Source organism: Vreelandella sulfidaeris Esulfide1 (assembly GCF_054072535.1).
The window spans coordinates 109866-164756 of the sequence record NZ_JBSVSF010000002.1 but is presented as its reverse complement, the minus strand read 5'-3'; the positions used below and the strand labels follow the sequence as shown (position 1 = coordinate 164756).

The 54891-nt window shown below is 52.5% G+C and carries 59 protein-coding genes and 1 pseudogene (2 of these 60 running past the window's edge); 34 read left to right on the top strand and 26 right to left on the bottom strand.

The genetic code is table 11. The features are described 5' to 3' along the window. Positions 1–46, top strand: the final stretch of a protein-coding gene (locus ACW44H_RS20570) for a hypothetical protein (protein WP_243470538.1). 116 nt of this gene lie to the left of the window's left edge; only the last 46 of its 162 coding nucleotides appear in the window; its start codon lies off the left edge, out of view; its stop codon occupies positions 44–46. A gap of 577 nt (positions 47–623) precedes the next feature. Here ACW44H_RS20570 and ACW44H_RS20565 read toward each other — a convergent pair. The 6 genes from ACW44H_RS20565 to ACW44H_RS20540 form a co-directional block, all read right to left on the bottom strand. Next, on the bottom strand, positions 624–1187 hold the full coding sequence (locus ACW44H_RS20565; protein ID WP_035561792.1) for a manganese efflux pump MntP: 564 nt from the start codon (positions 1185–1187) through the stop codon (positions 624–626). A 258-nt stretch (positions 1188–1445) separates the two neighbouring features. After that, positions 1446–1814, bottom strand: coding sequence for a hypothetical protein (locus tag ACW44H_RS20560; RefSeq protein WP_144408646.1), 369 nt, complete (start codon positions 1812–1814; stop codon positions 1446–1448). A 75-nt stretch (positions 1815–1889) separates the two neighbouring features. Continuing rightward, the gene (locus ACW44H_RS20555; RefSeq protein ID WP_035561795.1) at positions 1890–3557 is read right to left on the bottom strand and encodes a phosphoethanolamine transferase; all 1668 of its coding nucleotides are present in this window, start codon (positions 3555–3557) and stop codon (positions 1890–1892) included. 24 nt (positions 3558–3581) lie between these two features. After that, positions 3582–3842: a hypothetical protein gene (locus ACW44H_RS20550; RefSeq protein ID WP_457509116.1), complete on the bottom strand. Its 261-nt coding sequence runs from the start codon at positions 3840–3842 to the stop codon at positions 3582–3584. 503 nt (positions 3843–4345) lie between these two features. Then, positions 4346–4723, bottom strand: a complete 378-nt coding sequence (locus ACW44H_RS20545) for a diacylglycerol kinase (protein WP_217908915.1) — start codon at positions 4721–4723, stop codon at positions 4346–4348. A gap of 74 nt (positions 4724–4797) precedes the next feature. Then, a complete protein-coding gene (locus ACW44H_RS20540; RefSeq protein WP_235272582.1) occupies positions 4798–5922 on the bottom strand; it encodes a glycosyltransferase family 9 protein in 1125 nt (374 codons plus the stop codon). Positions 5923–6283: 361 nt separating this feature from the next. Here ACW44H_RS20540 and ACW44H_RS20535 point away from each other — a divergent pair, with 361 nt between their 5' ends. The 3 genes from ACW44H_RS20535 to ACW44H_RS20525 all read left to right on the top strand — a co-directional run bounded on the left by ACW44H_RS20535 (position 6284) and on the right by ACW44H_RS20525 (position 10381). Further along, positions 6284–6946, top strand: coding sequence for a response regulator (locus tag ACW44H_RS20535; RefSeq protein ID WP_113270639.1), 663 nt, complete (start codon positions 6284–6286; stop codon positions 6944–6946). Next, positions 6943–8355: an ATP-binding protein gene (locus ACW44H_RS20530; protein ID WP_113270638.1), complete on the top strand. Its 1413-nt coding sequence runs from the start codon at positions 6943–6945 to the stop codon at positions 8353–8355. The genes ACW44H_RS20535 and ACW44H_RS20530 overlap by 4 nt, the downstream gene beginning before the upstream one ends. A 439-nt stretch (positions 8356–8794) precedes the next feature. After that, positions 8795–10381: a phosphatase PAP2 family protein gene (locus ACW44H_RS20525; RefSeq protein ID WP_035561808.1), complete on the top strand. Its 1587-nt coding sequence runs from the start codon at positions 8795–8797 to the stop codon at positions 10379–10381. A gap of 1186 nt (positions 10382–11567) precedes the next feature. On the opposite strand, the gene ACW44H_RS20520 is transcribed toward ACW44H_RS20525, so the two are convergent. Together ACW44H_RS20520 and ACW44H_RS20515 are read right to left on the bottom strand one after the other, a co-directional pair. Then, the gene (locus ACW44H_RS20520; protein ID WP_035561811.1) at positions 11568–12938 is read right to left on the bottom strand and encodes an MFS transporter; all 1371 of its coding nucleotides are present in this window, start codon (positions 12936–12938) and stop codon (positions 11568–11570) included. 35 nt (positions 12939–12973) lie between these two features. Next, entirely contained in the window at positions 12974–13249 is a 276-nt protein-coding gene (locus ACW44H_RS20515) for a metal-sensing transcriptional repressor (protein WP_176304217.1), read from the bottom strand. Positions 13250–13377: 128 nt separating this feature from the next. Between ACW44H_RS20515 and ACW44H_RS20510 the strand changes: the two genes are divergently transcribed. From ACW44H_RS20510 to ACW44H_RS20500, 3 genes are all read left to right on the top strand, one after another. Further along, positions 13378–13743: a hypothetical protein gene (locus ACW44H_RS20510; protein ID WP_035561818.1), complete on the top strand. Its 366-nt coding sequence runs from the start codon at positions 13378–13380 to the stop codon at positions 13741–13743. Between the two features lie 139 nt (positions 13744–13882). Beyond that, a complete protein-coding gene (locus ACW44H_RS20505) occupies positions 13883–14533 on the top strand; it encodes a HupE/UreJ family protein (protein ID WP_035561902.1) in 651 nt (216 codons plus the stop codon). A gap of 15 nt (positions 14534–14548) precedes the next feature. Next, on the top strand, positions 14549–15310 hold the full coding sequence (locus tag ACW44H_RS20500) for a hypothetical protein (protein WP_113270634.1): 762 nt from the start codon (positions 14549–14551) through the stop codon (positions 15308–15310). An 87-nt stretch (positions 15311–15397) separates the two neighbouring features. On the opposite strand, the gene ACW44H_RS20495 is transcribed toward ACW44H_RS20500, so the two are convergent. After that, positions 15398–15859 (bottom strand): hypothetical protein, encoded by a 462-nt coding sequence (locus ACW44H_RS20495; protein WP_241524643.1) that lies wholly within the window; start codon positions 15857–15859, stop codon positions 15398–15400. A 580-nt stretch (positions 15860–16439) separates the two neighbouring features. Here ACW44H_RS20495 and ACW44H_RS20490 point away from each other — a divergent pair. From ACW44H_RS20490 to ACW44H_RS20455, 8 genes and pseudogenes are all read left to right on the top strand, one after another. Beyond that, positions 16440–17531, top strand: coding sequence for a DUF7146 domain-containing protein (locus ACW44H_RS20490; RefSeq protein ID WP_052703833.1), 1092 nt, complete (start codon positions 16440–16442; stop codon positions 17529–17531). A gap of 540 nt (positions 17532–18071) precedes the next feature. Beyond that, entirely contained in the window at positions 18072–18725 is a 654-nt protein-coding gene (locus tag ACW44H_RS20485; RefSeq protein WP_167408823.1) for an ERF family protein, read from the top strand. A gap of 71 nt (positions 18726–18796) precedes the next feature. Next, positions 18797–19252 (top strand): metal-dependent hydrolase, encoded by a 456-nt coding sequence (locus ACW44H_RS20480; protein ID WP_146779542.1) that lies wholly within the window; start codon positions 18797–18799, stop codon positions 19250–19252. Continuing rightward, positions 19249–19590 carry a hypothetical protein gene (locus ACW44H_RS20475; protein WP_457509115.1) on the top strand — a complete coding sequence of 114 codons (342 nt, stop codon included), beginning with the start codon at positions 19249–19251 and terminating at the stop codon, positions 19588–19590. The genes ACW44H_RS20480 and ACW44H_RS20475 overlap by 4 nt, the downstream gene beginning before the upstream one ends. Before the next feature lie 247 nt (positions 19591–19837). After that, a pseudogene (locus ACW44H_RS20470) lies at positions 19838–22025 on the top strand (heavy metal translocating P-type ATPase). Next, positions 22022–22525, top strand: a complete 504-nt coding sequence (lspA, locus tag ACW44H_RS20465) for a signal peptidase II (protein WP_035556057.1) — start codon at positions 22022–22024, stop codon at positions 22523–22525. Before ACW44H_RS20470 ends, lspA begins: the two are co-directional and overlap by 4 nt. Before the next feature lie 4 nt (positions 22526–22529). Further along, the gene (lnt, locus tag ACW44H_RS20460) at positions 22530–24062 is read left to right on the top strand and encodes an apolipoprotein N-acyltransferase (protein ID WP_035556060.1); all 1533 of its coding nucleotides are present in this window, start codon (positions 22530–22532) and stop codon (positions 24060–24062) included. Between the two features lie 53 nt (positions 24063–24115). Continuing rightward, positions 24116–25138: a L,D-transpeptidase family protein gene (locus ACW44H_RS20455; RefSeq protein ID WP_239392762.1), complete on the top strand. Its 1023-nt coding sequence runs from the start codon at positions 24116–24118 to the stop codon at positions 25136–25138. Between the two features lie 273 nt (positions 25139–25411). Here the strand turns inward: ACW44H_RS20455 and ACW44H_RS20450 are convergent, their stop codons facing one another. Further along, positions 25412–25684, bottom strand: a complete 273-nt coding sequence (locus tag ACW44H_RS20450) for a hypothetical protein (RefSeq protein ID WP_127062892.1) — start codon at positions 25682–25684, stop codon at positions 25412–25414. Positions 25685–26116: 432 nt separating this feature from the next. On the opposite strand from ACW44H_RS20450, the gene ACW44H_RS20445 reads away from it, so the two are divergent. Continuing rightward, positions 26117–27204, top strand: a protein-coding gene (locus tag ACW44H_RS20445) for an IS3 family transposase (protein ID WP_253504891.1) whose coding sequence is annotated in 2 segments (ribosomal slippage) — positions 26117–26378 and positions 26378–27204 — 1089 coding nt in all. Because the reading frame shifts where the segments join, the coding sequence is not laid out codon by codon here. Positions 27205–27238: 34 nt separating this feature from the next. On the opposite strand, the gene ACW44H_RS20440 is transcribed toward ACW44H_RS20445, so the two are convergent. Beyond that, the gene (locus ACW44H_RS20440; RefSeq protein WP_457509114.1) at positions 27239–27892 is read right to left on the bottom strand and encodes a DUF6685 family protein; all 654 of its coding nucleotides are present in this window, start codon (positions 27890–27892) and stop codon (positions 27239–27241) included. Between the two features lie 263 nt (positions 27893–28155). Between ACW44H_RS20440 and ACW44H_RS20435 the strand changes: the two genes are divergently transcribed. The 3 genes from ACW44H_RS20435 (at position 28156) to ACW44H_RS20425 (ending at position 29423) form a co-directional block, all read left to right on the top strand. Then, positions 28156–28512 (top strand): DUF192 domain-containing protein, encoded by a 357-nt coding sequence (locus ACW44H_RS20435; protein WP_052703836.1) that lies wholly within the window; start codon positions 28156–28158, stop codon positions 28510–28512. A gap of 213 nt (positions 28513–28725) precedes the next feature. Next, positions 28726–29004: a type II toxin-antitoxin system RelE/ParE family toxin gene (locus ACW44H_RS20430; protein ID WP_035561763.1), complete on the top strand. Its 279-nt coding sequence runs from the start codon at positions 28726–28728 to the stop codon at positions 29002–29004. Positions 29005–29144: 140 nt separating this feature from the next. After that, positions 29145–29423, top strand: coding sequence for a HigA family addiction module antitoxin (locus tag ACW44H_RS20425; RefSeq protein WP_035561890.1), 279 nt, complete (start codon positions 29145–29147; stop codon positions 29421–29423). A 95-nt stretch (positions 29424–29518) separates the two neighbouring features. Here ACW44H_RS20425 and ACW44H_RS20420 read toward each other — a convergent pair whose 3' ends face one another. Together ACW44H_RS20420 and ACW44H_RS20415 are read right to left on the bottom strand one after the other, a co-directional pair. After that, positions 29519–30772 carry an IS256 family transposase gene (locus ACW44H_RS20420; RefSeq protein ID WP_113271324.1) on the bottom strand — a complete coding sequence of 418 codons (1254 nt, stop codon included), beginning with the start codon at positions 30770–30772 and terminating at the stop codon, positions 29519–29521. Between the two features lie 655 nt (positions 30773–31427). Beyond that, entirely contained in the window at positions 31428–31571 is a 144-nt protein-coding gene (locus tag ACW44H_RS20415; protein ID WP_457509113.1) for a hypothetical protein, read from the bottom strand. A gap of 73 nt (positions 31572–31644) precedes the next feature. On the opposite strand from ACW44H_RS20415, the gene ACW44H_RS20410 reads away from it, so the two are divergent. After that, positions 31645–32732, top strand: a protein-coding gene (locus ACW44H_RS20410) for an IS3 family transposase (RefSeq protein WP_253504891.1) whose coding sequence is annotated in 2 segments (ribosomal slippage) — positions 31645–31906 and positions 31906–32732 — 1089 coding nt in all. Because the reading frame shifts where the segments join, the coding sequence is not laid out codon by codon here. Here ACW44H_RS20410 and ACW44H_RS20405 read toward each other — a convergent pair. Then, positions 32705–33133 carry a hypothetical protein gene (locus ACW44H_RS20405; protein ID WP_457509112.1) on the bottom strand — a complete coding sequence of 143 codons (429 nt, stop codon included), beginning with the start codon at positions 33131–33133 and terminating at the stop codon, positions 32705–32707. The two genes, ACW44H_RS20410 and ACW44H_RS20405, sit on opposite strands and share 28 nt — an antisense overlap. Before the next feature lie 479 nt (positions 33134–33612). Between ACW44H_RS20405 and ACW44H_RS20400 the strand changes: the two genes are divergently transcribed. The 7 genes from ACW44H_RS20400 (at position 33613) to ACW44H_RS20370 (ending at position 38104) form a co-directional block, all read left to right on the top strand. Then, a complete protein-coding gene (locus tag ACW44H_RS20400; RefSeq protein WP_052703835.1) occupies positions 33613–34032 on the top strand; it encodes an Abi family protein in 420 nt (139 codons plus the stop codon). Then, a complete protein-coding gene (locus ACW44H_RS20395) occupies positions 34029–34535 on the top strand; it encodes an Abi family protein (protein ID WP_206604591.1) in 507 nt (168 codons plus the stop codon). Before ACW44H_RS20400 ends, ACW44H_RS20395 begins: the two co-directional genes overlap by 4 nt. A 274-nt stretch (positions 34536–34809) precedes the next feature. After that, positions 34810–35715 carry a hypothetical protein gene (locus tag ACW44H_RS20390; protein ID WP_035561768.1) on the top strand — a complete coding sequence of 302 codons (906 nt, stop codon included), beginning with the start codon at positions 34810–34812 and terminating at the stop codon, positions 35713–35715. A 645-nt stretch (positions 35716–36360) separates the two neighbouring features. After that, positions 36361–36705, top strand: a complete 345-nt coding sequence (locus tag ACW44H_RS20385) for a hypothetical protein (RefSeq protein ID WP_035561771.1) — start codon at positions 36361–36363, stop codon at positions 36703–36705. A gap of 97 nt (positions 36706–36802) precedes the next feature. Beyond that, complete coding sequence (locus ACW44H_RS20380) at positions 36803–37108, top strand: hypothetical protein (RefSeq protein WP_146779553.1); 306 nt, start codon at positions 36803–36805, stop codon at positions 37106–37108. Between the two features lie 128 nt (positions 37109–37236). Then, on the top strand, positions 37237–37545 hold the full coding sequence (locus ACW44H_RS20375; RefSeq protein WP_035561777.1) for a hypothetical protein: 309 nt from the start codon (positions 37237–37239) through the stop codon (positions 37543–37545). A 160-nt stretch (positions 37546–37705) separates the two neighbouring features. Beyond that, positions 37706–38104 carry a hypothetical protein gene (locus tag ACW44H_RS20370; protein WP_035561780.1) on the top strand — a complete coding sequence of 133 codons (399 nt, stop codon included), beginning with the start codon at positions 37706–37708 and terminating at the stop codon, positions 38102–38104. A gap of 475 nt (positions 38105–38579) precedes the next feature. Here the strand turns inward: ACW44H_RS20370 and ACW44H_RS20365 are convergent, their stop codons facing one another. The 4 genes from ACW44H_RS20365 to ACW44H_RS20350 all read right to left on the bottom strand — a co-directional run bounded on the left by ACW44H_RS20365 (position 38580) and on the right by ACW44H_RS20350 (position 40507). Beyond that, complete coding sequence (locus tag ACW44H_RS20365) at positions 38580–39485, bottom strand: cation diffusion facilitator family transporter (protein WP_045812307.1); 906 nt, start codon at positions 39483–39485, stop codon at positions 38580–38582. Positions 39486–39620: 135 nt separating this feature from the next. Further along, on the bottom strand, positions 39621–39998 hold the full coding sequence (locus ACW44H_RS20360; RefSeq protein ID WP_035561783.1) for a YkvA family protein: 378 nt from the start codon (positions 39996–39998) through the stop codon (positions 39621–39623). Between the two features lie 52 nt (positions 39999–40050). Then, a complete protein-coding gene (locus ACW44H_RS20355; protein ID WP_157738124.1) occupies positions 40051–40203 on the bottom strand; it encodes a hypothetical protein in 153 nt (50 codons plus the stop codon). Between the two features lie 34 nt (positions 40204–40237). Continuing rightward, a complete protein-coding gene (locus ACW44H_RS20350) occupies positions 40238–40507 on the bottom strand; it encodes a metal/formaldehyde-sensitive transcriptional repressor (RefSeq protein WP_035561786.1) in 270 nt (89 codons plus the stop codon). Between the two features lie 89 nt (positions 40508–40596). Between ACW44H_RS20350 and ACW44H_RS20345 the strand changes: the two genes are divergently transcribed. Both ACW44H_RS20345 and ACW44H_RS20340 read left to right on the top strand, forming a co-directional pair. Next, on the top strand, positions 40597–40854 hold the full coding sequence (locus tag ACW44H_RS20345; protein WP_235272584.1) for a hypothetical protein: 258 nt from the start codon (positions 40597–40599) through the stop codon (positions 40852–40854). Further along, positions 40854–41015 carry a hypothetical protein gene (locus ACW44H_RS20340; RefSeq protein ID WP_243470538.1) on the top strand — a complete coding sequence of 54 codons (162 nt, stop codon included), beginning with the start codon at positions 40854–40856 and terminating at the stop codon, positions 41013–41015. Before ACW44H_RS20345 ends, ACW44H_RS20340 begins: the two co-directional genes overlap by 1 nt. A 577-nt stretch (positions 41016–41592) precedes the next feature. Here ACW44H_RS20340 and ACW44H_RS20335 read toward each other — a convergent pair. From ACW44H_RS20335 to ACW44H_RS20310, 6 genes are all read right to left on the bottom strand, one after another. Then, the gene (locus ACW44H_RS20335; RefSeq protein ID WP_035561792.1) at positions 41593–42156 is read right to left on the bottom strand and encodes a manganese efflux pump MntP; all 564 of its coding nucleotides are present in this window, start codon (positions 42154–42156) and stop codon (positions 41593–41595) included. 258 nt (positions 42157–42414) lie between these two features. Next, the gene (locus ACW44H_RS20330) at positions 42415–42783 is read right to left on the bottom strand and encodes a hypothetical protein (RefSeq protein WP_144408646.1); all 369 of its coding nucleotides are present in this window, start codon (positions 42781–42783) and stop codon (positions 42415–42417) included. 75 nt (positions 42784–42858) lie between these two features. Further along, on the bottom strand, positions 42859–44526 hold the full coding sequence (locus ACW44H_RS20325; RefSeq protein WP_035561795.1) for a phosphoethanolamine transferase: 1668 nt from the start codon (positions 44524–44526) through the stop codon (positions 42859–42861). Between the two features lie 24 nt (positions 44527–44550). After that, on the bottom strand, positions 44551–45237 hold the full coding sequence (locus ACW44H_RS20320) for a phosphatase PAP2 family protein (RefSeq protein ID WP_035561798.1): 687 nt from the start codon (positions 45235–45237) through the stop codon (positions 44551–44553). After that, complete coding sequence (locus ACW44H_RS20315) at positions 45219–45596, bottom strand: diacylglycerol kinase (RefSeq protein ID WP_217908915.1); 378 nt, start codon at positions 45594–45596, stop codon at positions 45219–45221. The genes ACW44H_RS20320 and ACW44H_RS20315 overlap by 19 nt, the downstream gene beginning before the upstream one ends. A 74-nt stretch (positions 45597–45670) precedes the next feature. Further along, positions 45671–46795, bottom strand: a complete 1125-nt coding sequence (locus tag ACW44H_RS20310; protein ID WP_235272582.1) for a glycosyltransferase family 9 protein — start codon at positions 46793–46795, stop codon at positions 45671–45673. Between the two features lie 361 nt (positions 46796–47156). On the opposite strand from ACW44H_RS20310, the gene ACW44H_RS20305 reads away from it, so the two are divergent. The 3 genes from ACW44H_RS20305 (at position 47157) to ACW44H_RS20295 (ending at position 51254) form a co-directional block, all read left to right on the top strand. Further along, positions 47157–47819: a response regulator gene (locus ACW44H_RS20305; RefSeq protein WP_113270639.1), complete on the top strand. Its 663-nt coding sequence runs from the start codon at positions 47157–47159 to the stop codon at positions 47817–47819. Further along, the gene (locus ACW44H_RS20300) at positions 47816–49228 is read left to right on the top strand and encodes an ATP-binding protein (protein WP_113270638.1); all 1413 of its coding nucleotides are present in this window, start codon (positions 47816–47818) and stop codon (positions 49226–49228) included. The genes ACW44H_RS20305 and ACW44H_RS20300 overlap by 4 nt, the downstream gene beginning before the upstream one ends. A 439-nt stretch (positions 49229–49667) precedes the next feature. Continuing rightward, on the top strand, positions 49668–51254 hold the full coding sequence (locus ACW44H_RS20295) for a phosphatase PAP2 family protein (protein WP_035561808.1): 1587 nt from the start codon (positions 49668–49670) through the stop codon (positions 51252–51254). Between the two features lie 1186 nt (positions 51255–52440). On the opposite strand, the gene ACW44H_RS20290 is transcribed toward ACW44H_RS20295, so the two are convergent. Together ACW44H_RS20290 and ACW44H_RS20285 are read right to left on the bottom strand one after the other, a co-directional pair. Continuing rightward, complete coding sequence (locus ACW44H_RS20290; RefSeq protein ID WP_035561811.1) at positions 52441–53811, bottom strand: MFS transporter; 1371 nt, start codon at positions 53809–53811, stop codon at positions 52441–52443. A 35-nt stretch (positions 53812–53846) separates the two neighbouring features. Further along, positions 53847–54122 carry a metal-sensing transcriptional repressor gene (locus ACW44H_RS20285; protein WP_176304217.1) on the bottom strand — a complete coding sequence of 92 codons (276 nt, stop codon included), beginning with the start codon at positions 54120–54122 and terminating at the stop codon, positions 53847–53849. A gap of 128 nt (positions 54123–54250) precedes the next feature. Between ACW44H_RS20285 and ACW44H_RS20280 the strand changes: the two genes are divergently transcribed. Both ACW44H_RS20280 and ACW44H_RS20275 read left to right on the top strand, forming a co-directional pair. Then, on the top strand, positions 54251–54616 hold the full coding sequence (locus tag ACW44H_RS20280; RefSeq protein ID WP_035561818.1) for a hypothetical protein: 366 nt from the start codon (positions 54251–54253) through the stop codon (positions 54614–54616). A 139-nt stretch (positions 54617–54755) separates the two neighbouring features. Beyond that, positions 54756–54891: the start of a HupE/UreJ family protein gene (locus tag ACW44H_RS20275; protein ID WP_035561902.1), read on the top strand. It continues 515 nt past the right edge of the window; only the first 136 of its 651 coding nucleotides appear in the window; the start codon lies at positions 54756–54758; its stop codon lies beyond the right edge, outside the window.

The following is a 54891-nucleotide window of genomic DNA, read 5'->3' as shown; positions in this document are numbered from 1 at the left end:
GGTCTCCCACGGCATGCGAATCTACTTGAAAACGCCCCGGCTGTGAGGGATGCTTGCCCTGAACATAGCGGTTTCGGTCGCCGGGGCCATGCAAATCGTTAACACCGTGGTCTATGTCCGCTCCGGGCCTGGGCGAACAGGCGCTCGCGACCCGTCTCTGGCCGTCACGGGTTCCGGTGGCGCTCTAGCATGACCATGCTCCTGTGGAGCACTCCCATCTGCACTACCATGACGACCATCACCAGCATGAACATGAGGTCTGGGAGGGGTCTGAACCGCATCGCCATCCTCACCATCACCCGAGGGGCAGGCATCGACACATCTTTGTAATCGATTTGTCATCACACGAAATGGACGTCGTGACATGACAAAAAGGCACAAGAAACGTTTGTATGACCATTTTGGCTGACAACATCCTTCACTTACTGTAATACCGCATCCTGGGCACAAAGACGAAAGAGCATGATCTACACTTCAGCTCGAAGCTCCGGTTCCGGTGACCTGCAAGGAAAAGCATCAGTAGTTCGATTCTGCGTTTATGCTACGTGAACAGTCCTCTTTCCCAGAGGGTTGCTACGCATATTGCTTTAACACTGTCTCTGGATGACACAGATCAGGAAAGATCAATTAAAAAAAGCAGTATGTTCGGCTAACACTCCCAGGCCAATACCAATTAAAACGATCCCACCGATCAGCTCAGACCAGTGGCTAACGTATTTGCCAAATTGGTGACCCAATAAGGTGCCAATTGATGCCATGACAGTAGTGGCTAAACCAATAGCTAAGCTGGTAGCGATGATATTGGCATCAATAAAGGCAAGGCTTGCACCAACGGCCATGGCATCAATACTCGTAGCAATAGCCGTTAATATCAATAACCACAGTGTTTGCTTTTCTTGGGCTATTTTGTCTTCTTTGCATAGGCCCGAATACACCATATGTAAACCAATAACCAATAAGATTGAGAACGCAGCCCAGTGATCCCAAGCCTGCACAAAGCGCTGCGATGCTACCCCGGCCAACCAGCCCAGCAAGGGTGTTATGGTCTCGATAGTACCAAATATCAGCCCAATGCTGATGGCGTGCCGAAACGAGGGTTTTTGTAGCTCAGCGCCTTTGCTGATGGAAGCAGCGAAGGCATCTGCCGACATGGAAAAGGCCAAAATCAATATGGTGGCAAATGTCATGACATGGTGTCTCTAGCTGAAAATCCGACGCTCTAAACCAAGTCACCCAAAATTACTGCTATACTTAAGTAAATTCGTCGGGTATTAAAAGGCTCCCAACATTATCATTTCCGGCTAGATAAACAAGTCAAAACGTTAAAAATATAGTTCGTCTTGTATAAGACACTTAGCATAGGCTAGCCATGTTTCCTCAGTCTTTACTTTTAGCCTAGTTGCATTAATAAGTGAATTTTTTTTCAATAGCGTACATTAAGTGTGTTAATCCAATAGATATAAAATTATTAAGGTTCCAACTCCTGCAGCTCCTAATGCGTCGAGCGTATCTATCAAATCATTTTCAACTACTTTCAATACACTGATAGAATAATAACGTCCAAGTAACTGTGACATACCACTTGACGTTACACTTAATATGGCGATGATGATCTCGATTCTTTCTATTCCCGTTAACCACAGCAGAGTCGATAGTAAAGTAATTAAAACAACACTGGCTCTAAAGGAAAGCCATTTAGCAGAATGTATAGAGGTATTGACACCGTCTACCAAGCCCCCTGCTGTTGCCATTTTTTTGGGTAGTAGCCGTCTCCAAAAACCTTGGTTGGAGTCCAATAGATGCGATAAAACCATGTGCATACACCAGGATAGTTGAGCAGAGTGGAGAGCAGCTTGACATGGAATACTTAACGATCACTTAAGCATTCATTAATTGGCGAGGCTCCGGCACGTTTGGCTAATATCTTCTGCCTGCTGATATACGTCCGTTGCTACGCCAAGCAACCCCAGCACGCTGTGAAATAAGTTATCGTGGGAAGCGGCTTGATCAGAGACTTGGCGTAAGCACTCCGTATCGAGTCCTCGCTGCTTTGAAAATGAGTTGGAAAGCCACCAAACCATAGGCACATGGGTCTGTTCATCGGGAGCAATGGCATAGGGAATACCGTGCAAATATAGGCCTTTTTCACCCAGTGATTCACCATGATCAGAGAGATAGATCATCGCAGTTGCGTAGTCATCCTGACGCTTTAACATCTCAATCACCTGATCCAACACAGTGTCGGTATACAGAATGGCATTGTCGTAGCTGTTGGTAATGTCGTCTCTTGAGCACTTGGCTAAATCAGCGGTGGTGCAAGCGGGAACAAAACGTTCGTAGTCATCAGGGTAGCGTTGGTAATAGCTGGGGCCGTGGTTGCCTAGCTGATGCAGCACAACAACCTGATCAGCTGAGGTACCGCTAATTTGCTTGGTCAAGGCTTGAACCAGTGCTTCATCCAAGCATCGCCCATCTTGACACAAAGAGGCATACTCTTCTGGCGATAGCGCTTTTGTCGTCACTCCGTCGCAGACACCTTTACAGCCTGACTGGTTATCAAGCCAGGTGACCTCTAACCCGGCGTGGGCTAATACGTCCAGCAAGGATTCATATTGCTGAGCATACGATTTAGCGTAATCGGCACGCCCTGGTAATGAAAACATGCAGGGTAATGAGACCGCTGTGCTTGTACCGCATGAGGAAACATCTGAAAAATTGATAACGTCAGGCTGCTGGGCAAGTTTGGGTGTGGTTTGGCGTTCATAACCATTTAACCCCCAATTCGCCGCCCGTACCGTTTCGCCCACCACGATGACGAGCAGTGTGGGTTTGTCACCCGCTTGTGAACTGATACTGGCGTCCTCACCCACCGGGGAACGCACCGTATTCGCGGAAGCGTGTTGGCTCGAAAGGGCCTGCGCCATCGAAACAATATAATTACCTGGGGTCACCAAGTAGCGTAGCTCTTTATTGTTGCGCATGAGTGACGACACTTCTTGGTAAGATAAGAAAATTGCTAACAGCAATATAGCAGTGCTGGCAAGGCAATAAGCTAAGCGACGCAACACTGCCTTCTTCCAAGTTGACTGTGTGATTTTAACGCGCCAAATCATGATGGTTGGCAAACAGAAAAAGAGCATTAAATGAATCAGTAATCCGGGTGTAAGAAGCTCCTGTGCCTCGTTAGTATCCGTTTGAAGCACGTTGTCTAACATTGAAGTATCAAAATAGGTGCCGTAATAGCTAGTAAAGTAACTGACGAAAGCGGCAATCAGAAAAAGTAAAGTTAATAATGGCTTTACCAGTGTTCGAAAAGCAATGCTAATAAAGGCTAAATAGTTAAGACAGGTCATCACCAAAAACATAGTGGCAAAGGTTAGCCACGTCTGGACGGCAAGAGGTTCATAGCCAGCAAAGGCTTGTTGCCAAAAAGGGACATTGTAAAAAACACTGAATATGACAACGGCCCATAAGACAAGCTGCTCCGTGCTTAATGTGGGGCGATAATGCCAAGCGGTGCCAACAGCATTTGAAGGCAATGATAGCAAAGTACGCATCGAAAAGATCTCTGAATGAAAAGATTAATGAACGCTGGGGTGTAATAAGAATCTTGAAAGGACAAAGCTTACGGTCCAACAAATCATGACGGTCCAGAGGTCGTGGGAGAGAAAGTGCGCCCCGCGGAACTGTTGAGTGATCCCAAACGTAAGGCCAAGCCCTAAACCCAGAGAAAGCCCTGCCCATCGCCAATGAGGCCGTATGGCGGCAAAAAAGAAGTAGAGGGCTATCCACGTATAGCCTGCGCTGGCATGCCCGGCGGGAAAGCAGGCGGATGCTGGCATGGAGGAAGGCCGTGTATTGAGCAAGCCAATAAAGTCTCGTTCCCCGGGCCAGCGTAGAAAGAAGCGTTGCGGAAAAAAGATAGGTGCTTAGTATCAAAAGGAGGAGTGTGACGAACATCTTGGGTAATCAAGGCATCTTTCCACGTCCAGGCATAAATCCCAAGGGCATTCCATGTTCACAAGTTGTTTAAGCGTTGCGACAAGCAGCGTAGAAAGAAGCGTTGCGGAAAAAAGATATAAAAGCGGCATGCGATACGCTTTAAAACGAGTTACAACGGTGCTTAGTATCAAAAGGAGGAGTGTGACTAAACCCATCGCTAAGCTTAGCCATTTACCGCCTGTGTGAAGAACATCTTGGGTAATCAAGGCATCTTTCCACGTCCAGGCATTACCTTGAAAGCGATATATAACGTCAGTTATCGTAAAATCTATGTTTAAAATACTGAAGACCGACATGACGATTAGAAATAAAAGCCATACGGATGCTACGGATTTGAGAACATTTAGTAGAGCAGCACGCATAGCCACACACCCATCATCATAAAAAGGGTCATCATGACGGCGGCAGCCCCCATGTCTTTAGCACGCCCGCTAAGTTCGTTATGTTCTAGTCCAATACGGTCAATGGTGCATTCGATGGCGGAGTTAATGAGTTCTACTATCACTACAAGGGTGAGTGAAGAAAACAGCAATGCTTTTTCTACGGAAGTGGCATTAACAAAAAATATAAAAGGGTAAAGGACGAGGCATAGCATCACCTCTTGTCTAAATGCAGACTCATTTATCCAGCAAGCTTTTAAACCCGATACTGCATTAATAGAAGCGCGGAAGATGCGTTTGACACCCGTGCCATTAGGTTTTGACGTCGTTGAAATAGGCAAGACAGTACTCTCGATAACGTAACAGTAGGGTCACTGTAAAGCGCAAAACTTAACGAACAGTTATGCGCTTTAATTCAGTAGCTAGAATGCAAAGGGGCAGCGCTGGGTGGTGTTCTAACCCACTGTGTTGGTTGGTTTGTTGCCGAGGCCAGTTGAACGGGAGCGGTTGCGTTTTGTCCGTCAAGATTAGCGCTGATAGCGTCTATTACCGTGCTGATCTCTGGGCGCCACAGAATAGTGTCATAGGCTTCTCGTGGTACGAAGGCGAGTGATTTTTTCTGGCGTACTAGGGAAATGGTGGCGACATCGAGTGCTGCCGCTAAGTGCATAGGCCCTGAGTCTGGTGTCACGAGTAACCGCGCTCGCCCTAGAACAGCGGCAAAGTGACGAATAGGAAGCGGCGGGCATAAGCTACCATACAGTGATGACATCAAGCGCTGCTCAATAGGGGCTAGAAGCCTAAACTCCTCCGGTCCAAGGAAAACGACATAACGTATTTTGCAGGCTTCCATGGCATCGATGAGCATTAGCCAAAATGCCAACGGCCAACGTTTGTTTTGATGCCCGCCTACGAAGATCGCAATAAAGTCTGTATCTGATGAGTGGTCGCTATGCAGACTGAATAGCTGTCGTATCTTCGTCATGGCTTGATAGCCTTCCTGATCCGTTAGCTGGAGCAGTGGCCGATTATGGCAAGCAACGCCGAGCGGGCGTGTCAAATTGACGATGGCATCATAGGCATGTGATGACTTACCTTCCGCCTCAATGTTGTACCAGCGCTGGTGACCTTTACCTGAACCCATGCTGTACCGTGCTCCTATTAACCGGGTCACGATAAAGCCGCTCGTTGAACCTCCGCTCACTTGTACCGCTAGATCATAGCGTTGTGCCCGTAAGCGTCGTAATAGCGTCACGCACTGCCAGGGACGGAGAATGGCGGTTCTCGACAGTAAATGAAAATGATCAACAGGACGTTGCTGCAACAGTGGCCATGTTTTATCCGTCGCTAAATAATCTATGCGCGCGGAAGGAAAACGTTCACGAAAAGCATCGATGACAGGGGTACTGATTAGCGCGTTGCCCAGACGAAAATTGGGGCGAATAATGAGAATTTTTTCTATGCCCACAAGGTTATTAATGGTTTCTGGTGCAGGCGCTTTGACGATATACCGTATACCTCCGAGTAAAAATCGCTTCATTCTTTTTTCTACAAAACGGGCCATTATTTTTAAATAATAGTTTGTTCTAATCAGTGTTAGTAAGTGCATACTCTGGCGCTCTATTCAGTTAATAGAAAATGACCTGCCCGCGGTAGCGACAGGGCAGATTCAAAATGACCGCCAGTGAAGGCGCTGCTTTGGCTTTGCCCATGGCGAAAGAAGCAGCTTGAGCCTAAGTAACTTAAAGAAGAGTTAAGCTGCGTAAAAGGTTTGCAAAAAAGGGTGGCTGACTTACAGGTTGAATTCAGATGCGTATGCTTTGTGGGGGATACGTTGCCGTATTTAAGAAAAGCTTAAGTTTTAGTGGCGAAGATAGCGGTTTGTAGATTGGGGGAGCAGCATGCGTGCACTGCTAATAGAAGATGATCCCTTGCTTGGGGATGGCATTAAAACGGCGCTGGAACGCGAGGGGTACACGGTCGATTGGTTTATGCTTGGGCGCGAGGCAATCAGTGCTATCGGCAGCGAGACCTTCAGTGTGATTATTTTGGATCTTGGACTGCCCGATATGGACGGTATGCAGGTACTGCAGTTACTCCGTCAGCAATCCACTCTACCTATTCTGATTTTGACGGCCCGAGATGCGATGGAAGACCGTATTGGCGGTTTAGATGCGGGGGCGGATGACTATGTGCTCAAGCCTTTTAATTTGCAGGAGTTACTCGCCCGTTTGCGTGTCGTCATGCGACGCGCTGAGGGGCGCGCTTCGCAGATATTGACACTGGGAGCGCTGAGTATTGATGAGGCGCGTCATGCGGTGAGTTGGCGGGGCAAAGACGTAAAGTTGGGCCGCCGGGAGTATGCTCTATTGTTAGAGCTAGCCAGGCACCCCGACAGAGTGCTGTCTCGTCCCCGTTTGGAAAATTTGCTTTATGGTTGGGGCGAAGAGGTCGAGTCCAATGCGGTGGAGGTTCACATTCATCATCTGCGTAAAAAGCTTGAAAAGCATCTGATCATTAACGTGCGCGGGATTGGCTACCGTTTGGATAGCCAAGCGCGATGATCTCCATACGGCGTTATCTACTCCGTACGCTCGCCATTGCCCTGGTTCTCGCCGGGGGCGTTGCGTTTACCGCTGCCTACTTAATTACCGATCACGAGCTAGAAGAAATTCTCGATACACAGCTCAGTCTGCATAGCCGGATTGTAGCTGGCCAACTCGACCCAAACGCGACCATTGACGACTATGCTCGCCTGGCTTCGCACCTGGGCCTTCCAGAATATCCGGCCCAGCTATATCGCGACGGTATCGCAGTGCCCGTGAACAGCCCTGAATCAAGTCCCAAGCTTTACCACGAGGAAGAGCTTAAATTAGTGCTGGGTTTTTGGAATTCAGATGGCTCACCCAGGTTGTTAGGGGGCAAATGGAATGATGCAGGGCCTTTCCCCGCTCCTTTAGAGGAGGGATTTCGCTGGGAAAGCTACGATGGTCATCGTTGGCGGGTTTTCAGCATGTTCGATATTACCACCGATACCTGGATCAGCATGGGGCTGCGAGGTTCGTTTCATGATGAAGTAGTCGAGCGCATCACCTGGAATAATTTATTGCCGATGCTTTTTTTGCTACCTCTTCTTCTTTGGCTGATGAGCCGTATTATCCGGCGGGGGATTGTCCCTATCCAAGCGCTTTCTAGTCAGGTGCAAGGCCGCTCTGCCCGCGACCTAAGTGAAATCGATAATCCTGTTCCTCAAGAGCTTAATGGATTACGTCAATCGCTAAACGATTTTATCGCCCGGCTGAAAGAAACGTTAGAGCGCGAGCGGCGCTTCACCGCAGATGCGGCCCATGAATTACGCACCCCTTTAGCAGCACTGAGGATTCACCTAGATAACGCGCAGGCGGGAGGAGAGCAATCATTACAAAAGGCTTATATAGGTGTGGAACGGCTTCAGCGGGTGGTAGAACAACTGCTTATTTTGGCTCGATTGGATCAAGTGGCCACAACCTCATCGGCCACTATCGATCTTTATCCTATTATTGCTGAACTGGTAGCTGAGCTGTGGCCACTCGCTGAAGAGCGAGATCAGCACTTGAGGCTAACAGGCTTAACCCGGCTGGAGGTCCGCGCCGACGAAATCGAGGTGGGGATTCTGTTTCGTAACTTATTGGATAACGCCTTGCGCTATACGTCAGAAGGCGGTCAGGTAGAGGTAGAGTTAGCGCTTTGGGAGGGCTTGCCTCAGCTCACGGTGAGAGACACGGGCCCCGGACTCCCCGAGGCACTTTTGGATAAAGTCACTGAGCGCTTTAGGCGCGCGTCTGGCCAGGGCACCACCGGCAGTGGATTGGGTTTATCGATTGTCTCGGAGTTAGTCCAGCGCCAACAAGCCATTCTTACCCTCACCAACCGTGAACCTAGTGGGCTTGAGGTTAGCGTGAGGTGGGAGCGTGTGTATGCCTGTGCATCGTAAGCTCCGACTCGATCACTTCAAGACAAGGGAAAAGACATGTGGCTCACGGAAATGATGGCATCGCTGACGACGTATCTCGAACAACACCAGTGGGTTGCGGTCATTGCGGCTTTCATGCTCGCGGCTTCGGAATCGATCATCGTTATCGGTGCCCTCGTTCCCGGAACCGCCTTGCTAGTTGCCTTGGGTGCCGCCATTGGTCTCGGGCATCTTGCGCTATGGCCAATTCTGATCGCCACGACCCTTGGGGCAATCGCAGGAGATGGGCTGTCCTTTTGGGTCGGTCATCATTGGCGCGATGGTATTACTACGGCATGGCCGCTAAGGGGGCGGCCAAACCTCATCCATACCAGCAACGCCTGGCGGCAAGAGTATCCTGATCGCTCGTTTTACGCCGGGCGTGCGAGCAGTGATACCCGTCATGGCAGGAGTGTCGGGCATGGCCCCTGTTCGCTTTCTGGCGGCAAATATTACTTCAGCAATCATATGGGCTCCTGCTCACATCCTCCCCGGTGCAGTGGCTGGCCTCGGGCTCAGCTTGGTAGGGCATGCAAGCATGCGTTTGGTGGTGCTTGTCGGCATCATCTTCGGAGCTGGCTTCGCCATTGTGTTGTTGATTCGTCTGATGCTGACCAGGGGCGTGCCAGCCCTTGAGGCTCTGCGTTTGCGGCTTATCGGGCGATTGCGGAAAAGTGGCGAGGGTCGTGTCAGCACTTTGGCAATGTCACTTCTCGCGCCCTCGCATGACCTACAACCGCTCATCCTGATTGGTGTCCCGCTAGCCTTTGTTGCCGCCGCTTTGGCGACTCTGGCTCAAGAGGTGGCCGAGCGGAGCGGGCTGGCGGTCGCCGATCAGTCGATTAGCCTAGCCCTTAGCCACCTGCGTACCGAACCGGGCGATAAAGTCGTCGCCTTCCTCACCGGCTTCGGTGACGCTTATGTCATCATCGCTTCGTCTGCAGCGGTCACTTGCTGGCTACTGCTGCGCAGGCAGTGGCACCTCGCCCTAGGGGTTGTACTGAGCATCGCCATTGCCTCAGGACTTGCCACGCTCCTCAAGGCGGGACTGGCGATACCGCGTCCGCAGGCACTTTACGAGGGCGCCCAGGTCTTCGGCTTCCCGAGCGGCCACGCCACGGGGGCCGCGACGCTGATGGGACTGCTTACCTGGTTTGCTTGGTTCGGCTTACCACAACCTTGGCGCAGGGTGATGCCCATGGCCTTCGCCGCGGTCGTGGGCATCATCGCCGCCTCGCGCCTGTATCTCTCGGCCCACTGGCCATCGGATGTCGTCGGCGGCATGCTGCTGGGAACCGGGCTTACGCTATGCTTTGCGCTGGCCTTTCGTCGCGTAGACCTACGCAAGGCCCGGCCAGGTATGGCGATCGCGCTGGCCTTATTCGTTTTCCTCGGATTTGGAGCCTGGCACTCATGGCGCGCTCTGCCGCAGGCCGTGGCCATGTACACGCCGCCCCCGACACCTGTGCAGGTCATTTCCCGCGATGCCTGGCTTACCGCAGACTGGCAAACCCTCCCGGTGCGTAGAACCGACTTGGTGGGTGAAACGGAAGAACCCTTCTCGCTGCAATGGACGGGAACCTCTACTGCCTTCGAGGCAGCTGCGAGCACTGCTGGCTGGGTCCGCGCCGATGGCCTCACCTTGCAGACCCTGCCACGCTATCTCGATCCGGCAGTCTCAGCCGAGGCGCTGCCGGTGATCCCTCGACTGCAGGATGGCCAGTTTTCGGTATTGACCATGGTGCGGCCCGCACAGGACGGCAAGAGTCGCGAGGTCCTGCGCCTCTGGAAGTCGAACACGGCGCTTTCCGACACAGGCAGGCAGACGCCGATCCTACTCGTGAGCGTGGAAACCGAAGTCATTCGTCGCGCTGTCGGCATGATCAATTTGCCAGTGGTACATGAGGTTGCCTATCCCTCTCGGCACGATCTCCGGCTGACGGGCACACTGCGCAGGAGGGAAGATGGCCAGCCTGTGCTGCTGGCACCAGCCGATTCGGCGGGGTGAGAGGACTGAAATGACCACCCTATTAAATCGTGAAAGACTATAATTGTATAACCCGCCGACTCTGTATGTATCCAAAAATCAGGAGCGCAACCGGGTGATGTTAGCGACATGAAAAATCTCGTCATGAAATCCACTATATGGCGCGGGTCGAAGGCAGCTTGTTGCATCCCGATCATCGTATGGACGCAGAAATAGATCGCAACTGCCCTGATTGGAGCCAACATGAACACCGAGCACAAGTACCTTGTCCGGCTTGCCAGACGCCTACGCAAGCAGCGCCAAGCCCTTGATCCGGAGGAGGTGACTTTTATGATAGGGATACACCGCCGGGAGCCTATCAGACGCGACGCCAAGACTGTCTCCGCTGAGCATTCGGCGCTTGGAAAGCGCCACTCCGACAGTGTGGCGGCGGTCGGCGGTACGTTTGAATATGAAGGTGGGTCAGCCCATCGTGCAACGACTCGACCGGATTGTTGCTCAGATAGGTGCCGATCACATTGATGTCGCCGACCCGACAAAAGACCTGCCGCAACGCCATAATTCGAACGGGCTACTCCTCAATCTGAGCCTTCAGGTTTTGGCTCACATCGCTCAAAGGGTTAACTCATCCCGTTGTCAGTTTTCTTTGGATCAGTGAGACAGCTGGGGTTCGACTGTAATGTGTACTAACGACGGGCATCGAGCTTGAATGCGCTGCAGGTAAATATCAGGCGATTCTGGGCTGTGTGAGACGAGCGCGACAATCGCCGCGTGGATATTGGGGCCAATCGACCAAATGTGTAAGTCGCTGATGTGCGTTTGCTCGTCCTCCGGACTCCCCGAGGCACTTTTGGATAACGTCACTGAGCGCTTTAGGCGATTCTGGCCAGGGCACCACCGGCAGCGGATTGGGTTTATCGATTGTCTCGGAGTTGGCCCAGCGCCAAAACGCACGCCTTACGCTTAGTAATCGCACGCCCAACGGTCTAGTGGTCAGTGTGACGTGGGGGTAACACCACACCAGCAGCAAGATAGCTGAGTAATTGGCTGGCCACTGCCCAGGGATCGCCGATACGTTCAAGCACCTTAAGCCCAAGAAGGAAAATGTTCCCTGCGAAGCTTCTGGGGTGAATGCCTTCAGTAAAGTAGGCATCACCCGTAGTGATTTAACCTAATAGGCATCTATTAACTTGTCAGCCTTAATGTGTCACGAAGGCCATCGTGTATGGTGGTTATCAATGACAAATATGTGCCGATGCACATTTCTGGGATGATGGTGGGGATGGCTATGAGGTTCCGGCCCCTCCCACCCTTCATGCTCGTGTTGATGGTGTTCATCGTGATAGTGAAGATGGCTATGACGTATAGGCGAGTGCTCATGCGCAATCTCTCTTGAGTCTCGACGAGGCCAAGTAAGCATCGCAAGCCCTGTCGCCGTTAAAGCTACTGTCCCGAGCAAAGCGAACGTTCCCGTCAGACCCAGGTTTATCCCCAGCCAGCCTGCCAACGGATAGGTGATCAACCAGCAACAGTGTGACAACGAGAATTGGGCAGCAAATAGCGCTGGACGATCCTCCGTCTGGCACGAACGCTTGAGCAAGCGCCCTGTAGGGGTCATGACCATCGAAGCGCCTGCACCCAGTAGCAACCATAGCCCGACAAGTCCCGCAAACGATGGGCCTAGCCAGCCCAAGTAGAGACTGAGCGCCATGATAACGCCACCCAACAGCATGACTGGTCGTTCAGGCAATCGATCCAGTACCTTAGGTAGCAGTACGGCCACCAGCATGGAGCCCCCACCTGCGGCCGCAAAGGCCAAAGCTACTTCTTTCTCGCCAAGCCCCAACATAGAGCGAACAAGCACTACCGTATTGACGATCTGCATCGCTCCGGCGGCTGAGACCGCCAAGTTCAACGCCAACAGACCGCGAAGGCGAGGTGTTTTTAGATAAATCCGTATGCCGTGAGAAACGCGACGCCAAACACCGGGAATTTCCTCTAGTGGTTGTGGCTCAGGTAACATCACCGATATAACCAGTGAGGCAGAGATCACGAACGCCAGGGCGTTGAGTACAAACAGGACATCAAAGCTCATCGCCATCAGCAATGCCGCGGCCACCATCGGGCTAAGAAGATTCTCTAAATCGTAGGCAAGGCGTGACAGGGATAATGCTCGTGTGTATTGCTCTTCGTCTTCTAGGATGTCCGGTATTGTCGCCTGGAAAACGGGAGTGAAGCCTGCTGAGCAAGCATTGAGTAGAAAGATCAGCACATAGATTTGCCACACTTCGGTAACAAAAGGCAGTGCGCAAACCACGGCTGCTCGCAGCAAGTCGAGGCTAACCAACAACGTGCGTCGAGGTAGGCGTGAGGCGTAAGCACCCACCAGTGGAGCAATGCCCACGTAGGCGACCATCTTAATCGCCAGCGCTGTGCCTAGTACGACACCCGCCTGCCCCCCAGCAAGATCATGAGCCAGTAACGCTAGGGCAACGGTGGTCAGACCGGTGCCAATCAGTGCAATGACCTGAGCGAAAAAGAGATGGCGATAGACGCGATGGGCGAGTACATCGAGCATAGAGCGTTCCTCAAGTGAGGGGAGCTTAGATGCATTTACAGGTAGCGGGCAATGGCCTTGAACTCTTCAGTCCGCGCCCGCTGCGTTTGATCCTGAGAGCCCAAGGCATCTTCTAGGCAGTGATCGATATGATCTAAAACCAAGGTACGTTTGGCCTGTTGAATAGCTTTCTCAACCGCATGAAGCTGCTGGGCAATGTCTAGACAGTGGCGACCATCCTCTATCATCTGCGTCACGCTCGAAAGGTGTCCCCGAGCCCGGTTTAAGCGCTTGATGATATCGGGATGTGACTGGTGTGTATGTATTGTCATTTTCTTTTCCTTATTCTATTCCTATCCCCCTGGAGGGGATGATAATCTATTGGTGCTATGCGGAGCTACAGCGTAAGCAAATTGTTATCTACATTTTTTATCGTCAATTTTTGTCTTGGTTGCTCTAAATGCTCAATCGGCTGCGCCACCGTCTTGGCTATCTGACCCTGCTACTGCTGTTTTTGCCTAGCCTGGTGCTTACCAGTGTGGGCGAAGCGAGTGCGCATGGCGCAATGAGCATGGTTGGCGTTGAGTCATCTCACCATGAGAGTGTTCAGAAGGGCCATGGGCATACCCATGGGCATGAACACGATGACGGTCGACACCTCTCTCATGAGAGCGGCAGTCACTTCCACGAACAAGCGGATCGCTTGGGGGCGAACATTGCCATCGCACCAAACGTTCGTCATGCCATGCGGCTAGGCGAACGACGCGCTTTTCCCCTGCGTCGTGTCTACCGCTTGGAGCGCCCTCCACGGCCAGTCGTCGCTTGATGACTGGGGCCATCCATCCGATGGCCAACACTAATGACAGACCCGTGGAGGTTGCATGTTTCCATCCCAAGTAAGGGGTGCGCTCGGCTTGCCTATGATGGCACGACGCCACGCCTTAGCCTTTCTAACACTGTTGTTCATGCTGCTGGGTGCCAGTGGCGAGGCCTTTGCTCACGCGGTTGCTGAGGGTGACAAGGGCTACATCCAAGAGATCTATGGCGTTAATCTGATCTCGTTTATGTATCTCGGTGCCAAGCACATGGTAACGGGGTATGACCACATCCTGTTTTTGTTAGGGGTCATCTTTTTCCTCTACCGAATGCAGCATATCGCTATTTACGTCAGCCTCTTTGCCATCGGTCACTCGACGACCATGCTTCTCGGGGTCTACTTCAATATCGGCATCAATAGCTATCTGATCGATGCCATCATCGGGCTATCCGTTATCTACAAGGCGCTCGATAACATCGGTGCGTATCAGCGCTGGCTCGGCTTTCAGCCCAACACCAAGGTAGCCACGTTGGTGTTCGGTCTGTTTCATGGCTTTGGCCTGTCGAGCAAGATCATTGAGTACGATATCTCGCCCGATGGTCTCGTCCCTAACCTTCTGGCATTCAACATAGGCGTAGAGATCGGCCAGCTACTGGCATTGAGCGCCATTCTCATTGTGATGGGCTTCTGGCGACGCACTACGGGCTTCTTACGCCACGCCTATACCGCCAACGTCGCCATGATGTGTGCTGGTTTTATGCTGGTAGGTTATCAACTGACCGGCTATTTCATTGCCTAATTGAAGGAGTCCCCAATGTATAACACTGATCTTCCAACCCGTGCCGAACTGCCGTCAACGGGTAAGTTACTTCGCTCTACGTTGATGGCAGTCGTTATTGCCGTCGCTTTGCTGATCAGCGTCGTGCTACCTGCTGAGTATGCCATTGACCCGACCGGCGCTGGGCGCTTGTTGGGGCTGACGGAGATGGGAGAAATCAAGACCCAGTTGGCTGAGGAAGCCGAGCTCGACCAAGCCAGTGTCCAACAGGCTTCTGAACCCGCTGCACCTCAAGAGGCCGTTAGTGATAGCCAACCTTCGGCTGCAACCGCTACTGCTGCGCCAACTTCAGACGTAGAGACGGAGCAGGTAGCCGCTTCGTTACCAGAAGACCAAGAGATGGTGCAGACTGAAGCAAACGTAGCGCTTGCTGACGCTCCTGCCGCTGAGGAGACACCTTCCCAGGCAACTGAAGAAACTGCGGCATGGGGTGATGAGGTGACCTTCACACTCACGCCGGGTGAAGGTACCGAGTATAAGCTAACGATGGAAGAAGGTGCTGTCGCGACATTCGCTTGGGCGTCCGACGGCGGGCCACTTAATTTTGACACCCACGGCGATGGCAATGGGAACTCCATCAGCTACGAGAAGGGGCGTGGCGTACCCGAAGATGAGGGAGAGCTGGAAGCTGCTTTCACCGGCAACCACGGCTGGTTCTTCCGTAACCGCAATGACAACGACGTGACCGTGGTCTTGCGTGTTGGAGGAGACTACGGGGAGCTAAAAGGTATGCTTTAATTCCCTTAACTGAACCGCTCCGGCCAAAAGGCCGGGGCGGCCCCCATAGCGCACCTAACGACAAACAGCAGAGCTAACGTTTTACTCTTATACAATAGGCAGCCAGTAGCTCACGCCCTCCATGCTAACCCGAACCCCGTCTCCTGAATGCTCTATGGTCTGTTGACGGAGTGCTTTTTTAGATACTTTCTTGTCATGACAGTATTCCATGGTAGTGACGATCCATCGTTCCTTCCACTCCTCCCCTTGATCAGTACACTTAGCCATTTGAATCATGGTGCGAGCCAACTTTTCTTTTCGCCGTTTTCTTGCCCGTTTCTCATCCACCCTAGGGGTCAGTGTGGTGGCATGCTGGCGATTTAAGAAATTGGTAAACCCCGTCACCAAGGCTGCTTGTCCGGGCACCGCACTCAAGTAACTGTCCACATCGCCCTGGTTAGGTAGCCGCTGTCCCTCTCTGTCAGTATTGAGTAACAATGCGGCTGCCGCGCTTAGTGCAAGTCGTGCGGAGGTGTGGGACGTTGTGCCCGCCTCTATACGGGTTTCCAATTACAGCCAACAGGCTTGCAGCACTTGGTCTGATAGCGAAGCGGACGGCATAGAACTGAGACACGCTTGTATACGTCTTTTCTCTGAGTCGATCCGCTTTGCTTGGTGATCCGGCTCTACCCCTTGCTCTTCATGCAACCATCACATAGGGAGCCTCACACGCCGCAATCCCTCTGCCCCGAAGTGATGAAGCAGTTCCGTATAGCTCGGTATGCGTGACCATGCTTGGTCGAGTTACTGCTGGGCCAAGTAGTGGTGCATTGTGCATTTCGTGCTGTGGCCCGCCTCATTGGCAACTGCTTGCAAAGTATTAGTGAGCAGGACAAAGCTGCCTGGCAACAGAAGTGGCTCAAGACGCATTCCGCGGCTTAGCCACACACTGAACGACTAGGCACCCTTCAAGCCCCTCTCCGATTAATCGGGAGGGGCTTTTCTCTGTATAGGACTTCCAACTGCCATTGTTTCGCATGCGGAACATTTTTATTTGGTGGCAGTGTCTCCCCTACCTCTTCATAGCCGTCACTGGTCGCCCTATCTAATTGTGAGATCCGGGTGACCGGAAATGAGAGAGGAGCAGATCATGAGGAATAGCAACAAGTACGAAATTGCTGATGTGAAGCGTGTCGCGGAAGGTCAATGGGATACGGTCTTTCAGGCACTGTGCCCCGAGCTGGAGCATGCAATTGCCCACCCGGGACATCACATCGATTGCCCGATACATGGTGGCAAGGAAGACTTCCGCCTCGATCGCGGCTTCAAGCAACGGGGTACGGCCATTTGCACTTGCGGTAACTGGGATGGTTTTAGCCTGTTGAAAGAGCTGAAAGGCTGGGCTCTTCCCGAAATACTGGAGCAGGTAATGGGGGCTCTCGGTGAACAATCCGTTGAGCCGCTGGCGCCTACAGTATCACGGCCACCGCCACGGCAGGTCGAGGAAAAGCAGGACATCCGGCCAACGCTGCGCAAGCGCTGGGAAGAAGCTCTACCCCTGGGAAGAGGCGAAGGTCGCTTCATGCTGGCGAGCTACTTGCAGTTCCGCGGGTTGCCTGTAAAGCCGATGCTTAGCGTTCTCGAGACGGAGGCACGCCTCCACCCTAGGATGGCCTACATCGAGAAAGGCAAAGTGGTTAGCTACTACCCTGCACTGATAACCATTGTCAGGGATGCGGCTGGAAAGCCTGTCACGATGCATAGGACGTATCTCAACCGCACAGAAAATGGTGTGGTAGAGAAGGCGCCTGTGAGCAAGGCTAAAAAGCTGTTCCCTGTGGTGAAGGATGGTGATGTCCACGGTGGTGCTATTCGCTTAGGCACAGCTACAGCCGGCGTTATCGGTGTGGCTGAGGGTATTGAGACCTCGCTAGCTATTCGGGCTGCTACGGGAATGCCTGTCTGGCCGGTACTGTCAGCTTCCCTAATGAGGTCGTTCGAGCCGCCTGAGGGTGTCACGGAAGTCGTTATTTGGGCTGATCGTGACCTACCCGACAGGAAAGGACGCAAGGCTGGTCAGGACGCAGCGGAAGTGCTCCAGGCTCGGCTTTTAGAGAAAGGGATTCGAGCTTCGATAAAGATCCCTGATGCATCCAGCTCAACTGATGTGAGCGTTGATTGGGCTGATGTGTACACCAGTAGTGGGCTCACGGGATTTCCCCGCAAGAGCAAAGCTGCTTAACCCTTCAAACCCTTCTGACATCCATTGTCAGGAGGGTTTTTCATTTTCAGCATGATGGGATTCGGGAGGAAGGATGCATTTTTATATATTTGCTGAATCTGTTTGGGTCAAGCAGCTACTGATCACTTAGGTCATTTCACTCTACCTCGCTTGAAGCGCATTTCTGTGGCATTGGCGCTTTTTAGCGTGGATAGCATGCCTCCGGGCGGTGATTCTGTGCTCAAGGCTCTGAGCACAGGGTCCAAAGTTACCGCCCTATCTGTCATTCCATAACAAGCCTTGCTTTTATTATCTGTTATTCGTTCTGAGACTAAGGTTATATGGGGCCTAGGGAATGATTCTAGTTCCCTTGCGTGGTGCATCACTTCTCCCTACTTTCTTTTAAATTAAACGTTTGTTTGATTTATCCGCTGGATCGTGTCACTTCAGCGGCGTTGCCACTCCTCTCGGTAATCTCAATACCACCTCCCGTTTGTCTGTCAGTAGCGCCCCTACCCCTCATGAGACCCCGATACCTGGGGGATGAGAGGAGAGCACGTTATGAATCGCAGTGACTCGATCGCCAGAATCGGCAAAGCCCTGGCTTCAGTGCAGGCTGAGCTTGGTGGTCTGATCGCACCGGATTCTACGAATCCGATGTACGACAACCGCTATGCAAGCCTCGCAATTATAATCGGCAGCATTCGTGCCGTCTTGAATAAGTTTGAAATTGCACTGGTTCAGGCACCTGTGCCCGGAACAGTGGGGGCTATGGTGATGGAGACCATGCTCATTCATGGTCCTTCTGGGGAGTACATTGGCTCTTACTGTGAGATGCCCGTTGAGACCCTTGATAGCCATGGTGTGGCGTCAGCCCAGACGTATGCACGTCGCTATGGGTTGATGGCTCTTCTAGGCCTTGCTCAAGGCCCGGACGATGATGGAAATGCTGCCTATAACGCCGCTGTGGAATCCTCAGTGCTTCTCTCTCGAGGAGAGCCTGAGCCATCAGAGCAGCGGGTATCGAACGGTCACCGTTTGGCATCGCGCGAAGCGATTCTAGCGGAGATTGAAAACTCAGATGTTGAGCGATTGGTTTCGGCCGAACGCTGGGTCAATAGCGCTCAACTGGATGCACACCTGTCAGCTCGGCTCAAGGGAGCGATCGCACAGCGACGCCGAATTATCCAGCGACAGCAATCCCAACATGCTTAACGTTCCATAGCCCCATCCCTTTGTGGAGTTGGGGCTTTTTCGCGTGCATGACACAGGTATTTGGAGGCAGCTTGACCGGGAACGCTCATCGATTATTCGGCCTGGCGCTTGGCGCATCGGCTGGTGCGATTATGACCCCCTTTTATGGCGGGATGTCTGCGCTGGCGGTGGCGGCGATGGCGCTGCCTGGATCAACGGCACCTGACTGGCTGGAGATCCGCATTGGTCCAGCCACGCTCATACCCCATAGGACTGTGACCCACTGGTTGCTCCCTTGGCTAGGGCTGGCAGTGGCATCGGCCGTTTGGCTACCTGATGCGCCATTGCTTGCCGCCCTTCTCTTAGGTTTCTCGGTTGGTGGGCTCTCTCACGTCATTGGAGATGCTGGCACCCCTTTGGGAGTGCCTGTGTGGCACCCCGCCAAACGCCATTCCCTGAAGCTGTGGGATGGCGGCACTTCAGAATTTTGGCCCGTGCTGTTGGCCTGGGCCATTGCCGCGATATTGATACGGAGCCTTGTGCTATGAAACACATTACCGCTGGCCCTTTGCCGGCGCCATTTCTGCGGCTAATGCTGGCGCTTTTGCTAACGCTGAGTTCGACCGCTATAGCCCAGCCTGGTGGAGACCGAGGGCAAGCCTGCCTTGATAGCAATAATGCTCGCGAATGCGGTTGGTTCTGGGGGCACTTAGATGATGATGAGGAAGAAGAGCCCGAAGAGCCCCCAGTCGAGATACCGATGGCCAAGGCGCCTGAAGAGGAGCTGGATTGTACGGACCCAGAACAGTGGGAGCCCTCTTGTGGTTTTGTCGACCCAGAGGGGGAGCTTCGAGTTTCAAGCCAAGCAGCGCGACATGCTGCTTAACCAGTCTGTGATGAACCCCAACAATCCAGAGACAGTCGAGGCCTTTCAGCGGTATATGCGATGGGCCGTCGACCAAGCCATCACAATGTCGAGGATGTGGGAGTGCAATCGGCTCGTCGTGCTAACTCACCAATGCTGATACTTTGCCCCATCATCGACATGGTAAAACTCCTTACGTAGGGCTTGAAGCTATAGTTGCTACAAGGTTTACACTTCAAAACCATAGCCCATTGAGAGAAGAGGCACCATGAAAACATCAACGCAGGCGACAGCGACTACCTTTTTGACGCTGCGTGTTGAAGGCATGGACTGCGGCGGTTGTGAGCGCAAGGTCGTGTCGGCGCTAGAGCGGCTGGACGGCATTGAGGAAGTCACGGCAAGCTCGGTCACGGGATCGGTGAAGATTCATCACCATGATCACGGGGCCCCCTCGCGAAAGACCATTGAGGGCATTCTGAACGAACTAGGCTATCAAGTGACTTCCCCTGATGGCCAAACACGCGCATCTGGTGCTTCATCCCCTTGGTGGCAAACCGCTAAAGGGCGCTTGGTCATTATCACAGGAAATCTGCTGATCGTAGCCTTCGCGCTTCGTTTAGCATGGCCTGCGCTGGGTAATGTGCCGTTCATTCTGGCCACGCTGGTCGGCTTAATGCCCATTGCGCAGAGTGCCTGGGGCGCCCTCAAAATGCGCAACCCCTTTACCATCGAGATGCTGATGTGCATCGCTGCGCTTGGCGCATTGGCCATCAATGCTGCCGCTGAAGCTGCGATGGTCGTGTTCTTGTTCGCCGTAGGTGAGCTACTCGAAGGGGTAGCTGCTTCACGGGCGCGCCGCAGTATCTCAGCCTTGGCAAATTTAGCACCCTCAACGGCGAGGCTGATGGACAATGGCCATCTGCGTGACGTCTCGGCGGAGTCACTTAAACCCGGCCAGCGTGTGCTGGTGCGGCCCGGTGATCGCGTTCCCTGCGATGGACGCATCCTGGTGGGCACCTCCGACATTGACGACTCGCCGGGTAAACGGCGAGTCCATACCCCGTTCGCGAGCGCCTGGTGATGACATTTTTGCTGGCACAGTGAATCTTGATGCCGCCCTGGAGGTGGAGGTAACACGAGGCGCTGATGACAATACGATCGCACGCGTTATTCGCCTGGTTGAAGAAGCACAGGCCGCCAAGGCACCGATAGCACGCTTTATTGATCGTTTTGCGTATTACTATATGCCCGCCGTCGTCTTACTCGCCCTCCTGATGGCGATAGTGCCACCGCTGGTATCGACCATGGCATGGTCGGAGTCGATTTACCGTGCGTTAGCATTGCTGTTAATCGCATGCCCCTGCGCGTTAGTCATTTCCACCCCAGCCGCCATCGCCGCAGGCCTCTCGGCGGGCGCTCGGCGCGGCCTATTGATCAAAGGGGGAGCCGTTCTTGAACAGTTAGGTAAGCTTCGCTTGGTGGCATTAGATAAAACGGGCACCCTCACTGCGGGTACTCCAAGAGTCACAGATGTGGAGTCTTGGATCGCTGAGGAAGACGATAACAGCGTATTGCGGCTCGCCGCCGCGATAGAGCGAGATTCCAGTCACCCTATCGCCACGGCTATCGTTGAGCATGCCCGACAATCGGGCCTAAACCTCCCCACCGCCACCGGCAGCCGCGCTCTGGCGGGGCGCGGTGTCTCAGGCCAGGTGGAGGGTCGCGAGCTGAGCTTAATGACGCCTCGTCACCTTCACGAGAAAGTCATCCTGGAGGAAAGTCTCAGTGCTCGGATTATCGCGTTAGAAGAAGCCGGTAAGAGCCTCGCTCTCCTCGTCGAAGGCGAGCGTTTGTTGGGCTTGATCGCTGTTCGCGATGAGCCACGCGAAGATGCCCTTGAAGGCCTAGCGGCGCTATCCCGTTTAGGCGTACAGGCGGTCATGCTCAGCGGTGATAATGCCCGCACCGTCGCTGCCACTGGGGGTCGCTTAGGCATTGAAGCGTACGGCGAACTAATGCCTGAAGACAAGGCAGCGTATGTTCGAGACTGGCAAGCGACAGGTCGTGGCCCCATCGGTAAAGTAGGCGATGGCATCAACGATGCACCGGCACTCGCGGCAGCCGATGTGGGTATCGCGATGGGTGGCGGCACGGATGTGGCGTTGGAAACCGCCGATGCAGCCTTGCTCAAGAACCGCGTTACCGGCATCGCTGAGCTGATAGACCTCTCTCGTGCCACGCTACGCAATGTGAAAACCAACGTTGTTCTCGCCCTTGGCTTAAAAGCCATTTTCCTGGTCACCACAGCGCTGGGTATTACCGGTATGTGGATTGCGGTGATGGCCGATACCGGTGCTACCGTCCTGGTGACGTTGAACGCCATGCGACTGCTGGGTTATCGCTTTTCGCCCAGTACCGCATTGACAGGCCTGTCACAAGGAAAAACAACGTCATGAGAACAGCGCAACACGACAGCCCTTCACGACGTTGGCCATGGTTCACATTTGCTTGCGTGTTGGCTCTAGCCGATCAACTGGTCAAAGAAATCGTGCATGCCCAGATGTCGTTTGGCCAAGTCATTCCGCTAACGCCGTTTTTTAACTGGGTATACACCGGTAATACAGGAGCCGCTTTTAGCTTTCTCGCGGAGGCAGGTGGTTGGCAGCGCTACCTCTTTCTTGGTTTAGCGTTGGTGGTGGTCGTCGTATTGCTCGTGCAGCTATGCAAACCCCTGCCGCGCTTGGAAGCCTGTGCGTACAGTCTGATTCTTGGCGGCGCACTCGGCAATACCGTTGATCGGTTAGCGCGTGGGTACGTCGTCGACTATCTGGACGTTTACTGGAGCGAATGGCATTGGCCCGCCTTTAACATGGCCGATATCGCGCTATTTGCCGGTGTATTGATGTTCGCAGTGGCGTTATGGCGTGAAAGTCCTGCTTTTAAGCGCTCTGAGTAACGGTATGGACTCAGTCGATCAAGAAAAAAAATATACGTTTGTGGCTGGGCGACTCTCACCAACAGTCGATTGCGTTGTAGCGCTAGCCGCTGGGGTGCTGACCACCTTGAGTGCCGCCCCCTTTTCCCTATGGTGGCTTGGCCCAGTGGCCGTGGCACTGGTCTATTGGAAGATAGCGTCGCTAACGCCTGCCATGGCCACCCTGCGTGGGTGGTGCTATGGGGTAGGCCTGTTCGGTTCTGGCACATCGTGGGTCTTCGTTGCTATTCACGACTTCGGTGGCACCGGGGCCTTGGTGGCGATGTTCCTCACCACTCTTTTTGTCAGCGTCCTGGCGCTCTTCTTTGCAATCCCCTTTGGGCTCTATCGACGCATCACGGGGCCACGGTTCGCCTTTCTTAGCTTTGCCGGTATGTGGGTGGTGAGCGAATGGCTACGCACTTGGTTGCTCACCGGCTTTCCCTGGTTATTGCTCGGCACCTCTCAGATTGATTCTCCACTAGCCCCATGGGCGCCCGTTGGTGGTGTGTACTTGCTGTCACTCATGACCGCGCTGACAGGTACGTTAGGGGTAGAGGTTCTGCGTCGCCGCTGGGTTTTCCTTGTCCCAATGGCCGCCTTGTGGATCGTTCCATTCCTATTGCCCGCCCAATGGACAACCCCGGCTGGCAAGCCCATCCGGGTGGCATTGCTGCAAGGGAATCTTGACCAGCGCATTAAGTGGACTGCCCAAGGGCAGCGCGAGGCGGTCAATATCTACACAACGATGACACAAGAGCAAGCAAGGGACATCGATCTCATCGTTTGGCCCGAGGCAGCCCTTCCCATGCTTGAGCAGGAAGCACAGCGAATACTGGAGCAAGTAGCGTCCGACCTGGGGCCTAACACCTCCTTGTTGACCGGCATTTTGCAACGCGACAGTGAAGGGCGCTCTTATAACAGCGTCATAGGGCTAAATGATGTGCAAGGCGAATACCAGAAAGCGCACTTAGTACCCTTTGGCGAGTATTTGCCATTCCAAAGCCTCCTCGCTGACACCCTTGCTTTTTTCGACTTGCCAGCACCCCGCCTGACCCCAGGGTCAGACGGACAGGCTCCGTTACACGTGGCTGGCACTACCATTGGCACTGCCATCTGTTACGAGATCATTTTCGCCGACCATGTCGCCCAACAGGCGCGTAATGCCGAGCTGCTATTAACGGTTTCCAACGATACGTGGTTTGGGCGTTCCATTGGCCCACACCAACATCTTCAAATGGCGCGTCTACGTGCCTTAGAAAATGGTCGTCACCTACTTCGAGCTACCAGTAATGGCGTGACGGCCATCATCGATTCACAAGGCCACGTCACAGCCCGTGCCCCACAGTTTGAACCGGCCAGTTTAACTGGCGAGGTGACCCCGATGCAGGGCCTAACTCCTTTCACACGCACCGGTAGTGGCCCCGCTTGGATACTCGCTGCCTTGCTGACGCTGCTCGGATTACAACTAAACTTATCTCGATCAAAAAACGACGCATTAGATGAAAAAGGAACCTAGCGATGCTCTTGGCAAAGAACGCAGCAATACTTAAGAGACTCCTCCCATGGCCAATGCAGATCGGCTTCATCGTGAGTGTGATGGTTTCGTCTCTGGCATGGGTCCCTGTCGCCATGGCGGCACAACCTTCCACTGCCCAGGAGACGGAATGGCCTAAGGGGCATTACCCGCTACCTGAGGAAGGCAATATTATCGGAGAGGCTGACACCTTCACAGTGAAGGATTACGACGATACCTTGATAGATATTGCCAAGCGTCACAACCTTGGCTATTTGGAGATGATCCGTGCAAACCCAGAGGTCAGCATCTGGGTTCCAGGGGTGGGCACGGAAGTGACTATTCCGGGACGTTTTATTCTGCCGAATGTAGAGCGTACTGGGATCGTTATAAATATTGCCGAGCTGCGGCTTTACTACTACCCAGATGTCAAAAACGGTGAGACACCGCGTGTTGAGACCTATCCTATTGGCATTGGTCGCGAAGGGTTTGATACCCCTCTCGGTGTGACCGAGACCACCATGAACATTAAAAACCCCGCATGGTACCCGCCTGAGTCGGTAAAACGTGAAGCTGAAGCACGCGGCGAAACCGCGCCAAGTGTTGTCCCGCCCGGCCCCGATAATCCGCTGGGAGACCACGCCATTATCTTAGGCTTCGATGGCTATTTGATTCACGGTACCAACCAGCCCGATGGCATTGGCATGCGTGCAAGCCGTGGCTGTATACGCATGTTGCCTGCCGATATTGAATCAATTTTTGACCGCATACCGGCGGGCACCCAGGTCAATATCATCAACCAACCTATTAAAATCGGTTGGGACAACGGACAGCCGCTGATACAGGCATTACCTCCTTTAGGGGTGGAGGATCACACCATGACCGCTATATCAGATGCCATTTCACGCCTTGAGCAACGCAATGCAGATGGCGTTAGCTTCGATTACGAACAGCTTGGCGATTTACTAGCATTATCCAACGGGCTTATCGAACCTCTGTATCCGAAGCCGGAACCGAGTAATAAAGAAGACGACAATATCAACAGTGTTTATGAAGAACTGACACTTCATTCGTCGTGAATGTCGATAAAGACAAGGCAGAGCGTTTTTTCAGCCCTTTGGAGAACAACGGCTTGGCTACCGTCAAACCCTTAATATTCGTCGTGTGTTGTTGATTGAGCTCTTCCATCACTAGCGTAGAAAGAGCTAATGCGATCATCACAACGTTGGTAGCATCCACTTTCGGTAGCACTGAAGTGTGACGAAGAGGATCTATTCTAAGCCCCTTCCACTGGCTGGCAGGGGCTTTTCTATACCTAGGCAAAGTGATAAATATTATTTCCCTATTAAGATTCATTTATTCCAGTGTTTGTTTAGTGGCTGATGCTCTGGGTTCGCCTTATCAATTGCAGCACCGATAGCAGCATAGGCGTGTTGGTACGTCTTATAGTTTTTCTGATTGCTGTAATACACGTTAAAATCAACAAGGCTTCGCACCACTGCCAGCAGGGTTTCTGGCTCACCATCACGAGTGATAACGTCAATAGCGTCGGTCACAGATTCATCGTAAACGCGCATAGCTATCTCGGCGTGAAACGCCTCTGCGTCGTGTTTAATCTTTGCCAAGTTCATTCTCCTTATATGCGTTGCTAATCACTGTACTTTCAAAGCCCGCTAACAGCCTGGTGGTTCTACGCGCTGCCGCAATAACACCAGCTGATGTCAGCCCTGTCCAATGGATGTGCCCAGTTTTTTTCTATTGTTGTTTCGCCTGCTTGCGTAAGAGGTCGCAGAAATCGAGCCAGCCGTAAGCTCGGAATATATCGGCTACGCCCATGGCTTTGCTGTTCTCACAGGACAACAGTAAAAGGTGATGGCCATCCTGCCGCGGCGGGGGTGCTGAACAGATGGCGAATGGGATCTGCGCAGCCTCCATCCGCTTCATAAACGCTTCGTTCATTGTGTGGTGCTCTGGCTCGCAAAAGATGGTAATCCCCCCGAAAAACCAGGGTGCTCAAAAGTAGAATTTTCCGTAAGCTAAACGCAGGGAGATTCTGCATGAAAAAATCACGTTTTTCTGACAGCCAAATACTGTCAATCCTCAAGCAAGCCGAAGGCGGTGCCCCGGTTCCGGAGCTATGTCGTGAGCACGGTATGAGCAGCGCGACCTTCTATAAGTGGCGAGCTAAATTCGGTGGTATGGATGCGTCCATGATGGCACGGCTAAAAGAGCTAGAGGATGAAAACCGACGGCTCAAGAAGATGTATGCCGAGGAACGATTGAAAGCGGATATCCTCAAGGAAGCCATCGAAAAAAAGTGGTGAAGCCGTCTCGTCGCCGTGAGATGGCGCAGAAAGCCGTCATGGAAAAGCACGTCAGCATCCGCCTAGCCTGCTGGATGTTTAGCATCAGTGAAAATTGCTATCGATACCAAGCGAAGCTCCGCGGCGAGAACGATCAAATCGCCGACTGGTTGATCACGCTGACGCATAACCAGAGAAACTGGGGCTTTGGCTTGTGCTTCCTGCACCTACGTAATGTGAAAGGCTTTCGTTGGAACCATAAGCGGGTCTACCGGATTTACCGAGAGTTGGAGCTGAATCTTCGGATCAAACCGAAGAAACGGTTAATCCGCGAGAAGCCTGAACCTTTAGCGGTGCCTGAAACGATTAATGACAGCTGGTCTATGGATTTTATGCATGACCAACTGAGCGACGGTCGTCGCTACCGTCTACTGAATGTGATCGACGACTTTAACCGAGAAGGTCTTGGTATCGAAGTAGACATCTCGTTGCCTACTGAACGAGTTATCCGGGCGCTAGACCAGATCATTGAATGGCGTGGTAAGCCGCACTCTATTCGTTGTGACAACGGGCCAGAATATATCAGTGGTAAGTTATCGGCATGGGCGGAAGGTCAAGGTATTCAGCTGATGTTTATCCAGCCAGGAAAACCCCAGCAGAATGCTTATATAGAACGCTACAATCGAACGGTGCGCTATGACTGGTTAGCCCAATACCTGTTTGAAAGTACCGAAGAGGTTCAGGATTACGCCACTCGTTGGCTCTGGCACTACAATCACGAGCGCCCTAATATGGGGCTTGGAGGGATCACCCCTCAACAGAAACTGGCCGCTGTGGTCTGAACTCTACTTTTGAAACCCTCTGAAAATGGGGGGATTACCAGATGTCGAAGGCGCTGAGAATAACTTGGGCGACCTCGGTGTTCAGTTCATGCCTGGTCAAGGGAGCTTTTATGCGCAGCTCAGGATCGAGGAAGCCAGCAATCAGACAAGCTGTAGCGAAGTGATGGGCGCCACCCTGGTTGTTTAGATGGTATCCCCAGGGCCGCCAACTGAAACCTTCTACTGACTCTTCAGCGCCAGAACCGCCATGGAAGCGGAGTTCATGCCAGTTGGGCAAAGGTTCGATGCTGGCACGGTTGTTGTGAACCAATTCGCGACATTCGCCGATAGCATAGGCGTCGAGAGTGGCGTAGCCGACGAGATCGCCTTTCCCAGACGCCAGGGAGATGATGTCTCTGATCGAGCAGCTGAAGTTGTCATCGTAGGTGGTCGATGTGAGTCCAGCGGCCGCTGGATAAGGCAAGCGCTGACATTGCAGCCCCGTTCGCCCTGGTCGCCAGTAGGCAATATCGTCCCCTAAGCAAAGCGGCCATCGGTGCCATTGGATGATGCCGAGTTCGCTGGCGCTAGCTGCTGGGAGCGTTACCCGGGCTGCTAAGTGTGAAAATTCAATAGCGTGCTGCACGGCTGCTGGGCTGGCCCAGTGAGCATGGCGCAGCCAGCGGACCAGTAATGTGGTCGCCAGCATAATATGTTCCCCCAAACCCTAACCGTTACGGTCACCCTCGGCTCTATCTTGGAGTGACATTCTGATTTTATTCTGGAGCCCAGGTGATAATGTTTCAGCGTCAACAAAGGCTTGTGGGATTCGATCGGCCCACGACCCGAAAAAGTATCCGCATTTTGGCGCTTTTCTTGATTGGCACTGCTCTAATCACGGGGATGATTCTTCGACAGGCCACTGCATTTTCCTCTGGTGTTTTGCACGCTAAGGAAGGCCGATATTCGCTCATGCTTGAGGTGGCATCTACCTCGCGCCAGCGTCGCAATGGCCTAATGGAGCGTGACTCAATGGCTCCCGATGCTGGCATGCTCTTCGTCTATGATGAGGAGCAGACAACCGATCATGCTTTCTGGATGTACCAAACTCGTATACCGCTTGATATTGCCTTCCTCGACCATGACGGAGAGATCCAGTCGATCACCAGCATGGCCCCCTGCACGAGAGAAAAAGAAGCCTGTCCGCGTTATCCAGCTGGCACGCGCTTCTGGATGGCCCTGGAGGTAAACGCTGGCTACTTCAATGAGCATGGTATAGCCGCTGGAGATCGCCTAGAGGTCGACCCTTTACAGCACCCCCCCTCTTAAAACCTGTTCTACTGCAGGAATGAGAGAGAAGCACGTTAATGAGCACACCCGTTTTTTCACCTCAATCGGGGCCAATCTAGTTGGCGGAACAACTGCTCCTGTACTGTCAGCCATGCCACCTTTAAGCAGTTTCTACCTCAGCTGTCATTGACGCGTGTAGCGTTACGCGCTACACTTCGAGGGCGTTTCACAACAAGGGAGCAAAGCAATGCGATGATAAAGAAGATCAAACACAAAGGGCTTAAACGTCTTTATGAGAAGGGAGAATCCCAAGGAGTACAACCAAACCATGTAGACGATTTAAGAGACATACTTGCTGCACTGGACGCAGCCACTAAGCCAAACGATATGAATTTGCCAGGATTTGATTTTCATAGTTTGAAGGGTGATAGAAAAGGCTTTTTTTCGGTGCATGTAAACGGTAATTGGGTAGTGATATTTACGTTTGATGGGGAAGATGTACACCTTGTTGACTATTTAGACTACCACTAACCCCGGCGTTCCTTGATAACCGGCTCGGTACGGTTATCAAGGGCCACCGAGAAAGATGGCCTCGCAGACGTAGCCATGAATGCAACACCTCAAATATGCGATACACAATTTGTGTAGAGAGAGAGAACTGAAACATGACCATGATGAACCCGCCGCACCCAGGTAGCTTATTGCGCCGTCGGATCGTGCCAGCGCTGGGGCTGAACGTCACTGAATTTTCCAAAAAGTTAGGCATGTCTCGTGCAGCAGTTTCACGCGTATTACATGAGCATGCCGCTATTTCCCCCGATTTGGCCGTTAAGTTAGAGCATGGCGGAATTGGCAATGCCAAGCACTGGCTAACGATGCAGGCAAACTATGAGCTATGGCACGCCGAGCATAAAGAACAGAACCATATTGAAAGATTTGCAGCTGTTTGAATTAGTAAGATATTAATTCGGAAAAACCCAACGTACCGCGACGTTGGGTTTTTTGTATCCAATTAGGAGTTATAGTCAAATCTGGTGGATGGCGGTCAGGCGGCAGTCCTGTCTGACTGATCGGTTACTTGCTCTCCATCCTGGAACCGGACGTTGTTCACGACCAGTTCCAGCTTGCTGAACCCCTTGATGCGCTTCCAGCGCTTCTCGGCGCTCTGGAGCAGCTTGAAGACCATCGCCAGGGTCGTCGCTCTGGAGCCGCAGTTCCGGCTGCGCTTGCTCCGCAGGCGGACCGTGGCGAAGGTCGACTCAATCGGGTTGGTGGTGCGGATATGCACCCAGTGCTCTGCCGGGTAGTCGTAGAACGCCAGCAGTTCCTCCCGATCCTTGGCCAGGCACGCCATCGCCTTGGGGTACTTGGCCTCGAAGCGTTTCAGCGTGCGATCGAAGGCCTTGTGCGCCTCGTCGCGGGTCTCGGCCATCCAGATGTCATGCAGGTCGGCCTTGACCTTGGGCTGTACTGACTTTGGCAGCTTGTTCAGCACGTTAGCCGTCTTGTGAACCCAGCAGCGCTGATGGTCGGTCTCCGGGTAAATCTTGCTCAGGGCCGCCCAGAACCCCATGGCGCCGTCGCCCACCGCCAGCTTGGGAGCCTGGGTCAGGCCGCGTTCTCGCAGGCCTGTCAGCAGGGTCTTCCAGCTGTCCGCCGACTCGCGGAAGCCGTCCTCGACGGCCACCAACTCCTTGCGGCCCTGCTCGGTGACCCCGATGATCACCAGCAGGCACAGGCGGTCATCCATGCGCACGTTGCTGTACACCCCGTCGGCCCACCAGTAGACGTAGCGACGGTCTGACAGGTCCCGCTTTCGCCACTCGGTATGCTCGTCCTCCCACTGCTTCTTGAGCCGTGACACAGTGTTGGCCGACAGACCCTTGGCCTGGTCGCCCAGCAGTGCCGCCAGCGCCTCCTGGTAGTCGCCAGTGGAGATCCCCTTCAGGTAGAGCCAAGGGATCAACTCCTCGATGCTGCGGGCTCGCTTCAGATAGGGCGGCAGCAGGCTGCTGTTGAAGCGAGCGCCACCGCCACTGCGGTCACGCACCTTGGGCACCTGCACGCTGACATCCCCGATCCCGGTCTGGACCGTGCGCTCGGGCAGGTAGCCGTTGCGGACCACGGCCTGGCGTCCATCGTCGAGCCGCTGATCGGCATACTGCGCCAGAAAGGTGGCCAACTCGGCCTCGACGGCCTTGGCGATCAGGTCACGGGCACCTTGGCGCAGCAGCTCGTGCAGCGGGTCAGCGACCTGGGGTTCTGGTTGTGAAAGAGTCCGGAGGGTAGAATCGGCCATGGCGTATCCACTCGTGTTGGTTGAGATCTTGGTCGTGATCAATCAACAGGATACGCCACCCTTCCTACCTCCTCCCATACACCAGACTTGAGCTTAACTCTCCAATTAGCCTCGCTAATTGAGACGCAAAAACCCGGCTTATTGCCGGGTATCAAGGTTTAAATATTGGCCATTATGAAAAATCTGCTTACCCATTCATGCGAACGTAGCAGGTAATAGCACCTAATTAGAGGTCGTCTTCTTCCTCTACATATTTTGGCACGCAGTCATTACAAAGCAATAATTGGCGTTCCTGGCCGAACACCACAGCTGGTATATTGTGAACTGCTTCTCGCGCGCATGGCGTCTCATCATCCTTCATGCCTTCGCACTCAATCACGGTGCTACCTCATCGGTTTTTTGTCTGACTAGAATTAACCAGCAGCTTCGCTAAAAGCCCTACTCCTATTAAACCACTAGGCCTGCATTTCGACACCCGTCGACATAGGTGTTATCTATATTCTTTTAACAGGTTAAAAAAACGTCGTATAGGGCCGGACTTTTGGTGTTTGATGTTGTGTCATGCCATCTGGATGTAGAGAAACCCGGCTGGCAATTCTTCGCAGCGTGTTACTTCTTATTCACGCGGTGGTAAATTTCTTCCTCTAAGACGAGCTTAAACGCTATCTCCTTCTGCTTCAAATTCATCCCACAAGCATTCTGGCAGCGATGCAGCGTCCAGATCGAGTTGGCCCGGCTGAGCGCCGTATTCTATTTCATTGACGATATGGGGTTCGCGCTGGATAAATAACGTGGCCATAGGGTAATCCCCCCGAAAAACCAGGGTGCTCAAAAGTAGAATTTTCCGTAAGCTAAACGCAGGGAGATTCTGCATGAAAAAATCACGTTTTTCTGACAGCCAAATACTGTCAATCCTCAAGCAAGCCGAAGGCGGTGCCCCGGTTCCGGAGCTATGTCGTGAGCACGGTATGAGCAGCGCGACCTTCTATAAGTGGCGAGCTAAATTCGGTGGTATGGATGCGTCCATGATGGCACGGCTAAAAGAGCTAGAGGATGAAAACCGACGGCTCAAGAAGATGTATGCCGAGGAACGATTGAAAGCGGATATCCTCAAGGAAGCCATCGAAAAAAAGTGGTGAAGCCGTCTCGTCGCCGTGAGATGGCGCAGAAAGCCGTCATGGAAAAGCACGTCAGCATCCGCCTAGCCTGCTGGATGTTTAGCATCAGTGAAAATTGCTATCGATACCAAGCGAAGCTCCGCGGCGAGAACGATCAAATCGCCGACTGGTTGATCACGCTGACGCATAACCAGAGAAACTGGGGCTTTGGCTTGTGCTTCCTGCACCTACGTAATGTGAAAGGCTTTCGTTGGAACCATAAGCGGGTCTACCGGATTTACCGAGAGTTGGAGCTGAATCTTCGGATCAAACCGAAGAAACGGTTAATCCGCGAGAAGCCTGAACCTTTAGCGGTGCCTGAAACGATTAATGACAGCTGGTCTATGGATTTTATGCATGACCAACTGAGCGACGGTCGTCGCTACCGTCTACTGAATGTGATCGACGACTTTAACCGAGAAGGTCTTGGTATCGAAGTAGACATCTCGTTGCCTACTGAACGAGTTATCCGGGCGCTAGACCAGATCATTGAATGGCGTGGTAAGCCGCACTCTATTCGTTGTGACAACGGGCCAGAATATATCAGTGGTAAGTTATCGGCATGGGCGGAAGGTCAAGGTATTCAGCTGATGTTTATCCAGCCAGGAAAACCCCAGCAGAATGCTTATATAGAACGCTACAATCGAACGGTGCGCTATGACTGGTTAGCCCAATACCTGTTTGAAAGTACCGAAGAGGTTCAGGATTACGCCACTCGTTGGCTCTGGCACTACAATCACGAGCGCCCTAATATGGGGCTTGGAGGGATCACCCCTCAACAGAAACTGGCCGCTGTGGTCTGAACTCTACTTTTGAAACCCTCTGAAAATGGGGGGATTACCATAGTGTTGAGCTTTTCGACTTCACGCTCTTTCTGGTAGAGCCTAATTTCATCTAGCGCCGGGCCTTCTGGCCAGGACTCTTTTCCTTCCATTCGACGTTTTGCCGTGTCAATCAGCTCGCCGAAAGCGCCCAAAGCCCCTGCTGCTGAACGATGCCCGTACTCATCGGCCGCCAAGATTAAATCTTGCTCTTCATAATCGCGCACAGCCACGCGAAAACTAACGCCATCACAATGCAAGACCGCGTAAGGCATGACACTGCTTTCGGCATCAATCCATTCGGCAATACCTCGTATAGTTGCTTCACGGTCAAAAATGCGTCGTGGGTAATCGTCCCAGCCATCGATAGCGTCGAGAATCATGCTTCCCCCTGTGGATGCTTATAAAGTTTACTAAGATAATGTCCAGTCGCTTTTCTATATTCATCTTGGTGTATAGGTAAAGTACTTCCAACCAAACATGTGAAATTCGATGAATTTTATACAGGCTATACGTTGGATTCCGGTGCAACATTCCCCCTATAGCTGCCTTTTACTCCTCAGACAAAACGTACAACTGCAAGTAGGCTAGTCCTGGCCAAGGTTCATCCTGGGCCGAGCACCCATTACGGATAAGAAACAGCTTAGATTGGCATGGGCACAGTAGAAGTCTACTACTGCAAGTGGACTTGTATCAGCCAAGGTTCCCCCTGGGACGGGTACCCATTCAAGATAGGAAACAGTCTAGATTGACACGAGAACAGTAGAAGCCTACTATTTAAGATAAGAATAACCCCCACGCCTCACAGGATTCGTCCTGACTGCGCACCAGGGGGTTAGTTTTTTTAGTGGTAAAAGAATGTATGGGGCCACAACTGCAACCACAACTAAACTTCACAAAACCCGCAAAATCCTCTTACGCCCACCTTCGTCATCTTCGCGCCAAGGGCCTCATCACCAAAGGTCAGCAATCACAAGCACTTAATGTCCTTCAGTTTGTCGGGTATTACCAGCTGCTCATTTATACGCGGCCGCTGCAGGATGATCAAAAACGTTTTTATCCGGGTGTAAGGTTTGACGATATTCTTGCGCTTTACGAGTTCGATCGTAGTCTTCGGCTAGTGCTCCTTGACGCTATTGAACAAGTAGAAGTCGCGTTCAGATCCGCCATAGTTAACGCTATGGCCAATGACAAAGACTGCGGCCCCCACTTCTATCTCAAAACCAAACATTTCAAGGACATGGAAGCGCACCGCAATTTCATGAAGAACGTCTTGGATTGAGACTTACCAACCCCATTAAGCACTATTACCACACTTACCATACGCCGCCTTATCCGCCGATCTGGACAATCTTGGAGGAGTTAAGCATTGGCCAAATGTCGCGGTTGCTTGCCAGTCTTGATCGCGAACATCGGAGGCGAGTGGCTACACAGTTTGGCTACGATGAAAAGGTCATTGTGTCGTGGCTCAAAAGCACAACCATGCTGCGTAATAATTGTGCCCACCATAGCAGGGTCTGGAATAATAATGTCGGCGCTGACAGCCCTCAAAGCGCGAATGCTATCCACTCCGAGTTTCCAGGCAACCCTGATCAAGGATTTTTCTTTTCCCGGACCGTCGCGCTCCAAGCACTTTTGAAAGCGATCGATCCATCAACAACTTGGCAGGATCGCTTCAAGACAGTTATGAGAACATTGCCAGTTGCGACGCTCTCAAAAGCCGGCATCACACCTCAGTCAATAGGGATTCCCTTTCAGTGGGAAACACGACCGTACTGGAACTGAATACAACCCGAAGCTAATTTTCAGAGAGTATCCTGAAACACCTTATTATCCAGGGAAAGGTACGATGTTACGCTGCCTGGGAGTTGCAGAATACGAGGCCTTGGCGAAAGTAGCCGGTCGTTTGCGCCTCACTTGGATCGAAGTCCCTGTTGAAATGGAGGGTAGCTGGGCAAGACTGACTGTCTGAATCGCCAAACTGTTGCCAATCTAAGTGAGTTAGGTGCCACATCCAGCTGATTTAAGTTTAAACAGTAGCTTGTAATAGGCCCTACCAATGATCACTAACATTAATGAGTACGAGGCAGAGACTGCCTTTGAACGTTTTGCTCTTGACCGGTATTTACCTCTGACAGCCCAGACATCTGGAAGCTACATCGATATACGTCCCCTAATTGATGGAGGAAAAAACGTTATACAGAACGGGGCGAGCCACATTCAAGCCAATCGAGAGGACAGCCTACGTGCAGCTTTCTTGCCATTGGCGTTTGGAGCAGCCTGGAAGGTGCTTGATCTTACGATCGAGCTTGCGCTGGCGGAACAAGGTATAAAACCTCAGCGGGAAGCTAAGCTCTGGCCAATTAAGGAAAAGGCTCGTCTCGCAATGAGCGGTACGCTGAATGGCGTGATCCTAACCGAGGAAACCTGCACCTGGGAAGGAATGCTGACTTGTTACGTGTCTACAATAGAGTATCGCCATAGCCTGATTCATCGACAAGCTCAGTTTGTGGAAACCCCCCTCACCTTATCGGGCTATGGTAGAGACGGTATGCCTCTTCCACCGCTAGATGAAGCTACGCTTAGAGCCTTAATCGCGTTATCACAACTCATCGGGGAAGGGATCATCAACAACGGGCTGAATCGTCGTCGTCTCGACAACGTGAATTTTCTATTGAATAGATTATTGTGCTTCGGGGTTAACTCAGTACCGAAAGGCGTCAGGATGAAGCCTATCGAATATTATTGGATGAAACTTCGACGAAACCCTCATGGCCAATGGGTGGCCCCCTTCTCGGTCGTTCGAGAGCAGATGCGATGCAGAAGACAGATAGGACACATTGACGTTCGCATCGACTTACCGGGAGAAAGCGGTCGCCAGCTTGTCGGTCAGTGCGAGGAGCTACCGGACAGGGATGTCACAATCGATTTCAACCAACCCCCAAGCTACCTAGCTTATCAGTAATGCTGCCTAGACAAGATAGATAAAGGAGAAGTGCTGAAATAGACATTTTACTCAGGCGGGCGCCGCTGGGGCCGCGCCATGGTGGGCACTGCGATTACCGATCGCGAGACATTGAAGCGATACCTTCGGGCGCTCACCGCCTGTGAAATTGATTCTACTAACGGCAGCTCGAAATAAGATCATGGCCGCCAAATCCTGCCTATCCAGCCTTCCCTCAACTGAGCGAGATTGTCGGTTGGGGATTATTTTTTCCGATATTAACTTCCCAGATGTCACCCATGTCCCTATCTTATTGGCGAGGCCGTTCATTGAACGGTATGGGAAACGGAAATTGCTAATCACGATGACCTCTAAGGTTGATTGTCAGGTTGTTTCGACAAGGCCCGCGGGCTTTTCGGCTATCACGCAAGGGCGCTTACGTCAGCAGTCCTGATAATAACCTCCTTGAGGAATCCCTGTGGCATTTCGCTCCAGGTAAAGCTGTCTTGCACAGCAAATCTGCAGCTTTCAGCTGATCAGATTCAAGGTTTTTACCTTCAAGCCCCTTCTAGTTCGCTAGTTGGGGCTTTCTCATTCTGTGTCATTGCCATCCCTAACTCCCTATAACCAGCCATTCATGAGCCTGGGGACAATAGGGGGGATCGCATGCAGCAACGTGTTGAGCAGGTGGATCAGGCCGGCGAGACGCTGGTGACACACTATCTGGATAATCCTTTTTCTCGGTCGTCCGTCATTGGCGAGGCTTGTATTCGCCTGTCATGGGATTGCTCCCATCCTAAGTACCCCCAACGCGAAACCCTGTTGCGATATGTCGCTGCCGCACAAGCCCTGGTGATCGATACCCAGCAGCACATCAATCGCCTGGCTTCACGAAAGCGATCTCGCTCCGCGGCCGTCGAGTATGCGATGAGGATTCACCTCGCAGGACGAGTTCGCGAGCAAGCCCTCCATGCCCTAACCAACCGGAATGAGATAACCAATGATCACTAGCATCGAATATACAAGTCGACGTGACATCGAGCGCCGGCAAGCAAGCGCCGATACTGTAGTCCTGTCCATTCGAGGGCTTGACGAGCGTTCAACTCGCTTGGCAAAGGGGGGGGATGATGTTCTCTTAATGCAGTTTGATGATGTCGTTCCCGGTGAAGGCTTCGGCTGCGAAGAACCCATGACGCTCGAGGATGCACAGAGAATTTCTGGGTGGATTCGCCAGTGGTCCAGCGATCGCAGGCCGGTGAAGCTGGTCATTCACTGCACTGCCGGGGTGAGCCGGTCTGCTGCTGTGGCTCTATGGGCTGGCGCCTCACTCAATCGACCTGCCCAGGGAGTCGAAGGTGATGGTAGGGATGCGAATCCGCACGTTCGGTCAATGCTCGACCGGGCGGCTGCGTGAAACGTCCATGTTTTATACTGTAGCCTATCGACTGGTTGCGGCCATCTAGCACTCAAGGCCTCCAAGGGTCACTCTGCGCCCTACCAATGATGAGTCCTGCAACGGGCAGGAATGACTAAGGAGACCGTATGAAAGAGTTCGAGGGCTGCTTCAAGGGTTACATGCTCAACAGCAGTATGGATGGGATGAGCCTCCCAGCAGGGGCCACTGAGCAGATTTATATCGGGTTGTACCATATCGATGGTGGGACAGCCGGGGAGTTCTGCATTCAGTGGGGTAATCACTCCCCTTTATTGCATGTTTATCAGGATGATTGGAAAGCCCTGTACTCTATGCAAGATGTGCTGAATTTACTGGCTGAACTGGATGGCAAAGAGATAACTCCAGAAAAGTTTATTAAGAAACTTAAAGCCTTAGGGTTTCGAGAGAACCTGTAGTTTCATTGAGGCTTAACGAGATTTTATTTCATCCTGAAGGCCCCTCAAGATCGAGGGGCCTTTTTCATTGCGCTGCACAGAGCCTCACCAGTTGTGTCAGTGGAGTCCCTATCTCTTCTTGAGACCTGCAATTCAGCAGGAATGAGAGAGAGGAACGATCATGGAACTTAATAAATTTGACGGCTTTGCAATCTGTGGTGACACCGTTACAGGTACGAATGGCCACTTAACCGTCACACTGATGCTCGACAATGATCCAGTGGTGACCCCGGACTTCTTCGATAGGTACTCAGATTCCGATAAGGAAGCTTTTGCTGAGCATAAGTGGTTCTTCGGTATGCTGTCCGCCAAGGTCGAAGTAAAGATAGGTAGCCAACCCGTGCTTTTGAGCGATGTTGAATTCGCAAGAAGTGGGGTTGAGGTCAATAGGGACGATAATAATGCCCGTCTTAACGCTAGTGCTTTTGAGCTGGCTCAGAATGCACTGGCTCGCGGCATCGAGCTTCTTGAAGGGATCGATACCGCCGCTGATAACATTCCAAAGCTCGAAATGTTCTGATGAGCTTTTCCTAGACCCCTCTCTTTTGAGGGGTCTTTCTCTTCACGCTGAACAAAGCATTTCTCACATCTTTAATTGCTGCTGTGCAACGTTCCCCCTCAGCCTCAGCCGCCAGGCAGGGCTGTTTCTAGGGGCTGACTGTGCAATATCCCCCCCTGCCCAACAACGTCATTAGCAAGGCGCTGGTGTCATTTTCAACAATTGCTGCGACTAAACAATAATTGCTGCGACAATCTCTATGTTGAGTTTATATAGAGCGCGCCCTTGTGACCGTTTCTCTGAAACAATGCAAGCCGCACGTTGGAAAGCACTTGGCGTTGCCAAAAGTGTTGATACGGACGCTCCTGAGCGGCTCAGGAGCAGGACTCCCCAAGGGGGGCGTACATTCCCAGATAGAGATAATGGGTATCAAGTGGCGCTATAGTTATTGATGCTGCTACGTGCAGCCTCGGCGGGACCTTCTGCCGGTTGTCTCCTAATTCACCTTACCAGCCCCACAATAAGGATCGGCATCACAAACATGGCGGATAGCGGCATCTTCGGGTTGTAGGGTGCTGTGCGCAATATCGAAGCGCTCCCGCAATATCGTTTGCAGCTGCGGCAGTATCTCTTCCCATCGCTCCATCGCTTCCACATCGATATGTGCCACTAGAGCCTGGCTGTTTGATGACAGGCTCCAAATATGCATGTCATGGATAGCGCAGACACCGTCGACCCGGACTAGAGCGCAGCCGACTTCATGCGCATCAATTCCTTTTGGCACGCCTTCCATCAAGACATGCGTCACCTCACGCAGTAGCCGAATGGCGGACACCAGTATCAATAGGCTGACGAAAAGAGACAGGATCGGATCCGCAATGGGCGGCCCGTCCAGATAAATGACCGCCCCAGCAACCAGCGCAGCTACCGAGCCCAATAAGTCTCCCATTACGTGCAGAAGCGCTCCGCGGACGTTTATAGTTTGCTCTCCACGCATCAGCACCCAAGCCACTACGATATTCACCAGCAAACCGAGCCCGCCTATCGCCAAAACCATGCCTCCGGCAACGGCGGGTGTATCTGCCATGCGGCGGATCGCCTCGTAAGCGATGAATACGATCACCCCGAACATAAACAGCACGTTAAACAGAGCGCCGAGGATTTCAGCACGCTTGAGTCCAAAGGAGTGCTGACGCGATGCTGGCTTCTTGGCCAGCCAAGCAGCGAAGGCACCAATCCCTAGCGACAATGAATCGGTTAGCATGTGGCCTGCGTCCGACAACAGGGCAAGCGAATCAGCTATCAGGCCACCGAACACTTCGACAGCTGCAAAACCTGTAGTGAAGACCAGTGCGAACAACAAGGTCTTGCCGCCACTATGGCTATGATCGTGGTCTGACATTTATGTCTCCTTCGTTATTAGCCCACGAGACTTCCCGCGAGCCACCCCTACCCTCTATCAGGCCATTGGGTCGACAGGTTTTTTCCGCGCTAATATAAGGCAGGTTGTACCTGCCACATTACGTATTGGATATATTCATAGGAGCATTCTTGCCAAGAAGGTGGCGAAGAAGAACCAGATAGCGATAAACACGCCAGCAGCTATGCGGCTTACCGGGCGTTCAGAGGCTGCGTCAGCGGTTGCTCGGTGCTCGTTCATGACCTCTGGTGGTGTAAGCTTCACCACCAACAATATCCCGAGTGGGACAATGATGATGTCGTCCACGTAGCCGAGTACGGGGATGAAGTCGGGGATCAAGTCGATAGGTGAGACGGCATAGGCTGCGACAATCATTGCCAACACCTCTGCAAACCATGGGGTACGTGGATCGCGAGCGGCAAGCCAGACGGCGTGTACATCCCGTTTGATCGTGCGAGCCCATTGTTTAGCGTTCGAGATTAGTTCTGTTGTCATCAGGGACTTTCTCTACTCAGTACTCGTACCAACAAGAAGCAAGGCCAGTTCCTCAGTGCTGAAACACAGCAAGGAAGCCGGAGCGCATAACTGTAATCGCTTCATGGTAGAAATCACCCCAGGCGTAGGTGATGGTCGTACCGCGCCAGGGCCTTTGATCCTTTTCTTCGAGCGGGTGGCGGCCTTGATCATTGCTCTCATCCATATTGAATATTCTGTGTGCCAGGCTTCTTTCTCTCCTACTTGAGGTAGGACTTGATGACCTGTAGCACCGCGTCCAAATCTTGTTGCCGCTGCTCCAATTCGGGCTCCCTGACGATGTGATCAGTTAGGTGTCCCTCTATTATGGCTGCCATCAGCCCATTGACCGCCCCGCGAATCGCGGCAGTCTGTTGCAGCACGGCAGTGCAATCCCCTTCCTTATCAAGTTGCCTTTCCAGTGCGGCTGCCTGCCCCTGAATGCGTCGAACACGAGTTAGCAGCTTCGCTTTGTCTTTGATCGTGTGCATGTGGTCGTCTCTGTGGAGAAGGAAACAGTACAGGAGGTAGTATAGATACTAGGGGGTAGTATGGCTTGCTTGCAACAGAAGAAAGTTATGTGAATCGTTCATCCCAGCATGCCGCCTGTAACCGACTGCAACACATCGAGGAGGGCCCCGTGCTCCAGGTGCTGGCTCATCGTATCTATCGTCACTCGTTCCTGGCCCAGGTCACCGCCCTCGTCGGCAACGGTTTAACGACGGTCGCCCTAGCGCTGCTGGCCCATGACTTGGTGGCCGGGCAGGCTAAGATGGTGGCCTATGTGGGCATCGCGTCACTGGTCGAAGCCTACGCCTCGCGTCTGCCGCGCTGCTGATGGTGATGAGCTTCGATGTGCTGTTCCTGCTCAATAGTCTGGCCTTCCTGGTCGTCTCGGTGGTCCTGCTGTCGCCCCAAACTGCGGATGACGAAGCGCTAAGTGACTGGCGCAAGGTCTCCCACGGCATGCGAATCTACTTGAAAACGCCCCGGCTGTGAGGGATGCTTGCCCTGAACATAGCGGTTTCGGTCGCCGGGGCCATGCAAATCGTTAACACCGTGGTCTATGTCCGCTCCGGGCCTGGGCGAACAGGCGCTCGCGACCCGTCTCTGGCCGTCACGGGTTCCGGTGGCGCTCTAGCATGACCATGCTCCTGTGGAGCACTCCCATCTGCACTACCATGACGACCATCACCAGCATGAACATGAGGTCTGGGAGGGGTCTGAACCGCATCGCCATCCTCACCATCACCCGAGGGGCAGGCATCGACACATCTTTGTAATCGATTTGTCATCACACGAAATGGACGTCGTGACATGACAAAAAGGCACAAGAAACGTTTGTATGACCATTTTGGCTGACAACATCCTTCACTTACTGTAATACCGCATCCTGGGCACAAAGACGAAAGAGCATGATCTACACTTCAGCTCGAAGCTCCGGTTCCGGTGACCTGCAAGGAAAAGCATCAGTAGTTCGATTCTGCGTTTATGCTACGTGAACAGTCCTCTTTCCCAGAGGGTTGCTACGCATATTGCTTTAACACTGTCTCTGGATGACACAGATCAGGAAAGATCAATTAAAAAAAGCAGTATGTTCGGCTAACACTCCCAGGCCAATACCAATTAAAACGATCCCACCGATCAGCTCAGACCAGTGGCTAACGTATTTGCCAAATTGGTGACCCAATAAGGTGCCAATTGATGCCATGACAGTAGTGGCTAAACCAATAGCTAAGCTGGTAGCGATGATATTGGCATCAATAAAGGCAAGGCTTGCACCAACGGCCATGGCATCAATACTCGTAGCAATAGCCGTTAATATCAATAACCACAGTGTTTGCTTTTCTTGGGCTATTTTGTCTTCTTTGCATAGGCCCGAATACACCATATGTAAACCAATAACCAATAAGATTGAGAACGCAGCCCAGTGATCCCAAGCCTGCACAAAGCGCTGCGATGCTACCCCGGCCAACCAGCCCAGCAAGGGTGTTATGGTCTCGATAGTACCAAATATCAGCCCAATGCTGATGGCGTGCCGAAACGAGGGTTTTTGTAGCTCAGCGCCTTTGCTGATGGAAGCAGCGAAGGCATCTGCCGACATGGAAAAGGCCAAAATCAATATGGTGGCAAATGTCATGACATGGTGTCTCTAGCTGAAAATCCGACGCTCTAAACCAAGTCACCCAAAATTACTGCTATACTTAAGTAAATTCGTCGGGTATTAAAAGGCTCCCAACATTATCATTTCCGGCTAGATAAACAAGTCAAAACGTTAAAAATATAGTTCGTCTTGTATAAGACACTTAGCATAGGCTAGCCATGTTTCCTCAGTCTTTACTTTTAGCCTAGTTGCATTAATAAGTGAATTTTTTTTCAATAGCGTACATTAAGTGTGTTAATCCAATAGATATAAAATTATTAAGGTTCCAACTCCTGCAGCTCCTAATGCGTCGAGCGTATCTATCAAATCATTTTCAACTACTTTCAATACACTGATAGAATAATAACGTCCAAGTAACTGTGACATACCACTTGACGTTACACTTAATATGGCGATGATGATCTCGATTCTTTCTATTCCCGTTAACCACAGCAGAGTCGATAGTAAAGTAATTAAAACAACACTGGCTCTAAAGGAAAGCCATTTAGCAGAATGTATAGAGGTATTGACACCGTCTACCAAGCCCCCTGCTGTTGCCATTTTTTTGGGTAGTAGCCGTCTCCAAAAACCTTGGTTGGAGTCCAATAGATGCGATAAAACCATGTGCATACACCAGGATAGTTGAGCAGAGTGGAGAGCAGCTTGACATGGAATACTTAACGATCACTTAAGCATTCATTAATTGGCGAGGCTCCGGCACGTTTGGCTAATATCTTCTGCCTGCTGATATACGTCCGTTGCTACGCCAAGCAACCCCAGCACGCTGTGAAATAAGTTATCGTGGGAAGCGGCTTGATCAGAGACTTGGCGTAAGCACTCCGTATCGAGTCCTCGCTGCTTTGAAAATGAGTTGGAAAGCCACCAAACCATAGGCACATGGGTCTGTTCATCGGGAGCAATGGCATAGGGAATACCGTGCAAATATAGGCCTTTTTCACCCAGTGATTCACCATGATCAGAGAGATAGATCATCGCAGTTGCGTAGTCATCCTGACGCTTTAACATCTCAATCACCTGATCCAACACAGTGTCGGTATACAGAATGGCATTGTCGTAGCTGTTGGTAATGTCGTCTCTTGAGCACTTGGCTAAATCAGCGGTGGTGCAAGCGGGAACAAAACGTTCGTAGTCATCAGGGTAGCGTTGGTAATAGCTGGGGCCGTGGTTGCCTAGCTGATGCAGCACAACAACCTGATCAGCTGAGGTACCGCTAATTTGCTTGGTCAAGGCTTGAACCAGTGCTTCATCCAAGCATCGCCCATCTTGACACAAAGAGGCATACTCTTCTGGCGATAGCGCTTTTGTCGTCACTCCGTCGCAGACACCTTTACAGCCTGACTGGTTATCAAGCCAGGTGACCTCTAACCCGGCGTGGGCTAATACGTCCAGCAAGGATTCATATTGCTGAGCATACGATTTAGCGTAATCGGCACGCCCTGGTAATGAAAACATGCAGGGTAATGAGACCGCTGTGCTTGTACCGCATGAGGAAACATCTGAAAAATTGATAACGTCAGGCTGCTGGGCAAGTTTGGGTGTGGTTTGGCGTTCATAACCATTTAACCCCCAATTCGCCGCCCGTACCGTTTCGCCCACCACGATGACGAGCAGTGTGGGTTTGTCACCCGCTTGTGAACTGATACTGGCGTCCTCACCCACCGGGGAACGCACCGTATTCGCGGAAGCGTGTTGGCTCGAAAGGGCCTGCGCCATCGAAACAATATAATTACCTGGGGTCACCAAGTAGCGTAGCTCTTTATTGTTGCGCATGAGTGACGACACTTCTTGGTAAGATAAGAAAATTGCTAACAGCAATATAGCAGTGCTGGCAAGGCAATAAGCTAAGCGACGCAACACTGCCTTCTTCCAAGTTGACTGTGTGATTTTAACGCGCCAAATCATGATGGTTGGCAAACAGAAAAAGAGCATTAAATGAATCAGTAATCCGGGTGTAAGAAGCTCCTGTGCCTCGTTAGTATCCGTTTGAAGCACGTTGTCTAACATTGAAGTATCAAAATAGGTGCCGTAATAGCTAGTAAAGTAACTGACGAAAGCGGCAATCAGAAAAAGTAAAGTTAATAATGGCTTTACCAGTGTTCGAAAAGCAATGCTAATAAAGGCTAAATAGTTAAGACAGGTCATCACCAAAAACATAGTGGCAAAGGTTAGCCACGTCTGGACGGCAAGAGGTTCATAGCCAGCAAAGGCTTGTTGCCAAAAAGGGACATTGTAAAAAACACTGAATATGACAACGGCCCATAAGACAAGCTGCTCCGTGCTTAATGTGGGGCGATAATGCCAAGCGGTGCCAACAGCATTTGAAGGCAATGATAGCAAAGTACGCATCGAAAAGATCTCTGAATGAAAAGATTAATGAACGCTGGGGTGTAATAAGAATCTTGAAAGGACAAAGCTTACGGTCCAACAAATCATGACGGTCCAGAGGTCGTGGGAGAGAAAGTGCGCCCCGCGGAACTGTTGAGTGATCCCAAACGTAAGGCCAAGCCCTAAACCCAGAGAAAGCCCTGCCCATCGCCAATGAGGCCGTATGGCGGCAAAAAAGAAGTAGAGGGCTATCCACGTATAGCCTGCGCTGGCATGCCCGGCGGGAAAGCAGGCGGATGCTGGCATGGAGGAAGGCCGTGTATTGAGCAAGCCAATAAAGTCTCGTTCCCCGCCATAGCGAACTAAATCCCAAGGGCATTCCATGTTCACAAGTTGTTTAAGCGTTGCGACAAGCAGCGTAGAAAGAAGCGTTGCGGAAAAAAGATATAAAAGCGGCATGCGATACGCTTTAAAACGAGTTACAACGGTGCTTAGTATCAAAAGGAGGAGTGTGACTAAACCCATCGCTAAGCTTAGCCATTTACCGCCTGTGTGAAGAACATCTTGGGTAATCAAGGCATCTTTCCACGTCCAGGCATTACCTTGAAAGCGATATATAACGTCAGTTATCGTAAAATCTATGTTTAAAATACTGAAGACCGACATGACGATTAGAAATAAAAGCCATACGGATGCTACGGATTTGAGAACATTTAGTAGAGCAGCACGCATAGCCACACACCCATCATCATAAAAAGGGTCATCATGACGGCGGCAGCCCCCATGTCTTTAGCACGCCCGCTAAGTTCGTTATGTTCTAGTCCAATACGGTCAATGGTGCATTCGATGGCGGAGTTAATGAGTTCTACTATCACTACAAGGGTGAGTGAAGAAAACAGCAATGCTTTTTCTACGGAAGTGGCATTAACAAAAAATATAAAAGGGTAAAGGACGAGGCATAGCATCACCTCTTGTCTAAATGCAGACTCATTTATCCAGCAAGCTTTTAAACCCGATACTGCATTAATAGAAGCGCGGAAGATGCGTTTGACACCCGTGCCATTAGGTTTTGACGTCGTTGAAATAGGCAAGACAGTACTCTCGATAACGTAACAGTAGGGTCACTGTAAAGCGCAAAACTTAACGAACAGTTATGCGCTTTAATTCAGTAGCTAGAATGCAAAGGGGCAGCGCTGGGTGGTGTTCTAACCCACTGTGTTGGTTGGTTTGTTGCCGAGGCCAGTTGAACGGGAGCGGTTGCGTTTTGTCCGTCAAGATTAGCGCTGATAGCGTCTATTACCGTGCTGATCTCTGGGCGCCACAGAATAGTGTCATAGGCTTCTCGTGGTACGAAGGCGAGTGATTTTTTCTGGCGTACTAGGGAAATGGTGGCGACATCGAGTGCTGCCGCTAAGTGCATAGGCCCTGAGTCTGGTGTCACGAGTAACCGCGCTCGCCCTAGAACAGCGGCAAAGTGACGAATAGGAAGCGGCGGGCATAAGCTACCATACAGTGATGACATCAAGCGCTGCTCAATAGGGGCTAGAAGCCTAAACTCCTCCGGTCCAAGGAAAACGACATAACGTATTTTGCAGGCTTCCATGGCATCGATGAGCATTAGCCAAAATGCCAACGGCCAACGTTTGTTTTGATGCCCGCCTACGAAGATCGCAATAAAGTCTGTATCTGATGAGTGGTCGCTATGCAGACTGAATAGCTGTCGTATCTTCGTCATGGCTTGATAGCCTTCCTGATCCGTTAGCTGGAGCAGTGGCCGATTATGGCAAGCAACGCCGAGCGGGCGTGTCAAATTGACGATGGCATCATAGGCATGTGATGACTTACCTTCCGCCTCAATGTTGTACCAGCGCTGGTGACCTTTACCTGAACCCATGCTGTACCGTGCTCCTATTAACCGGGTCACGATAAAGCCGCTCGTTGAACCTCCGCTCACTTGTACCGCTAGATCATAGCGTTGTGCCCGTAAGCGTCGTAATAGCGTCACGCACTGCCAGGGACGGAGAATGGCGGTTCTCGACAGTAAATGAAAATGATCAACAGGACGTTGCTGCAACAGTGGCCATGTTTTATCCGTCGCTAAATAATCTATGCGCGCGGAAGGAAAACGTTCACGAAAAGCATCGATGACAGGGGTACTGATTAGCGCGTTGCCCAGACGAAAATTGGGGCGAATAATGAGAATTTTTTCTATGCCCACAAGGTTATTAATGGTTTCTGGTGCAGGCGCTTTGACGATATACCGTATACCTCCGAGTAAAAATCGCTTCATTCTTTTTTCTACAAAACGGGCCATTATTTTTAAATAATAGTTTGTTCTAATCAGTGTTAGTAAGTGCATACTCTGGCGCTCTATTCAGTTAATAGAAAATGACCTGCCCGCGGTAGCGACAGGGCAGATTCAAAATGACCGCCAGTGAAGGCGCTGCTTTGGCTTTGCCCATGGCGAAAGAAGCAGCTTGAGCCTAAGTAACTTAAAGAAGAGTTAAGCTGCGTAAAAGGTTTGCAAAAAAGGGTGGCTGACTTACAGGTTGAATTCAGATGCGTATGCTTTGTGGGGGATACGTTGCCGTATTTAAGAAAAGCTTAAGTTTTAGTGGCGAAGATAGCGGTTTGTAGATTGGGGGAGCAGCATGCGTGCACTGCTAATAGAAGATGATCCCTTGCTTGGGGATGGCATTAAAACGGCGCTGGAACGCGAGGGGTACACGGTCGATTGGTTTATGCTTGGGCGCGAGGCAATCAGTGCTATCGGCAGCGAGACCTTCAGTGTGATTATTTTGGATCTTGGACTGCCCGATATGGACGGTATGCAGGTACTGCAGTTACTCCGTCAGCAATCCACTCTACCTATTCTGATTTTGACGGCCCGAGATGCGATGGAAGACCGTATTGGCGGTTTAGATGCGGGGGCGGATGACTATGTGCTCAAGCCTTTTAATTTGCAGGAGTTACTCGCCCGTTTGCGTGTCGTCATGCGACGCGCTGAGGGGCGCGCTTCGCAGATATTGACACTGGGAGCGCTGAGTATTGATGAGGCGCGTCATGCGGTGAGTTGGCGGGGCAAAGACGTAAAGTTGGGCCGCCGGGAGTATGCTCTATTGTTAGAGCTAGCCAGGCACCCCGACAGAGTGCTGTCTCGTCCCCGTTTGGAAAATTTGCTTTATGGTTGGGGCGAAGAGGTCGAGTCCAATGCGGTGGAGGTTCACATTCATCATCTGCGTAAAAAGCTTGAAAAGCATCTGATCATTAACGTGCGCGGGATTGGCTACCGTTTGGATAGCCAAGCGCGATGATCTCCATACGGCGTTATCTACTCCGTACGCTCGCCATTGCCCTGGTTCTCGCCGGGGGCGTTGCGTTTACCGCTGCCTACTTAATTACCGATCACGAGCTAGAAGAAATTCTCGATACACAGCTCAGTCTGCATAGCCGGATTGTAGCTGGCCAACTCGACCCAAACGCGACCATTGACGACTATGCTCGCCTGGCTTCGCACCTGGGCCTTCCAGAATATCCGGCCCAGCTATATCGCGACGGTATCGCAGTGCCCGTGAACAGCCCTGAATCAAGTCCCAAGCTTTACCACGAGGAAGAGCTTAAATTAGTGCTGGGTTTTTGGAATTCAGATGGCTCACCCAGGTTGTTAGGGGGCAAATGGAATGATGCAGGGCCTTTCCCCGCTCCTTTAGAGGAGGGATTTCGCTGGGAAAGCTACGATGGTCATCGTTGGCGGGTTTTCAGCATGTTCGATATTACCACCGATACCTGGATCAGCATGGGGCTGCGAGGTTCGTTTCATGATGAAGTAGTCGAGCGCATCACCTGGAATAATTTATTGCCGATGCTTTTTTTGCTACCTCTTCTTCTTTGGCTGATGAGCCGTATTATCCGGCGGGGGATTGTCCCTATCCAAGCGCTTTCTAGTCAGGTGCAAGGCCGCTCTGCCCGCGACCTAAGTGAAATCGATAATCCTGTTCCTCAAGAGCTTAATGGATTACGTCAATCGCTAAACGATTTTATCGCCCGGCTGAAAGAAACGTTAGAGCGCGAGCGGCGCTTCACCGCAGATGCGGCCCATGAATTACGCACCCCTTTAGCAGCACTGAGGATTCACCTAGATAACGCGCAGGCGGGAGGAGAGCAATCATTACAAAAGGCTTATATAGGTGTGGAACGGCTTCAGCGGGTGGTAGAACAACTGCTTATTTTGGCTCGATTGGATCAAGTGGCCACAACCTCATCGGCCACTATCGATCTTTATCCTATTATTGCTGAACTGGTAGCTGAGCTGTGGCCACTCGCTGAAGAGCGAGATCAGCACTTGAGGCTAACAGGCTTAACCCGGCTGGAGGTCCGCGCCGACGAAATCGAGGTGGGGATTCTGTTTCGTAACTTATTGGATAACGCCTTGCGCTATACGTCAGAAGGCGGTCAGGTAGAGGTAGAGTTAGCGCTTTGGGAGGGCTTGCCTCAGCTCACGGTGAGAGACACGGGCCCCGGACTCCCCGAGGCACTTTTGGATAAAGTCACTGAGCGCTTTAGGCGCGCGTCTGGCCAGGGCACCACCGGCAGTGGATTGGGTTTATCGATTGTCTCGGAGTTAGTCCAGCGCCAACAAGCCATTCTTACCCTCACCAACCGTGAACCTAGTGGGCTTGAGGTTAGCGTGAGGTGGGAGCGTGTGTATGCCTGTGCATCGTAAGCTCCGACTCGATCACTTCAAGACAAGGGAAAAGACATGTGGCTCACGGAAATGATGGCATCGCTGACGACGTATCTCGAACAACACCAGTGGGTTGCGGTCATTGCGGCTTTCATGCTCGCGGCTTCGGAATCGATCATCGTTATCGGTGCCCTCGTTCCCGGAACCGCCTTGCTAGTTGCCTTGGGTGCCGCCATTGGTCTCGGGCATCTTGCGCTATGGCCAATTCTGATCGCCACGACCCTTGGGGCAATCGCAGGAGATGGGCTGTCCTTTTGGGTCGGTCATCATTGGCGCGATGGTATTACTACGGCATGGCCGCTAAGGGGGCGGCCAAACCTCATCCATACCAGCAACGCCTGGCGGCAAGAGTATCCTGATCGCTCGTTTTACGCCGGGCGTGCGAGCAGTGATACCCGTCATGGCAGGAGTGTCGGGCATGGCCCCTGTTCGCTTTCTGGCGGCAAATATTACTTCAGCAATCATATGGGCTCCTGCTCACATCCTCCCCGGTGCAGTGGCTGGCCTCGGGCTCAGCTTGGTAGGGCATGCAAGCATGCGTTTGGTGGTGCTTGTCGGCATCATCTTCGGAGCTGGCTTCGCCATTGTGTTGTTGATTCGTCTGATGCTGACCAGGGGCGTGCCAGCCCTTGAGGCTCTGCGTTTGCGGCTTATCGGGCGATTGCGGAAAAGTGGCGAGGGTCGTGTCAGCACTTTGGCAATGTCACTTCTCGCGCCCTCGCATGACCTACAACCGCTCATCCTGATTGGTGTCCCGCTAGCCTTTGTTGCCGCCGCTTTGGCGACTCTGGCTCAAGAGGTGGCCGAGCGGAGCGGGCTGGCGGTCGCCGATCAGTCGATTAGCCTAGCCCTTAGCCACCTGCGTACCGAACCGGGCGATAAAGTCGTCGCCTTCCTCACCGGCTTCGGTGACGCTTATGTCATCATCGCTTCGTCTGCAGCGGTCACTTGCTGGCTACTGCTGCGCAGGCAGTGGCACCTCGCCCTAGGGGTTGTACTGAGCATCGCCATTGCCTCAGGACTTGCCACGCTCCTCAAGGCGGGACTGGCGATACCGCGTCCGCAGGCACTTTACGAGGGCGCCCAGGTCTTCGGCTTCCCGAGCGGCCACGCCACGGGGGCCGCGACGCTGATGGGACTGCTTACCTGGTTTGCTTGGTTCGGCTTACCACAACCTTGGCGCAGGGTGATGCCCATGGCCTTCGCCGCGGTCGTGGGCATCATCGCCGCCTCGCGCCTGTATCTCTCGGCCCACTGGCCATCGGATGTCGTCGGCGGCATGCTGCTGGGAACCGGGCTTACGCTATGCTTTGCGCTGGCCTTTCGTCGCGTAGACCTACGCAAGGCCCGGCCAGGTATGGCGATCGCGCTGGCCTTATTCGTTTTCCTCGGATTTGGAGCCTGGCACTCATGGCGCGCTCTGCCGCAGGCCGTGGCCATGTACACGCCGCCCCCGACACCTGTGCAGGTCATTTCCCGCGATGCCTGGCTTACCGCAGACTGGCAAACCCTCCCGGTGCGTAGAACCGACTTGGTGGGTGAAACGGAAGAACCCTTCTCGCTGCAATGGACGGGAACCTCTACTGCCTTCGAGGCAGCTGCGAGCACTGCTGGCTGGGTCCGCGCCGATGGCCTCACCTTGCAGACCCTGCCACGCTATCTCGATCCGGCAGTCTCAGCCGAGGCGCTGCCGGTGATCCCTCGACTGCAGGATGGCCAGTTTTCGGTATTGACCATGGTGCGGCCCGCACAGGACGGCAAGAGTCGCGAGGTCCTGCGCCTCTGGAAGTCGAACACGGCGCTTTCCGACACAGGCAGGCAGACGCCGATCCTACTCGTGAGCGTGGAAACCGAAGTCATTCGTCGCGCTGTCGGCATGATCAATTTGCCAGTGGTACATGAGGTTGCCTATCCCTCTCGGCACGATCTCCGGCTGACGGGCACACTGCGCAGGAGGGAAGATGGCCAGCCTGTGCTGCTGGCACCAGCCGATTCGGCGGGGTGAGAGGACTGAAATGACCACCCTATTAAATCGTGAAAGACTATAATTGTATAACCCGCCGACTCTGTATGTATCCAAAAATCAGGAGCGCAACCGGGTGATGTTAGCGACATGAAAAATCTCGTCATGAAATCCACTATATGGCGCGGGTCGAAGGCAGCTTGTTGCATCCCGATCATCGTATGGACGCAGAAATAGATCGCAACTGCCCTGATTGGAGCCAACATGAACACCGAGCACAAGTACCTTGTCCGGCTTGCCAGACGCCTACGCAAGCAGCGCCAAGCCCTTGATCCGGAGGAGGTGACTTTTATGATAGGGATACACCGCCGGGAGCCTATCAGACGCGACGCCAAGACTGTCTCCGCTGAGCATTCGGCGCTTGGAAAGCGCCACTCCGACAGTGTGGCGGCGGTCGGCGGTACGTTTGAATATGAAGGTGGGTCAGCCCATCGTGCAACGACTCGACCGGATTGTTGCTCAGATAGGTGCCGATCACATTGATGTCGCCGACCCGACAAAAGACCTGCCGCAACGCCATAATTCGAACGGGCTACTCCTCAATCTGAGCCTTCAGGTTTTGGCTCACATCGCTCAAAGGGTTAACTCATCCCGTTGTCAGTTTTCTTTGGATCAGTGAGACAGCTGGGGTTCGACTGTAATGTGTACTAACGACGGGCATCGAGCTTGAATGCGCTGCAGGTAAATATCAGGCGATTCTGGGCTGTGTGAGACGAGCGCGACAATCGCCGCGTGGATATTGGGGCCAATCGACCAAATGTGTAAGTCGCTGATGTGCGTTTGCTCGTCCTCCGGACTCCCCGAGGCACTTTTGGATAACGTCACTGAGCGCTTTAGGCGATTCTGGCCAGGGCACCACCGGCAGCGGATTGGGTTTATCGATTGTCTCGGAGTTGGCCCAGCGCCAAAACGCACGCCTTACGCTTAGTAATCGCACGCCCAACGGTCTAGTGGTCAGTGTGACGTGGGGGTAACACCACACCAGCAGCAAGATAGCTGAGTAATTGGCTGGCCACTGCCCAGGGATCGCCGATACGTTCAAGCACCTTAAGCCCAAGAAGGAAAATGTTCCCTGCGAAGCTTCTGGGGTGAATGCCTTCAGTAAAGTAGGCATCACCCGTAGTGATTTAACCTAATAGGCATCTATTAACTTGTCAGCCTTAATGTGTCACGAAGGCCATCGTGTATGGTGGTTATCAATGACAAATATGTGCCGATGCACATTTCTGGGATGATGGTGGGGATGGCTATGAGGTTCCGGCCCCTCCCACCCTTCATGCTCGTGTTGATGGTGTTCATCGTGATAGTGAAGATGGCTATGACGTATAGGCGAGTGCTCATGCGCAATCTCTCTTGAGTCTCGACGAGGCCAAGTAAGCATCGCAAGCCCTGTCGCCGTTAAAGCTACTGTCCCGAGCAAAGCGAACGTTCCCGTCAGACCCAGGTTTATCCCCAGCCAGCCTGCCAACGGATAGGTGATCAACCAGCAACAGTGTGACAACGAGAATTGGGCAGCAAATAGCGCTGGACGATCCTCCGTCTGGCACGAACGCTTGAGCAAGCGCCCTGTAGGGGTCATGACCATCGAAGCGCCTGCACCCAGTAGCAACCATAGCCCGACAAGTCCCGCAAACGATGGGCCTAGCCAGCCCAAGTAGAGACTGAGCGCCATGATAACGCCACCCAACAGCATGACTGGTCGTTCAGGCAATCGATCCAGTACCTTAGGTAGCAGTACGGCCACCAGCATGGAGCCCCCACCTGCGGCCGCAAAGGCCAAAGCTACTTCTTTCTCGCCAAGCCCCAACATAGAGCGAACAAGCACTACCGTATTGACGATCTGCATCGCTCCGGCGGCTGAGACCGCCAAGTTCAACGCCAACAGACCGCGAAGGCGAGGTGTTTTTAGATAAATCCGTATGCCGTGAGAAACGCGACGCCAAACACCGGGAATTTCCTCTAGTGGTTGTGGCTCAGGTAACATCACCGATATAACCAGTGAGGCAGAGATCACGAACGCCAGGGCGTTGAGTACAAACAGGACATCAAAGCTCATCGCCATCAGCAATGCCGCGGCCACCATCGGGCTAAGAAGATTCTCTAAATCGTAGGCAAGGCGTGACAGGGATAATGCTCGTGTGTATTGCTCTTCGTCTTCTAGGATGTCCGGTATTGTCGCCTGGAAAACGGGAGTGAAGCCTGCTGAGCAAGCATTGAGTAGAAAGATCAGCACATAGATTTGCCACACTTCGGTAACAAAAGGCAGTGCGCAAACCACGGCTGCTCGCAGCAAGTCGAGGCTAACCAACAACGTGCGTCGAGGTAGGCGTGAGGCGTAAGCACCCACCAGTGGAGCAATGCCCACGTAGGCGACCATCTTAATCGCCAGCGCTGTGCCTAGTACGACACCCGCCTGCCCCCCAGCAAGATCATGAGCCAGTAACGCTAGGGCAACGGTGGTCAGACCGGTGCCAATCAGTGCAATGACCTGAGCGAAAAAGAGATGGCGATAGACGCGATGGGCGAGTACATCGAGCATAGAGCGTTCCTCAAGTGAGGGGAGCTTAGATGCATTTACAGGTAGCGGGCAATGGCCTTGAACTCTTCAGTCCGCGCCCGCTGCGTTTGATCCTGAGAGCCCAAGGCATCTTCTAGGCAGTGATCGATATGATCTAAAACCAAGGTACGTTTGGCCTGTTGAATAGCTTTCTCAACCGCATGAAGCTGCTGGGCAATGTCTAGACAGTGGCGACCATCCTCTATCATCTGCGTCACGCTCGAAAGGTGTCCCCGAGCCCGGTTTAAGCGCTTGATGATATCGGGATGTGACTGGTGTGTATGTATTGTCATTTTCTTTTCCTTATTCTATTCCTATCCCCCTGGAGGGGATGATAATCTATTGGTGCTATGCGGAGCTACAGCGTAAGCAAATTGTTATCTACATTTTTTATCGTCAATTTTTGTCTTGGTTGCTCTAAATGCTCAATCGGCTGCGCCACCGTCTTGGCTATCTGACCCTGCTACTGCTGTTTTTGCCTAGCCTGGTGCTTACCAGTGTGGGCGAAGCGAGTGCGCATGGCGCAATGAGCATGGTTGGCGTTGAGTCATCTCACCATGAGAGTGTTCAGAAGGGCCATGGGCATACCCATGGGCATGAACACGATGACGGTCGACACCTCTCTCATGAGAGCGGCAGTCACTTCCACGAACAAGCGGATCGCTTGGGGGCGAACATTGCCATCGCACCAAACGTTCGTCATGCCATGCGGCTAGGCGAACGACGCGCTTTTCCCCTGCGTCGTGTCTACCGCTTGGAGCGCCCTCCACGGCCAGTCGTCGCTTGATGACTGGGGCCATCCATCCGATGGCCAACACTAATGACAGACCCGTGGAGGTTGCATGTTTCCATCCCAAGTAAGGGGTGCGCTCGGCTTGCCTATGATGGCACGACGCCACGCCTTAGCCTTTCTAACACTGTTGTTCATGCTGCTGGGTGCCAGTGGCGAGGCCTTTGCTCACGCGGTTGCTGAGGGTGACAAGGGCTACATCCAAGAGATCTATGGCGTTAATCTGATCTCGTTTATGTATCTCGGTGCCAAGCACATGGTAACGGGGTATG

What these genes read in the sequence shown, in the direction of transcription:
- ACW44H_RS20565 (WP_035561792.1), bottom strand. Translation starts at nt 1,187, where the DNA reads ATGACATTTGCCACCATATTGATTTTGGCCTTTTCCATGTCGGCAGAT.
- ACW44H_RS20560 (WP_144408646.1), bottom strand. Translation starts at nt 1,814, where the DNA reads ATGGTTTTATCGCATCTATTGGACTCCAACCAAGGTTTTTGGAGACGG.
- ACW44H_RS20555 (WP_035561795.1), bottom strand. Translation starts at nt 3,557, where the DNA reads ATGCGTACTTTGCTATCATTGCCTTCAAATGCTGTTGGCACCGCTTGG.
- ACW44H_RS20550 (WP_457509116.1), bottom strand. Translation starts at nt 3,842, where the DNA reads ATGCCAGCATCCGCCTGCTTTCCCGCCGGGCATGCCAGCGCAGGCTAT.
- ACW44H_RS20540 (WP_235272582.1), bottom strand. Translation starts at nt 5,922, where the DNA reads ATGAAGCGATTTTTACTCGGAGGTATACGGTATATCGTCAAAGCGCCT.
- ACW44H_RS20535 (WP_113270639.1), top strand. Translation starts at nt 6,284, where the DNA reads ATGCGTGCACTGCTAATAGAAGATGATCCCTTGCTTGGGGATGGCATT.
- ACW44H_RS20530 (WP_113270638.1), top strand. Translation starts at nt 6,943, where the DNA reads ATGATCTCCATACGGCGTTATCTACTCCGTACGCTCGCCATTGCCCTG.
- ACW44H_RS20525 (WP_035561808.1), top strand. Translation starts at nt 8,795, where the DNA reads ATGGCCCCTGTTCGCTTTCTGGCGGCAAATATTACTTCAGCAATCATA.
- ACW44H_RS20520 (WP_035561811.1), bottom strand. Translation starts at nt 12,938, where the DNA reads ATGCTCGATGTACTCGCCCATCGCGTCTATCGCCATCTCTTTTTCGCT.
- ACW44H_RS20515 (WP_176304217.1), bottom strand. Translation starts at nt 13,249, where the DNA reads ATGACAATACATACACACCAGTCACATCCCGATATCATCAAGCGCTTA.
- ACW44H_RS20510 (WP_035561818.1), top strand. Translation starts at nt 13,378, where the DNA reads ATGCTCAATCGGCTGCGCCACCGTCTTGGCTATCTGACCCTGCTACTG.
- ACW44H_RS20505 (WP_035561902.1), top strand. Translation starts at nt 13,883, where the DNA reads ATGCTGCTGGGTGCCAGTGGCGAGGCCTTTGCTCACGCGGTTGCTGAG.
- ACW44H_RS20500 (WP_113270634.1), top strand. Translation starts at nt 14,549, where the DNA reads ATGTATAACACTGATCTTCCAACCCGTGCCGAACTGCCGTCAACGGGT.
- ACW44H_RS20490 (WP_052703833.1), top strand. Translation starts at nt 16,440, where the DNA reads ATGAGGAATAGCAACAAGTACGAAATTGCTGATGTGAAGCGTGTCGCG.
- ACW44H_RS20485 (WP_167408823.1), top strand. Translation starts at nt 18,072, where the DNA reads ATGAATCGCAGTGACTCGATCGCCAGAATCGGCAAAGCCCTGGCTTCA.
- ACW44H_RS20475 (WP_457509115.1), top strand. Translation starts at nt 19,249, where the DNA reads ATGAAACACATTACCGCTGGCCCTTTGCCGGCGCCATTTCTGCGGCTA.
- lspA (WP_035556057.1), top strand. Translation starts at nt 22,022, where the DNA reads ATGAGAACAGCGCAACACGACAGCCCTTCACGACGTTGGCCATGGTTC.
- lnt (WP_035556060.1), top strand. Translation starts at nt 22,530, where the DNA reads ATGGACTCAGTCGATCAAGAAAAAAAATATACGTTTGTGGCTGGGCGA.
- ACW44H_RS20455 (WP_239392762.1), top strand. Translation starts at nt 24,116, where the DNA reads ATGCAGATCGGCTTCATCGTGAGTGTGATGGTTTCGTCTCTGGCATGG.
- ACW44H_RS20440 (WP_457509114.1), bottom strand. Translation starts at nt 27,892, where the DNA reads ATGCTGGCGACCACATTACTGGTCCGCTGGCTGCGCCATGCTCACTGG.
- ACW44H_RS20435 (WP_052703836.1), top strand. Translation starts at nt 28,156, where the DNA reads ATGCTTGAGGTGGCATCTACCTCGCGCCAGCGTCGCAATGGCCTAATG.
- ACW44H_RS20430 (WP_035561763.1), top strand. Translation starts at nt 28,726, where the DNA reads ATGATAAAGAAGATCAAACACAAAGGGCTTAAACGTCTTTATGAGAAG.
- ACW44H_RS20425 (WP_035561890.1), top strand. Translation starts at nt 29,145, where the DNA reads ATGATGAACCCGCCGCACCCAGGTAGCTTATTGCGCCGTCGGATCGTG.
- ACW44H_RS20420 (WP_113271324.1), bottom strand. Translation starts at nt 30,772, where the DNA reads ATGGCCGATTCTACCCTCCGGACTCTTTCACAACCAGAACCCCAGGTC.
- ACW44H_RS20415 (WP_457509113.1), bottom strand. Translation starts at nt 31,571, where the DNA reads ATGGCCACGTTATTTATCCAGCGCGAACCCCATATCGTCAATGAAATA.
- ACW44H_RS20405 (WP_457509112.1), bottom strand. Translation starts at nt 33,133, where the DNA reads ATGATTCTCGACGCTATCGATGGCTGGGACGATTACCCACGACGCATT.
- ACW44H_RS20400 (WP_052703835.1), top strand. Translation starts at nt 33,613, where the DNA reads ATGGGGCCACAACTGCAACCACAACTAAACTTCACAAAACCCGCAAAA.
- ACW44H_RS20390 (WP_035561768.1), top strand. Translation starts at nt 34,810, where the DNA reads ATGATCACTAACATTAATGAGTACGAGGCAGAGACTGCCTTTGAACGT.
- ACW44H_RS20385 (WP_035561771.1), top strand. Translation starts at nt 36,361, where the DNA reads ATGCAGCAACGTGTTGAGCAGGTGGATCAGGCCGGCGAGACGCTGGTG.
- ACW44H_RS20375 (WP_035561777.1), top strand. Translation starts at nt 37,237, where the DNA reads ATGAAAGAGTTCGAGGGCTGCTTCAAGGGTTACATGCTCAACAGCAGT.
- ACW44H_RS20370 (WP_035561780.1), top strand. Translation starts at nt 37,706, where the DNA reads ATGGAACTTAATAAATTTGACGGCTTTGCAATCTGTGGTGACACCGTT.
- ACW44H_RS20365 (WP_045812307.1), bottom strand. Translation starts at nt 39,485, where the DNA reads ATGTCAGACCACGATCATAGCCATAGTGGCGGCAAGACCTTGTTGTTC.
- ACW44H_RS20360 (WP_035561783.1), bottom strand. Translation starts at nt 39,998, where the DNA reads ATGACAACAGAACTAATCTCGAACGCTAAACAATGGGCTCGCACGATC.
- ACW44H_RS20355 (WP_157738124.1), bottom strand. Translation starts at nt 40,203, where the DNA reads ATGGATGAGAGCAATGATCAAGGCCGCCACCCGCTCGAAGAAAAGGAT.
- ACW44H_RS20350 (WP_035561786.1), bottom strand. Translation starts at nt 40,507, where the DNA reads ATGCACACGATCAAAGACAAAGCGAAGCTGCTAACTCGTGTTCGACGC.
- ACW44H_RS20340 (WP_243470538.1), top strand. Translation starts at nt 40,854, where the DNA reads ATGGTGATGAGCTTCGATGTGCTGTTCCTGCTCAATAGTCTGGCCTTC.
- ACW44H_RS20335 (WP_035561792.1), bottom strand. Translation starts at nt 42,156, where the DNA reads ATGACATTTGCCACCATATTGATTTTGGCCTTTTCCATGTCGGCAGAT.
- ACW44H_RS20330 (WP_144408646.1), bottom strand. Translation starts at nt 42,783, where the DNA reads ATGGTTTTATCGCATCTATTGGACTCCAACCAAGGTTTTTGGAGACGG.
- ACW44H_RS20325 (WP_035561795.1), bottom strand. Translation starts at nt 44,526, where the DNA reads ATGCGTACTTTGCTATCATTGCCTTCAAATGCTGTTGGCACCGCTTGG.
- ACW44H_RS20320 (WP_035561798.1), bottom strand. Translation starts at nt 45,237, where the DNA reads ATGCGTGCTGCTCTACTAAATGTTCTCAAATCCGTAGCATCCGTATGG.
- ACW44H_RS20310 (WP_235272582.1), bottom strand. Translation starts at nt 46,795, where the DNA reads ATGAAGCGATTTTTACTCGGAGGTATACGGTATATCGTCAAAGCGCCT.
- ACW44H_RS20305 (WP_113270639.1), top strand. Translation starts at nt 47,157, where the DNA reads ATGCGTGCACTGCTAATAGAAGATGATCCCTTGCTTGGGGATGGCATT.
- ACW44H_RS20300 (WP_113270638.1), top strand. Translation starts at nt 47,816, where the DNA reads ATGATCTCCATACGGCGTTATCTACTCCGTACGCTCGCCATTGCCCTG.
- ACW44H_RS20295 (WP_035561808.1), top strand. Translation starts at nt 49,668, where the DNA reads ATGGCCCCTGTTCGCTTTCTGGCGGCAAATATTACTTCAGCAATCATA.
- ACW44H_RS20290 (WP_035561811.1), bottom strand. Translation starts at nt 53,811, where the DNA reads ATGCTCGATGTACTCGCCCATCGCGTCTATCGCCATCTCTTTTTCGCT.
- ACW44H_RS20285 (WP_176304217.1), bottom strand. Translation starts at nt 54,122, where the DNA reads ATGACAATACATACACACCAGTCACATCCCGATATCATCAAGCGCTTA.
- ACW44H_RS20280 (WP_035561818.1), top strand. Translation starts at nt 54,251, where the DNA reads ATGCTCAATCGGCTGCGCCACCGTCTTGGCTATCTGACCCTGCTACTG.